The following is a 57,671-nucleotide window of genomic DNA, read 5'->3' as shown; positions in this document are numbered from 1 at the left end:
TTGTTCACGTCGTCCAGCCAGTAGCCGGGCATGTCGATACGACTGTTGATCGGCTCGAGCATCACCGTCGCGCCGACGGTGGCGAAACGGTCGGCGGCGAACTGCAGATTGGCGATGTAGGTCGCTTCCAGTTCGGACTCGGCCACACCCTCCGGCCGTAGCCCGGCCATGCAATGCACCCTTTCGCAGTCGAGGACCATCGCGTAATTCAGCGCCTGCTCGACGCTTTCGGCGAATTCGCCCTGGCGGTGCGGCAAACAGGCCAGGCCGCGCTCGCCGGCGGCCCAGTCGCCGGGCGGCAGATTGAACAGCACCTGCTCGACAGCGGCCGCCTTGAGCCATTCGGCGACGTCATGCGCCGGCCAGTCGTAGGGAAAAAGATACTCGACGCCCTGAAAACCGGCCGCCGCCGCCCGCTGGAAACGCTCAGGGAACGGTAGGTCGGTAAATAAAAAACTCAGATTGGCAGCGAACTGGGGCATAACGATGTCTGTCTCTAGTGCGGAGCAAAAGTATAATCTGCACTGACTCTGGAGAAAGCACCGTGAACGACACCGAACATGAACGCAAGGGCAACCGCCTGTCGAAGATCGTAACCCGCACCGGCGACGCCGGCACGACCGGCCTTGGCGACGGCAGCCGGACGACCAAGGACAGCCTGCGCATCGACGCCATCGGCGAGGTCGACGAGCTCAACTCCGGCCTCGGCGTGCTGCTCTGCGAAGACATGCCGGAAGCCATGCGCGCCGCCCTGCTCGATGTCCAGAACGACCTCTTCGACCTCGGTGGCGAGCTTTGCCTGCCCGGCATGGAAGTCATGAAGGACGCCCAGGTCGCCCGCCTCGAAGCGCAGGCCGAAGCCTTCAACGCCGACCTGACTATGCTCAAGGAATTCATCCTGCCCGGCGGCACCCGCGCTGCTGCCCTCGCCCACCTCAGCCGCACCGTCTGCCGCCGCGCCGAACGGGCCATGGTTCGCCTGCACGGCGCCGAGCCGCTGTCCGAAGCCGCCCGCCGCTACATCAACCGGCTGTCCGATCTGCTCTTCATCCTCGGTCGCGCCCTCAACCGGGCCGGCGGTCGCGGCGATGTGCTCTGGCAAAAGGGCAAAAATGCGGCCTGACGCCCGTCCCGCCGGCGCTTGAACCATGTACCGGGTCAAGACCATCTACCGCTCCGGCACCGACCGCCCGATCATCGAGCGCGGGCCCTGGCACGACTCGCGCAAGGTCGCCGAGCACTGGGCCGAACAACTGCGCATCGCCGGCTACGCCGTCAGCATTGAAAGCCAGAACATCCATACCGGTGGTGGCGGCAACGACGACAATGCCGACCTCGCCGCTGCGCTTGCCGGGATGGCCTGAGCGGGCGGAGCAAGACGGCGGAAACATTTCGTTTTTGCCGCTTTTTTACGTTTCACGTAGTAAACCCGGTTGACCGTGGGACAAGGGAATTGCCACGGCCTTCGGCGTAACATCGGCAAAAACTCAAATCCGCCATGGAGACAAGCCGATGAATCCCCCTGAATTCAGCACCCTCGCCCTCACGCTCGACGATCATGTCGCCGAGGTTCGCCTCAATCGGCCAGACAAGTCGAACGCCATGAACGCGGCGATGTGGCAGGAAATCCGTCAGGCTTTCGAATGGGTCGATACCACGCCGGAAGCCCGCGTCGCCATCCTGAGCGGCGAAGGGAAAAACTTCTGCGCCGGGATCGACCTCGCCATGCTCGGCAGCATCCAGCAACAGATTGCTCACGCCGATGGCGCCCGCAGCCGCGAAACATTGCGCCGGCTGATCCTCGATTTGCAGGATTGTCTGAGCAGCATCGAACGCTGCCGCAAGCCCGTTATCGCTGCGATCCAAGGCGCCTGCGTCGGCGGTGCGCTCGATCTCGTGACCTGCTGCGACATGCGCTACGCGGCGCCCGATGCATTTTTTTCGATCAAGGAAATCGACCTCGGCATGGTCGCCGACGTTGGCACGCTGCAACGACTGCCGCGCCTGATCGGTGAAGGCATGACACGCGAACTGGCGTACACCAGCCGCAATGTCGACGCCGAGGAAGCGGAAAAACTCGGCCTGATCAATTTCAAATTTGACGATTTTTCCCGGTTGACCTTAGGCGTCAGGGAAATCGCCCAAACCATCGCCGGCAAGTCGCCGCTGGCCGTTCGCGGCACAAAGGACGTGCTGAATTTCAGCCGTGACCACTCGGTGGCCGACGGCCTCAATTACGTCGCCGGCTGGAACGCGGCGATGCTGCTCTCGGCCGACCTCGGCGAGTGCATCGCCGCCCAGCGCGAGAAACGTCGGCCGAATTTCGCCGACTGAGCGGGAAACCGCTGGGCCCAAAAAACAAGGCCCGACCGGCTTGCGCCAATCGGGCCCGAGTTCAAGGCTCGGGAATGCCTATTCGGCGGCTTCCGCTACCCGCCGGGCGCGCACGGCGGCGGCCAGCTGATCGAGCACCTTGACGCTGTCTTCCCAGTTGATGCAGGCGTCGGTGACGCTCTGGCCGTAGGTCAGCGGCTTGTCCGGCACGATGTCCTGGCGGCCTTCGACGAGGTGCGATTCGACCATGACGCCGACGATGCGGTCTTCGCCGGCAGTCAGCTGGGCGGCGACGCTGTCGCAGACTTCCATTTGCAGCTTGAACTGCTTGCGGCTGTTGCCATGCGAGAAATCGACCATGAGCCGGGCAGCGAGGCCGGACTTGGCGATTTCGGTGCATGCGGCATCGACGCTGACGGCGTCGTAGTTCGGTTCCTTGCCGCCGCGCAGGATGACGTGGCAGTCCTCGTTGCCGGTCGTCGACACGATGGCGGTGTGACCGGACTTGGTGACCGAGAGGAAATGGTGCGGCGAATTGGCCGAGCGGATGGCATCGACGGCGATGCGCATGTTGCCGTCAGTGCCGTTCTTGAAACCGACCGGGCAGGACAGGCCGGAGGCCAGTTCGCGATGCACCTGCGATTCGGTCGTCCGTGCGCCAATGGCGCCCCAGGAGATCAGGTCGGCGGTGTATTGCGGCGTGATGGTATCGAGGAATTCGGTGGCGCAAGGCAGGTCGAGCTCATTGATTTCGAGCAGGATGCGCCGGGCCAGGCGCAGGCCTTCGTTGATGCGGAAGGTGTTGTCGAGGCGCGGATCGTTGATCAGCCCTTTCCAGCCGACCGTCGTGCGCGGCTTTTCGAAATAGACGCGCATGACGACGATGAGGTCTTCGGCGTATTTCTCGGCTTCCTTGGCCAGCTTTTTGGCGTAATCCATGGCCAGGTCGTGGTCGTGGATCGAGCAGGGGCCGATGACGACGAGCAGGCGGTCGTCGGCGCCATGCAGGGCGCGATGAATCGCCTGGCGAGCGGCGTAGGTTGTCTGGGCGGCGCGGGTGGACACCGGGTATTCGCGGAAAACGTGGGCCGGCGGCACCAGTTCCTTGATTTCCTTGATGCGCAGGTCGTCGGTATTCGGTTTGCTCGTTTGCGTGCTATGCGGCGTCATGGCCAGCCTCATCCAAAAATGCTGAAAACCCGGCATTCTACCGGATGCCCATGGAAGATTTCGCGCTAGCCGCCTTCAACCGCGCGGCAAACAGCCTGTTTCGGCTACTTCGGCAGCTTTTCGTAAAGGCCGACCACACCTTCCATCTCTTCGAGGATGCGCTCGCTGGTCGTCGCCACGGCCAGTTGCGCCCGCTTGTCGCCACCGGTTTTCTGATCGAGGGCGCCCGCGAAGAAAATCCACTGCTGCTTGACGAGGCCGAGGCTGTCGTTGATCACCACAGAGTTGGCGGGAGCCCCACCCAGTTCCTGCAGCGCCTCGGTGAAATCCTTACGCGCCTTGCCCAGATTGGCGCCGGCGTTGCTGTCGGCGATGCCCCACGAAGCGGCCTGGTAATACTTGGCCATGCGCTGCGACAACATGCGCTGGCGCCCCGAGACGTTGACCAGACGACCGGCATTCGAGCCTGATTTCTTTTCCAGCTGGACGGTGGCCTGATGCGCCAACTCCAACACCTCTTCCGAAATGGCCAGCACCTTGCGCCCGTTTTCCGGCGATGGCGTCGCCCCGACCAGCACATCCTTGTAGGCCAGCCAGGACTTTTCGAGCTTGAGGTAGGTGTCCTTGATTTCCGGTGTCGGCGCGTAGTTCTTCAACTCGACGAGTTGCCGGTCGAAGACGGCAATCGAGCCGTCGAGAATCTTCCGGCTGCGGTCGACGTCGATTTGTTGGCCAATCTGGAAATAGGCCTTGGCCATGCGCTGCGACAGCATGCGTTGCCGGCCGGCCTTGTTGATCGCCGAATTGATGTCGCTGATCTGGGCCAGCGCATCATTGCCGGCCAGACTGAGAAAAAATGCGAGCAACGCTGATAACAGGGTCTTCACGAGGCCTCCCGGAATGGCTTTTTTCGAGCCAAGAGGATAGCCGCGGCATTTGCCGCCAGACCATGATACGAATCAACAATGTCACACGACGGTAAATCCGTCGCTCAGGGCATTTGCGTCAGGTAGTTGGCGATGGCCGTGATGTCTTCGTTCTTGAGCGTCGCCGTGGCGATCGACATCAACTGATTGTTGCGCACGCCGGTCATGTCGCGGTAGCGGGTGATCGAGCTTTTGAGGTACGGCACCTTCTGGCCGGCCAGACGGGGATACAGGTCGTTGCCACGGGCCTGCTCGCCATGGCAGCGAACGCAGAGCTTGCCAAACAGTTCCTTGCCGCGCGGCACCTGGCTGACGTCGGCGGCCGAAGGCGCCACCTTGATGCTGGCGTAGTAGTGGGCGACCTGGATGCGCTCCTCATCCTTGAGCACCTTGATCAAGCCTTGCATGAACGGATCCTTGCGCTCGCCGGCGCCGAACTTGCGGATCTGCTCGAGCAGGTAGGCCGGGTTCTGCCCGGCCAGGTTGGGCACGTCGGCCGTCTTGCTGATGCCATCTTCGCCATGACAATTGGCGCAGAAAAAAGTGACCTTCTTGCCCGCATCGACCGCCGAACGCAGCGCCACCTGGTCGGAACCGATGCTCTTCAGGCGTTCCTGCAACGCAGGGTCAGACTGGGCAAATCCCGAAGTCGTTGCAAAGAGACAAGCCCAAATGAATAGTCCGCGCATCGAATCACCTCAACAATGTGACTAGATATTATGCAGTACCACCCACCGTCAGTCCATCAATACGCAAAGTGGGTTGTCCGACGCCGACCGGAACGCTCTGTCCATCCTTGCCGCAGGTGCCGACACCGGGGTCGAGTTTGAGGTCGTTGCCGATCATCGAAACGCGAGTCATCGCATCCGGGCCGTTGCCGATCAGCGTCGCCCCCTTGATCGGGCGCGTCACCTTGCCGTCTTCGATCAGGTAGGCCTCGCTCATCGAAAAGACGAACTTGCCGCTCGTGATATCGACCTGGCCACCGCCGAAGTTGGCGGCGTAGATGCCCTTCTTGACCGACTTGATGATTTCCGCCGGATCGTGCTGGCCGGCCAGCATCATGGTGTTGGTCATGCGCGGAATGGGCAGATGGGCGAAGGATTCGCGGCGGCCGTTGCCGGTCGGGGCGACGCCCATGAGGCGGGCATTCAGGCTGTCCTGCAGATAGCCCTTGAGGATGCCATCCTCGATCAGTACAGTGCGCTGCGTCGTATTGCCTTCGTCGTCGATATTGAGCGAGCCGCGCCGGTCGGCAATCGTGCCGTCGTCGATGACGGTGACGCCCTCGGCGGCGACGCGCTGGCCGACGCGGCCGCTGAAGGTCGAGCTGCCCTTGCGGTTGAAGTCGCCTTCGAGACCATGGCCGACAGCTTCATGCAAAAGGATGCCGGGCCAGCCGGAACCGAGCACGACCGTCATCTGACCGGCCGGGGCGGGGTCGGCATGGAGATTGGTGGCGGCCTGATGGACTGCCTCCTTGGCGTAGCGCTGGAGGATTTCGTCGTCGAAATAGCCGAAGTCGAAACGACCGCCACCGCCGGACGAACCCTGCTCGCGTTTGCCGTTTTCTTCAATGATGACCGAGATCGAGCAGCGCACCAGCGGCCGGATGTCGGCGGCCAGACGGCCGTCGGAACCGGCAACGAGGACCACTTCGTATTCGCCGGCCAGCGAGGCCATGACCTGCAGAACACGCGGATCGAGCGCCCGGGCAAAGCCTTCGAGGCGTTCGAGCAACTTGACCTTGGCTTCGGCCGGCAGCGAGGCAATCGGGTCGTTCGGCACGTAGAGCGACCTTGCTACGGTCGACGGGAAAAATTGGCCAAATTTGAAATTCTGCCCGGCTACGGCAATCGCCCGCACGGCGTTGGCGGCATCGCCGAGCGCTTGCGAACTGATGTCGTCGGAGTAGGCAAAGGCCGTCTTTTCGCCCGAAATGGCGCGCACGCCGACGCCCTGGTCGATGTTGAAACTGCCCGACTTGACGATGCCTTCGTCGAGACTCCATGCCTCGGAGCGCGAGTACTGGAAATAGAGGTCGGCGTAATCGACCTGATGCGTCAGGATCTGGCCGAAGGTTCGCGACAGGTCGCCTTCGCTGAGCGAGAAGGGGGCCAGCAGCAGGGATTCGGCTTGGGCCAACGCGCTGTTTTGAGTCATGAATACTTCCTTAAAGTTTGCGGTGTGCAAGCGCCGGCAGGCTCTCGCGAATTTCGGCAAGTCGCTGGTGATCAAGGTCGGCGATGACGACGCCCGGCCCCTTCAATTTGCGGTCGAGAATCTCGCCCCACGGGTCGATGATCATGCTGTTGCCGTGCGTCATGCGACCATTTTCATGGCGCCCGCCCTGTCCGACAGCAAGAAGATAACACTGGTTCTCGATGGCCCGGGCCCGCAGCAAAATTTCCCAGTGCGCCTTGCCCGTCGTTTCGGTGAAAGCGGCCGGCACGAGGATCAGATCGACCGGCGCCAAGGCCCGGTACAACTCGGGAAAACGCAGGTCATAGCAGATCGACAAGGCAACCTTGCCGAACGGCGTGTCGACCGCGACCGGCGTATCGCCCGGCTCGATGAAGCTGGCTTCGTCGTAGGCTTCATCGCCTTTCTTGAAACCGAACAGGTGAATCTTGTCGTAACGCGCGACACATTCGCCGGCCGGGTTGAAGACCAGGCTGGCATTGCGCATCTTGTCCGGGCTGCTGGCGGTCAACGGCAGGGAACCGGCAAAAATCCAGATGCCGTGGCGCTGCGCCGTCTCGGCAAGCCACGACTGAATCGGCCCGGCGCCGAAATCCTCGCGCGCCCGCACGCGGTCGGCATCGGCAGCGCCGATGATGGGGAAATACTCGGGCAGCACGACCAGTTGGGCGCCCTGCGTGACAGCCTCGTCGATAAGCCGGCCGGCGGTGGCCAGATTGTCGGCAACGCGCGGCCCGGAAATCATCTGCACGGCGGCGATACGGCAATTCTGCTTGATCAAGGCTTGCTCTCCACGGGTTTGCTGGCGTCTTCCGGCTCGGGTTTTACGTCCTGCACCGACTCGCCCGCCTTGTCGACGAGCGGGTCGGCCCAAGTGCCGGTCACATGATAGCGGTAGCTGAACAGGCGATTGAGCGGTTTTTGCAGCACCGTGTTGGCGACCAGCGCCGCTGCCCCGATCACCGGATTGACCAGCGCCGCGGCGCCGACGGCCGCCAGCCCGCCGAGTTCCGGCCGAACGACGACCTGCATGTCCTGCGTTTCGGCCTTGAGATCCGTTTCGCCCCGCATTTCAACCTGGGCCGCCGGCCCGAAGATGCGCAGCGGCTCGACGGTCCGCATGACGCCCTTGCGAATGGACAGCTTGCCATCGATGCTGTCGAAAGCCAGGCCATCGCTGAAAATATCGCGAAAATCCAGGGTCAGACGACGCGGCAGGGACTGCAGTGAAATCAGCCCGAGCAGTTTGCCGACGCCCGGCTCAAGCTTGTTGAACTGGCCTTTTTCGGCCTCGACATTGAGTTGCCCGGTCAGCGACGGGTAGTGAATGCCGGTCAGCGGCCCGTTCCATTGCAGGTCGCCGGTCATTTTCGCCTTGCCGCGGCGCACCGTGTCGCCGTAGCCAAGACGGCCGACCAGCTTGCCGACATCCTTGGCTGTCAGTTCGAAATCGAGCCGTGTCTGCGGGCGCAGGCCCTGCGTCCACACACCCTTGCCCTTGAGAGCGCCATCCGGGTTCTCGAGGCTCAGCGTATCGAGGTGCCAGGCCCCCTTGTCGTTGCGCGCCTTGAGTTCGAGCCGACCCAGCGCCTTGTCGCCAAGGTAGAAATCATCGACCGTCAGACTCATCCCGGGCAAGGTATTGATCAGTGACGACGCGTCATCGGCCACCTCCGTCGACTGCCGCACCACCAGGCGCTTGAAATTGCCCTCGACCCAGCCTTCGCCGGCACTCTTCCAGAGCACCTCACCGACCGCCTCGCGGGTATTCAGGCCGATCAGCCAGCCCCCATCGCGCGGTCGCAGGGCAACATCGACCTGATTGAAATCGCGATCTAGCAGGCGCAACAGGGGCGTTTTGAGCGTCACCACATTGAGCGCCAGACCGCCATTGTCGGCGCCGCCGGTCGCCCCCTCGGGCAGGAAATTCTTCCAGGCATCGGCATCGATGCGCGACGTCGCGACGCGCACGGCCAGACCCTTTTCCGGCAGGCGCGGCTCAACATCGCCAACGGCAAAAACGCCCCGCTCCCAGCTCTCACCCTTGCGCACAATCAAGCCTTGGGCAACCTTGCCGAGCGTGATCCGGTATTGCTCGCGCTGGGCATCCGGCGCCGTCCGCTCGATGCGCAGGGCGAGCGGCATCGTTGCGTTCTTGTTCAAGGGGTCGGGCAGTGGCGAACTGATGCCAAGCAAGTCGGATTCGACAACAACGTCGGCATTGCGCTTGCGGATGCCGATATCCGCCTTCCAGGCGGCATTGCCGCTCAGATGATTGATCAGCGGCCAGCCGAAATACTTGCTCACCTCGCCGATACTGGCCGTGCCCGTCGCCACCACGCCGACCTTGTCGCCGGCGCTCTTGACCTGAACCTTGAGCGGCCCGCCGAAAACCTGGCCGGCGATATCCTTGGCCGAGACGGTATTTTCCGTTATCAACAGGCGCCCATTGACCTGTGTCAGCATCGGCAAGCCGGCCAGCGGCTGCAGCTGATTGTTCTGGAAACGATAGTCGCCGCGCACCTTGGTATCGAGTGCATGGCGCAGCGGAATATCGAGCTCGAGATTCAGGCTGCCGTTGCCGACCGCCTTCATGCCGTCGGTGAAGCGATCGATCTGCTCCGCCACCGGACTTTGTTCGATGAACTTGAAGAACTCGCTGGTCGGCCCCAGCGCCGTGCCGCGGACCAGCAACATTTCCTCGTGCGACTCGAAATCCGGGATGTCCACTTTTACGTCGGCCAGCGAGGCACCCAGGATGCGGCCCTTGCTGGCCTTGATCCGCATGCCGGTATCGAAGCTCATGTCGGCATCGATATCGTCGATGACCGGCCAGCCGTCGGCGTAATCGACCTTGGCACCGGTCGCCTTGGCGGTGACGATGAACTTGCCGCCCTTGCCGTCGCGGAACGGGAAATCCTTGAGATTGCCCTTGAGAATGAGCTTGCCGTCATAGCCACGCCCGCCGACGATACCGCGCCGGATCCAGTTGCGGGCACCGGCATTGACGGCGTGCGGCATGTAGCGCCAGACAGCCGTCCCTTCGCCGCGTTCGACGCTCGCTGTCAGGTCGATTTCGCCCGGCCCTTCGCCGGTGTAGCGATAAGTACCCTGGGCTGACCCTGCCGCATCCGGACCGGCGAATTCGAGTTTTTCGAGCTTGATGTCGGTCCCTTGCGCCGAGTTTTTCCAACTCGCCTTGGCCTTCAGCGTATCGAGCGCGATGTTCGGTTCGGGAAAAATGGCCGGCAGGGACAGGCTGGAAACACCGGAATCCAGCTTCAGATCACCGCCTTTTTCGGTCAGGTCGATCGTCCCGGAAACGCCCCCGGCGCCGGGAAAAATGCCGGCGGCCTCGATGCCCATGTCGCGGAAGCCAGCCTTCAGGCTGTAGCGCTTGAGCGTTTCGCCGGCCAACGACCAGCTCGCCTTCAATTCGGCAATCTGGCCCTGCGGCCGATGGCGGATCAGCAAGTCCCGGCTCTGCGCGTCGAGCGGCAAATAGGAAGCCAGGCGGCCGAGCACCGCCAGATCGAGAAAACTGGCGCTGGCGTTGCCGTTGACCGCAGCACTGGCCGTGTCCTGCCGCCATTCAACCTTGAAGTCGGTCGGCGCGATGCGCAGTCCATCCTGCGTCTGCAGTTCGACCTTGTGGCCGACCACAGCCCATTCATCGGCTTTGTAGCGCCCTTCGAGACGGCCGCGCATGCTGGCCAGTTCAAGCTCGGGCAGCTTGCGGCCGAGGCGTATGCGCAACTCCTCGAGCGCCACGTCAGCCGTCAATTTACCGGCGCCATCGTCAAGATCGCCCCAGATGCGCAGGGCACCGCGGCCCTGCGGCAGATTGACCGGATAATCGACCCAGGCCCGCCAGCCGGCCAGATCGGCGTAATCGAGTTCGACAAAAATCTGTCCGGACAAATGCTCGAGCGCCTCGCCGAGGTCGCCCTTGACCTCGCCACGGATATCGACGCGGGAGGCCAGTTCATCGGGCGGGGCGGCAGAGATACCGAAGCGATGGCGGCGCCCGCTGTTATCGAGGGCGAATTGCAGGTCTTCGAGGACCAGCGGCGGCGCCTTGCGCAGCCGGTCGTCCCAGACAATCGTTGCATCGCGGATGCGGATGCGTTTTTGTTCGAGCACCCACTCGGCAAAGGCCGGGTCGCTCTCGCCTTCGGTGTCGACACCGGCCACCGTGATCTTGCCGTTGCTGTCGCGCCGGACATGCAGGACCGGGCCATCAAACGCCAGCAGGGCCAGCGTTGGCCGCAGGCGCCACAGGGTTTGCCACGACAGTACGCCCTCGACACGGGCCAGCGAAAAGGCCGGCGCGCCCTGACGGTCGGCGATCACCACGTCGTTGAGCACCAGATCGGGATTGAGCCCCTGCCAGCGCGCCTCGATGCGGCCGATCTTGACCGCTTGCCCGACGGCGCGCGTCGCCGCCTGCTCGATCTGAAGCTGGTATTCGCCGATCTGGGGCAACACCACGTAGCGCAGGGCCAGCACGAGGATGACAAAAGCCAGCCAGGCGGCGAACAGCCCCCAGCCCAGGACGCGGACGGTACGGCTGGCGAGCACCGGCCACAGCCAATGCAGGCGGTGATACAGCGCAACGCGCACATCTGGCGGAATCACACGGGAATTTGGGTGCAGCGGCTCACTCACACGTCAAACCGCTTTGCCAGAGGGGGGAATTGATCACTACAATCGGATACTGGATAAAAACGACATTCTACCTTTTCGGCCAAGCTGCCGACGGACCATCATGGACACCACCCTCGACCCCCGCTGGCAAGCGGCTGTACACCACAGCCGTTATCTCGCCAATCTGCTGCAGGCGCACCCGGAACTGATTCCCGAACTGCTCGCCACCTGGCAACAGCCGCTCTCCGAGGCCATGTTGCAGGCGCCGCTGCAACGCGAGTTTGCCGATGACGATGCGGTTCGCTCCGCCCTGCGCCGCCTGCGCCAACGCACCATGGCCCATCTGGTTTTGCGCGATCTGGGCGGCCTGGCGCCGCTGGCTGAAATCGTCGAGTGCATGACCTTGCTTGCCGACGTGACGACCAACTTCGCGCTCGAGTACTATCACCGCCAGCTCGTCGCCACCTACGGCGAACCGCTCGACAAGGCCGGTCAGCCGCAACGCCTGCTGATCATCGGCATGGGCAAGCTGGGCGGGCGCGAGCTGAACGTGTCGTCCGATGTCGATTACATTTTCGTTTACCCAGAAGACGGCGACACGGCCGGCCCGAAAAGCATCGAGAACTTCGATTTCTTCACCCGCCTCGGCAAACGCATCATCGGCGCGCTGGGCGATTTGACGGCCGACGGCCAGGTTTTCCGCGTCGACATGCGCCTGCGACCGAATGGCGACTCCGGCCCGCTGGTCTGCTCGCTCGACGCGCTGGAAAATTATTTCATCACCCAGGGCCGCGAGTGGGAGCGCTACGCCTGGATCAAGGGCCGCACCATGAATGCCGGCGAGAACCTGCAGCCGGGCTGGGTGACGGCCATGCAGAAAATCGCCCGGCCTTTCGTCTTCCGCAAATATCTCGACTTCGGCGCCATCAACGCCATGCGCGACCTGCACGCCCAGATCAGCCGCGAAGTGGCGCGCAAGGACATGGCCGACCACGTCAAGCTCGGCCCCGGCGGCATCCGCGAAATCGAGTTCATGGCCCAGGTCTTCCAGCTCATTCGCGGTGGCCGCGACCAGGCACTGCAGATCCGGCCAACCCTTTCCGTGCTCAAGCTGCTCGTCGATCGCAAGCTGATCCCGGCCGAAACCGAGCAGGAATTGCGCGAGGCCTACGTTTTCCTGCGTCGCCTTGAACACCGGCTGCAATACGTCGAGGACAAGCAGACGCACATGCTGCCGATCGACGCCGAAAATCGGCAAATCATCGCGGTCAGCATGGACTTTCCGGATTGGCCGGCCATGCTGGCCGCGCTCGATAGCCACCGAGAAAAGGTCAGCCAGCATTTCGGCGCCATCTTCTCCGACCCGGAAGCTGGCGAGCATCCGCTGACCGGCCTGTGGCAAGGCCAGCTCGACGAAGACACTGCGATCGAAGCCTTCGGCAATCTCGGCTACCGCCATCCCAAGGAGGCCATCGCCCGCCTGGCCGAACTGCGCGCCGCCAGCCGTTATCTACAACTGCCGGCGACCAACCGGGCCCGGCTCGACGCCGTCGGCCCGCGCCTGATCGAGGCGGCCGGCGCGACGCCCGCCCCCGATACGACGCTGGCCCGCGGCCTGAGTTTCCTCGAGGGCATTGCCCGCCGCGGTTCCTACCTCGCCCTGCTCCAGCAATACCCGATGGCGTTGCGCCGCGTCGCCGACATGATCTGCGCCTCGAACTGGGCGGCCGACTACCTGAACCGCCATCCGCTGCTCCTCGACGAACTGCTCGACCCGCGCCTCTACGAAATCGCCACCAATTGGGCCGGTTTCCGCGAAATCCTGCGCGACAACCTGGCCCAGCACGTCGACGACACCGAACGCGAGATGGACATCCTGCGCGAAATGCACCACGGCCAGGTTTTCCGGCTGCTGGCCCAGGATCTGGCTGGCCTGCAGACCATCGAGCACCTCTCCGACCACCTGACCGAGCTGGCCGACACCATCGTCCAGGAAACCCTGCCGCTGGTGTGGGCGAAGATCAGGAATCGCCATTGCGAAACACCGAAATTCGCCGTCATCGGCTACGGCAAGATGGGCGGCAAGGAGCTCGGCTACGCCTCCGACCTCGACCTCGTTTACCTGTTTGACGACGACGATCAGGACGCCCCGGAGAACTATGCCCGCCTCGGCCAGCGCCTCAATTCCTGGCTATCGAGCCAGACGCCGGCCGGCATCCTGTTTGAAACCGACCTGCGCCTGCGCCCGAATGGCGAATCCGGCCTGCTTGCCGTTTCGGTCGATTCCTTCCGCGAATACGAGCTCAAGAACGCCTGGACCTGGGAACACCAGGCCCTGACCCGGGCCCGTTTCTGCGCCGGCGATCCGGCCGTCGGCAAGCGTTTCGAGGAAATCCGCTGCGAAATCCTGCGCCTGCCGCGCGACCTGGCCAAGCTCCAGGAAGAAGTCGTCGCCATGCGGCAAAAAATGGTCGATGCGCACGGCACGAAAAGCGAAACCGAGTTCGGCCTCAAGCACGACGAAGGCGGCATCATCGACGTCGAATTCATCGTCCAGTACCTGATCCTCGGCTATTCGCACGAGCACGCCAGCCTGACCGGCAATCTCGGCAACATCGCCTTGCTCCGCATGGCCGGCGAACTCGGCCTGATCGACCCGCAACAGGCAGAAGCGGCCGGCAACGCCTACCGTGAGTACCGTCGCCTGCAACACGCCAAGCGCCTGTCGGCTTTTCCCAAGTCGCCGATTCCGCGTGAGGAGGTGGAAAAACATATCGCCGCCGTCCGCCGGCTGTGGGTGGCGGTTTTCGCTAATTGAGGGGCGCCATGGCCATTTCAATTTTGGCCATTTTTTCCGGTTGACCGTGGCAATGGGCTACCGCCATCGAACCATGAAAAAAGGCCGCACTCGGCGGCCTTGATCGGGGCGAACGTCGCTTATTTCTTCAGCGAATCGCGAATCTCGCGCAGCAGCATGACGTCTTCCGGCGTCGGCGGGGCTTCCGGCGCGGCAGCCGGCTCTTCGTTACGCAGACGGTTCAACTGCTTGACCATCATGAAGATGATGAAGGCCAGAATGATGAAATTGACCAGAATGGTCAGGAAAGAACCGTAGGCAAAGACCGGAATGCCGGCCTTCTTGATTTCGGCCAGGGCAACGAGGTTGTTCGGGTTGTCGCCGAGGACAAAGAACAGGTTGGAGAAATCGAGTTTGCCGACGACGCGGCTGACCAACGGCATGATCAGGTCGCCGACGATCGAATCGACGATCTTGCCGAAGGCCCCGCCGATGATGACGCCAACCGCCAGATCCATCGCGTTGCCCTTGACGGCGAATTCCTTGAATTCCTGGACCATTCCCATTTTTCTCTCCTTGGCTATGTTTTGGTCGGCCGATTATTCGCTTTGTGGCGCGCGCCGGTCAAGCAATTTTCATAACTTCAGTTTTCCTTACAAAGCTTTACAGAGTCGCTCGGCAGAGCGCTTCAGCGTACTTTCGGGCTGGCTATGAAAGCATGTTCAGTTGCAGGAGGTAGATGCCGGCGCCGGCAAAATAGCCAACCAGGGCCAAGCCGCTGATCTTCTTGACGTACCAGAAAAAGTGGATTTTTTCGAGGCCCATCGCGGCCACACCGGCGGCCGAACCGATGATGAGAATGGAGCCGCCCGTGCCGGCGCAGTAGGCCATGAATTGCCAGAGGAAATGGTCAGGCGGGAAGTTCGTCAGGCTGTACATACCCATTGAGGCGGCAACCAGGGGCACGTTGTCGACAATCGCGCTGACCAGACCGATGATCAGAACGATGACATCCTGCCGCCCGACGGTCTCGTCCAGCCATTGGGCCAGCGAGGTCAGGATATGCGTGTGTTCCAAGGTGGCGACTGAAAGCAGAATGCCGATGAAAAACACCAGTGAACTCATGTCGATCTTGCTCAGGGCATGGGCCAGGGTGAAATGGACCTTGAATTCGTCTTCCTTGTGCCGATGGACCAGATCGCCGACCAGCCAGAGGAGCCCCAGACCGAACAGGATGCCCATGAATGGCGGCAGGTGCGTAATCGTCTTGAAGGCGGGAACGGCAACCAGAATGCCGAGCCCCATGAAGAACATCAGATTGCGTTCAAACTCTGTCGTGCCAAGCCCATGGTCGCTATCGACCAGTTCCGGACTGACTACCTCGCGGCCGCGCAACACGTAGGCGGTAATCCCCATCGGGACGATCATGCTGACCAAGGCCGGCAAGAGCACCGCCTTCATAATCGCCAGCGAGGTAATCTGGCCGCCGATCCACAGCATCGTCGTCGTCACGTCGCCAATCGGTGACCAGGCCCCACCGGAATTGGCGGCGATAACGATGATCCCGGCGAAGAACAGGCGGTCATCATGCTTGGCCAGCAGCTTGCGCATGAGCGAGATCATCACGATGGTCGTCGTCAGGTTGTCGAGAATCGCGCTCAGGAAGAAGGTGACGAAGCCGACCAGCCACATCAGGGACGACAACTGGGTCGTCCTGATCCGCTTGGTAATGACCTCGAAGCCGTTGTGCGCATCGACGACCTCGACGATGGTCATGGCGCCCATCAGGAAAAACACGATCTGCGCCGTGCCGGTCAGCGACTCGCCCAGTTGCTCTGTCAGCAAATGCGTATCGCCCAGCGAGAGGGCATAAACCGTCCACAGCAAGCCGGCACCAATCAGGGCCGAAGCCGATTTATTGACCTTGAGCGGATGTTCCAGCGCGATGGCAGCGTAAGCGACGACAAAAATAACGACGATGGTGGCTAGCATGCAAAACCTCAGCGGGGTTGGACTCCGGAGCGGCTCGATCAGCCCGCCCCGGTCAAAATTTGGCTGGTAAGTTAGCGCAACTCACGACTAAAATAAATTCGATTTATTTCCGGAAACAATAAGCTTTTCTCGATGAATTGAATGAGCCGTGAACCACAAGCATCTGTTCTATTTCTGGAAGGTGGCCAAGGCCGGCAGCATCGCCCGGGCCGCCGAGGCAATCAATGTCACGCCGCAAACCTTGAGCGGTCAGATCGGGCTGCTGGAAAGCAACCTGGGGACCGAGCTGTTTGCCCGCCAGGGGCGCTCCATCGTCCTGACCGAGGCCGGCAAAATGGCCCTGGAGTACGCCGACGAGCTCTTCGCCCTGAGCGCCGAACTGGAAGTGATGATCAAACATCACCCAAAGGGACGGCCGGCCGAGTTCCGCGTCGGCGTCTCCGATGCGGTACCGAAATCCCTTGCCTGCACGCTGCTCCAGCCCGCCATCCATGGCGAACAGTCGACGCGCATCGTTTGCCGCGAATGGCAGCTGGACCGCTTGCTTGCCCAGTTGGCGGTGCACGAACTCGACATGGTCATTTCGGACGCCCCGGTACCACCGGGCTTTAGCGTTCGGGCCTACAACCATCGCCTGCTCGATTCGGGGATTTCCTTTTTGGCGGCCAAACGGCTGATCGCTGAAACGTCGGCCGAGTTTCCCGCCTGCCTCAACGAACTGCCCTTGCTTTTACCGGGGGAGGATTCAACAGTCAGAACAAATCTTCTGCCCTGGCTGGAAAGAGAGCGCATCCGGGCGCGGGTTGTCGGCGTATTCGATGACACCGCCTTGATGGCGGCATTCGGCAAGGCCGGTGTTGGCGCATTTCCGGTTCCCACCATTGCCGAAGACGAATTTCTCACCTCGGGCGAACTGGCCGTTATCGGGCGGACCACCGATGTTCAGGTCAGCTACTTCGCCATTTCGGTCGAACGGCGCCTGACCCACCCGAGCGTCCTGGCGGTAACCCAGTCAGCGCAGCGTATCGGTTTGCCTGTCGGCGAATAGGCTGGCGCACTGCCGGCCGGTTTTCAATTTTGGGCATTTTTTCCGGTTGACCGTGGGAATCAGCCCGGCGCCGATCAACTGCTCAAGCCGCCCTCACGAAAAGGCTTTGTCCAGCTTTTCCGCCGCGGCCTTCAGCGTACTTTCCTGCTTGGCGAAACAGAAGCGGACGACCTTGTCGTCGCGCCCGTCGGCATAAAACACCGAGACCGGAATGACGGCTACGCCGACTTCGCGCGTCATCCATTCGGCGAAGGCCCGGTCGGGCAAATCGGAGATGCGGTCGTAGCGCGCTAGCTGGAAATAGGTGCCGCGACAGGGCAGCAGTTCGAACGGCGTGGTCGCCAACAACTCACGGAAAAAGTCCCGCTTTTCCTGATAAAAGGCGGCCAGCCGAAGATGGCGGTCGGCGTCCTGCATGTACTCGGCGAGCCCCAGTTGCGACGGCGCATGGACGGTGAACACGTTGAACTGGTGCACCTTGCGGAACTCGGCCATGAGCGCTGCCGGGCCGACGACGTAACCGATTTTCCAGCCGGTAATGTGATACGTCTTGCCAAAGCTCGAAACGACGATGCTGCGCGCCGCCAGTTCCGCGTCGGCGCAAAGGCTGGCATGCTGCTCGCCGTCGAACAGGATGTGTTCGTAGACCTCGTCGGAGAGCACGACGATGTCGGTCCCGGATATCAAATTGGCGAGTTTTTTCCGGTCCACCGTGGAAATGAGGCTGCCCGTCGGGTTATGCGGCGAATTGACGATGACCATCCGCGTTTTCGGCGTGATCAGTCGCGCTACTTGATCCCAGTCCGGCACGTAATCGGGAAAAGTCAGCTGGGCATAAACCGCCGTACCGCCGACTGTTTCGATGGCCGGCACGTAGGAATCGTAAACAGGTTCGAAGACGATCACCTCATCGCCCGGCCGGACGAAGGCGGCGATGGCCGTAAAGATGGCCTGCGTTGCCCCGGCCGTCACGGTCACCTCCGACTCGACGTCGTAACGCGTGCCGTAAAGCGCCGCCACCTTGTCGACGATGGCCTGACGCAGTTCCGGCATGCCGGCCATCGGCGCGTACTGGTTGCGCCCGGCCAGCATGTGGCGATGCACTGCATCGAACAACGCCGGCTCGGCCTGAAAATCTGGGAAGCCCTGCGACAGGTTGACCGCCCCGCACTCGGCGGCGAGTTTGGACATGACGGTAAAGATGGTCGTCCCCATGTTCGGGAAGCGGGAGTCGATGCGAACAGGCGTTTCCATGGTGCTGGCGGGTGTTTTGGAAATAGGCACTATGCCACAATGCGAACCATGAACATCGACGGCATCCCCACCCGCACCCTGCGCGCCCATCCTGAACAGCGCGCCATCGACATCATCGACCAGACCCGCCTGCCGCACGCGCTGCACTGGGTTCGTGTCGCCTCGCTCGACGAGGCGGCCCACGCCATCCGCGCCATGCAGGTGCGCGGCGCGCCGCTGATCGGGGCCACGGCGGCCTACGGGCTGGCCATCGCGCTTGACTTCGAGGCTTCCGATACCCGACTGGCCGAGGCTGCCGCGCTGCTGCGGTCGACACGCCCGACCGCCGTCAATCTGCACTGGGCGCTGGCTCGCATGGAAAGCGTGCTCCAGCCGCTGCCGGCCGAACAGCGGTGCGCCGCCGCCTGGACCGAAGCTGCCGCCATCGCCGAGGAAGACGTCGCCCAGAACGCGGCCATAGGCCAGCACGGTCTCAAGCTGTGGAACGAGCTGATCATCGCTGACGGCCAGACGCTCAACATCATGACCCACTGCAACGCCGGCTGGCTGGCCACCGTCGATCACGGCACCGCCCTGTCGCCAATTTATGCCGCGCACGACGCCGGCGTGCCGGTGCATGTCTGGGTTTCCGAAACCCGGCCACGCAACCAGGGCCTGCTCACCGCCTGGGAACTCGAACAGCACGGCGTGCCGCACACGCTCATCGCCGACAACGCCGCCGGCCTGCTCATGCGCGCAGGCAAGGTCGACGCCGTGATCGTCGGAGCCGACCGCATCGCCGCCAACGGCGACGTCGCCAACAAGGTCGGCACCTACCTCAAGGCGCTGGCCTGCGCCGACAACGGCATTCCGTTCTACGTCGCGGCGCCGCGCTCGACGCTCGATTTCGCCTGCGCCGACGGCGCCGACATCCCCATCGAGGAACGCGATGGCGACGAATTCCGTTTCGTCCACGGCCTCGACCAGCACGCCCAACCCTCGGCGCTGCGCCAGCTATCGGCCGGCGAAGACGTCGCCAACCCGGCCTTTGACGTGACGCCGAACTGGCTAGTCAAGGCCATCATCACCGAACGCGGCGTCTGCCCGGCCAGCCGCGAGGGCTTGCTGGCGCTTTATCCGGAAGAAAACCATGGCTGATTTGCGTACTGATCTGATCGCCACGGCCCGCGCCATGCAGCCGGCCGGCCTCAATCGCAGCACTGCCGGCAATGTCAGCGTGCGCAGCGGTGACGGCTTCTACATCACGCCGACCGGCATGGCCTACGACACCTTGATTGAAGACGACATCCCGCTCATGGCCCTCGACGGCTCACACATTGGCAGCCGCAAGCCGTCGTCCGAATGGCGCTTTCACCGCGACCTCTATGCCACCCGGCCGGAAGTCGGCGCCGTCCTGCACGCCCATTCGCCCTTCGCCGTCAGCCTGGCTTGCCTGCGCCTCGACATTCCGCCGTTTCATTACATGATCGCGCGCTTCGGCGGCGACACGATACGCTGCGCCGAGTATTCCATTTTTGGCTCAAATTCCCTGTCGACCGCAGCAATGACCGCCATGGCCGACCGCAAGGCCTGCCTGCTGGCCAACCACGGCCTGCTCGTCGCCGGGCGCGACCTCGACGAGGCATTGGCGCTCGCCATCGAACTCGAAGAACTCTGCGAGCAATACTGGCGGGCCTGCCAGCTCGGTCAGCCGGTGCTGCTCTCGGCCGATGAAATGGCCGCCGTGCTGGAAAAATTCAAGGGGTACGGCCAGCAATGAGCAAGCACGACCTGACGCGCTGGGCGCACAACCATCGCTACTCGACCGGCAACGCCGCGGCCGAACGCGGCACGCGCCTTGTCCTGTGGATCACCATCGCCACCATGCTCGTCGAGATCGTCGCCGGCTGGTGGTTCAACTCGATGGCTGTCCTCGCCGACGGCTGGCACATGAGTTCGCACGCGCTGGCCATCGGCCTCTCTGCCTTCGCCTACAGCGCGGCGCGCAAATACGCCGCCGACCCGAGCTTCGCCTTCGGCACCTGGAAAATCGAGGTGCTGGCCAGCTACACCAGCGCCATCTTCCTGCTCGGCGTCGCCGCCGCGATGATCTTCGGCTCGGTCGACCGGCTGCTCGCGCCGCAGGAAATTCACTACGCGGAAGCCATGGCTGTCGCCGTCCTCGGACTCGTGGTCAATCTCGTCTGCGCGCTGATTCTCGGCCAGGCCCACGGTCACGACCATCATCATGACCACGGACATAACCACGACCACGACCACGCCCATCATGATCACCACGACCTCAACCTCAAGGCCGCCTACATCCACGTCGTCACCGATGCCGCCACATCGGTGCTCGCCATCGCCGCGCTGGCTGGCGGCTGGCTCTACGGCTGGGCCTGGCTCGACCCGGCGACCGGCATTGTCGGCGCCGTCCTCGTTGCACTGTGGGCGAAGAACCTCATCGTGCAAAGCGGCCGCGTCCTGCTCGACCGCGAAATGGATCACCCGGTCGTCGCCGAAATCCGCGACGTCATCGCCCAACTACCGGCCGATGGCCAGACCGAACTGACCGACCTGCACGTCTGGCGCGTCGGCACCGGCGCCTACGCCTGCGCGCTGAGCCTGCTCACCCACGACGAAATGCTGACGCCGCTGAACATCCGCGATGCGCTCGCCGTGCATGAAGAAATCGTCCATGCGACGGTCGAAATCCATCGCTGCGACATCTGTTAGAGGCTATTTGGCCAGCAACTCGTGCCGCTCGCGCTCGACCTTGGCGATGTAGCGCTGGATACGGTTTTCCTCGACCGCCGGCATGTTCTCGAAGTGCAGGCCGATGCGCCACTGCTGCACGCCAGCCCGCCCAACCTGCGGCGTGATGTGGCGAATGGAGGCGCTAAAGAAAAGCTCGTGCTCGTCTTCGGGCAGGGCGAAATGGCAGTTTTCCAGGCGATCGCCGGGTGCCAGGCCATCGGGCAGGGTCAAGGCAGTCATGCCGATGCCGGCGACGGAAATATCGTGCGCCGGAAAGTTGAGCAATTTCCCGCCGGTCAACCGGCCGAAGAACTGCAGCGGTTTCCCGCGCGGCGTCTCGATGCGGAAAGTATCGCGGCGCTGCAGGCGAACGACGTGTTTCGGCAAAGGCACCGCAAAGGCCTTGCCGCCCTCGAAAACCACCTCGGTCGCCCGACCACTGGTGAATTGCACGTGAATGCCGGCTGGCCGGCCGGCGAACACATTGCGCCCGCTGGCGAGAAGGTGGCGGTTGATCTCGGCACTGCCGCTGCAGTCAAAAATGAGCCGGTCGCCGGCCGGCTGCGCATCGAGCAGCGTCGTCAGCATCATTTCCTCACCGCCACCGAACGAGACGGTGAACTGGTCCTTGGTCCGGGCATAACCGACGAGCAGAAAGGCGATGGGCAGCGTACCAGTAATATGAAAACGTTCTTCGATTTCGGCTTCGGAGAGTTGGGCGATCTGACTCATGCCAGCTCCAGCACGCGCAGCAGCGAAGACGTATCGTCCCGCCCCCAACCCTGCGCCATGAGCGCATTGAGTTGCTGTGCAACAACGGCCGTCAGCGCTACCGGTACGCCACTCTGGCGCGCCGCTTCGAGGACCAGCCCGAAATCCTTGTGATGCAGTCGGGCTTCGATGCCGGCCGAAAAATCACGGCTGACCATGCGCTCGCCCATCACGTCGAGCACGCGCGAGGCAGCTGAACCACCGGCCAGCGCCTGCCTGACCTTGCCACAATCGACCCCGGCACCGGCAGCCAGACGCATGGCCTCGGCGGCCGCTTCAATGGCGGCGACCATGATCATCTGGTTGCACGCCTTGGCGACCTGGCCGGCGCCATTCGGGCCGATATGGACGATGCGTTGCCCCAGGCATTCAAGCAGCGGCCGCACGCGGTCGAGCACCGCCGCCTCGCCACCGGCCATGATGGCCAGCGTCGCGGCTATGGCGCCCTGCTCACCACCGGAAACCGGGGCATCGAGAAAGTGAATGCCTTTTTCCGCCAGCCTGGCGGCGATACGCCGCGCCGCGTCGGGCGCGATGGTCGAGCAATCGACGAGTACAGAACCGGGCGCCATGCCTGCAATCAGGCCATCCTGGCCAAGCGCGACAGCTTCGACGTCAGCACTCGAGGTGACGACCGTAAATACCACTTCGCAGCAACGCCCCAACTCGGCCGGCGTGGCGCAAACGCGGGCCGGCAAATCACCGATGCTTTCCGGGCGACGCGCCCAGATGGCCAGCTCGTGGCCGGCACGCTGCAAGTGCATGGCCATCGGACGCCCCATGGCGCCCAGACCGATGAAACCTATGTTCATTCCTGCCCCGACAAGCGTTCAAGCAATTTAAGGACGGCGATCGAATCCTCTTCGCCCATGCAGGAACCGACCATGGCGTTGAACATCTGTGCCGTCGCCGCCGAACCCGGCAGGCAGAGACCCAGTTCGTGCGCCGTCTGCATGACGATGTTCAGATCCTTTTCGTGCATCCAGCTCTTGAAACCCGGTTTGAAATTGCGGTCGAGCATGCGCTGGCCGTGGTTTTCGAGGATTTTCGAGTAGGCGAAGCCGCCGAGCAGAGCCTCGCGCACCTTGCTACGGTCAACGCCATTTTTTGCCGCAAATGCAAATGCCTCGGCGACGGCTAGAACGCCCATGCCGGTCACGATCTGGTTGGCCGCCTTGGTCACCTGCCCCGCGCCACTGGCGCCGACGTGCACGATGTTCTTGCCCATGCATTCGAAAGCCGGTTTGGCCCGGGCGAAAGCCGCATCGGAGCCGCCGGCCATGATCGACAGCGTGCCGGCAATGGCGCCGACTTCGCCACCGGAGACCGGGGCATCAATGAAATCGACACCGGCTGCCGCCAGGTCTTCACCAATCTTGCGCGCCGCGGCCGGCGCGATGGTGCTCATATCGACAGCAACCAAGCCAGTCTGGCCGGCGCTGGCCACGCCACGCATGACTTCGGCAACATCCGGCGCATCAGCCACCATCGAAATGACCAGTTCGTTGCCACGGGCGGCATCGGCCGGGCTGGCTGCACCTTTGGCCCCGGCATCGAGCAGCGGCTGCATGGATTCGGCGCGGCGCGCCCAGACGGTGACATCATGGCCACCCTTGATCAGGTTAAGCGCCATCGGGCGCCCCATGATGCCAAGGCCGATAAATCCGATCTTCATACTGAACTCCATGTCGTGAAGCCCCAATTCTAGTGGGCTGTCCGGCAATTGGCGAGCGGGCAATCACCCCCGTACCCGCAGTGCAGCCAGATCAGGCGGGCAGTGCGACGTATTCCTCGCAGCGACCGAAGCCAACCACCTCTTCGGCCGACACCGGCTGGTAAAAATGGAAGCCCTGGACACGCTCGCATTCGAGCGTACGCAGGAATTCGGCCTGGGCAAAATTCTCGACCCCCTCGGCCACCAGTTGCAGGCCGAGCGAGCGGCCAAGCATGACGATGGAAGTCACCAGCGAGGCGGCATCGGGATCGGTGTCGACATCAGCCAGGAAGGAACGGTCGATTTTCAGGCGATCAAGCGGGAAGCGGCGCAGGTAGGAGAGCGACGAGTAGCCCGTGCCGAAATCGTCGATGGCCAAGCGGACGCCCATGGCCTTGAGCTGGGCCAGCGTCTGGATGGCGGAATCGACGCCGTGCATGACCGTGCTTTCGGTAATTTCGAGTTCCAGGCGGTTGGCCGGCAGGCCGGTTTCGGCCAGCACGCGCTGCACCGTCTGGACAAAATCGGGCTGACGGAACTGATGCGCCGAGATATTGACGGCCATTTCACCCATGTCGATACCGGCGTCGAGCCAGCTCCGAACCTGCCGGCAGGCGGTCAGCAAGACCCAGTGGCCGAGCGGCAGAATCAGGCCGCACTCCTCGGCGACAGGGATGAAATCAGCCGGGGCGATCATGCCGCGCAGTGGGTGGGCCCAGCGCACGAGCGCCTCGACACCAACGACCTTGCCGTTGAGCAGATCGATCTGCGGTTGGTAATGCAGCACCAGCTGGTTCTCGGCCAGAGCGCGCCACAATTCGCTTTCGAGATGCAGGCGCTTGTTGGCGGCCGCATTCATCGATTCGGCAAAAAACTGATGGTTGTTGCGCCCAGCCGCCTTGGCCGCATACATCGCGGCATCGGCATTGCGGATCAGCGTCAGGCCGTCGCGGCCATCCTCGGGATAGAGGCTGATGCCGATCGACGGCGTACAGTGCAGCGTATGACCATCAATGTCGCAGGGCAGGCCAATCGCCCGGGCCAGGCGATCAACCAGTGCCGTAACGGCAGCGTCGCGATCGAGTTGATCGAAGACGACGACGAACTCGTCGCCGCCCAGGCGGAACAGGCGCGTCGCCCGGTCCATTTCGCCGCCCATGCGGCGGGCCAGTTCGGCCAGCAGGCGATCGCCGGCATGGTGGCCGAGCGAGTCGTTGACCGTCTTGAAATTGTCCAGATCGATGATAAGCAGGGCCAGGCGGTTGATGCCGGGCACCGCGCCGTCGAGCAGCGTTTCGAGGTGGCCGTCGAGCGCCAGGCGGTTGGGCAGGTTGGTCAACTGGTCGTGATGCGCCAGGTAGTCGAAGCGCTCGGCCTCGGCCTTGGCTTCGCTGATGTCGGCGAAGGTGGCGACAAAATGCGAGGCCTGCCCGGCCTCGTCGCGAATCGCCGTGATCCGCATGTGCTTGGGATAGATCGTGCCATCCTTGCGCCGGTCCCAGACCTCGCCTTCCCAATGGCCGTTCTCGGCGACAAAGTCCCAGATGTTGCGATGCAGGTTGAGGCCTTGATGGCCGGCACTGAGCATGGTCGGCGTCTGGCCCAGAACCTCGCTGGCGGCGTATCCGGTGGTCTGCTCGAAAGCCGCGTTGACGGTCAGTATCCGCTGTGCGCCGTCGGTCAGGATCATCGCCTCGGAGGCGTGGTCGATGATCCGCCGCTGCAACGCGAGCTGGCTGTTTGCCTGGGCACGAACGCCGAACAACAGACGACATCCTTCGACGATCAACAGGGTGACGACGAGGCCAATGGCAAACAGCAGGAAGCCCCATGACGGGGTCGCCACCCCCAGGAACTCGCCCGAAGAATCCGTGAAATCCGCCGAAAACTGTCGATTGATCGACCACCAATCAAGGCCGAGGATGGCCCAGATCAGGAGGATCGCCGCCAGGGCGAAAAAAACGAGTTTTCGGCCGGCAAGGGCCGGAATCTGCTGCACGAATCGAACTAAGCCTTTAGTTATACCAAAGGCAGTTTACTCTAATAAAAACAATGTTTCACAAAGTTTTTCTAAAGCCGATTCGACGAAAAATCAGTCTTCATATCGGAGAACACTCCGTGCGAGCTTAGTCCCTGATCTAAAAATGGATTTACATCACTTAACTCAACTGCCGCAGCTCCCGTTGCTGCGCTTGACGCCCATTTTGGCCAGCAGTTTTTCCGGCGGACAGAAGCCCGTGAAGCCGCTTTGCAGCAAATTGAGGCCAACGAAGGCCGTAAAAGCGAGGAACCACTCCGAAACGAAGATCGGGCTACCTTGATAACCGAGGGCGAGGGAGAGCAGGACGAAAAAGCCCGCCATGATGCGGATGATACGTTCGATGGTCATTGTTGATGCTCCTTGCGGAAGGCCGAAAAATAGAGGACGGGGATGACGACCAGCGTCAGCAGTGTGGACACCATGATGCCGAAAATCAGGCTGATGGCCAGGCCGTTGAAGATCGGGTCGTCGAGAATGAACATGGCGCCGAGCATGGCGGCCAGCGCAGTCAGGGCGATGGGTTTGGCGCGCACGGCGGCTGACTGGATGACGGCTTCGCGGAAGGGCATGCCGGTCGCCACCTGCAGCTTGATGAAATCGACGAGCAGGATGGAGTTGCGGACGATGATGCCGGCCAGGGCGATCATGCCGATCATCGACGTCGCCGTGAATTGCGAGCCGAACAGCGCGTGGCCGGGCATGACGCCGATGATGGTCAGCGGGATCGGGGCCATGATGATGAGCGGCACGAGGTAGCTGCCGAAGTGGGCGACAACCAGCAGGTAGATCAGGATCAGGCCGACGCCGTAGGCGATGCCCATGTCGCGGAAGGTTTCGTAGGTCACCTTCCATTCGCCGTCCCATTTGACGCTGTAGCCGGCGTACGGGTCATTCGGCTGGCGGATGAACCATTCGCCCAGCGTGCCGCCTTCCTTGAGTTCCATGCCGTTGATCTTGCTCCGGATGTCGAACATGCCGTAGAGCGGCGAATCGAGCTTGCCGCCCATGTCGCCGACGACGTACACGACCGGCAGCAGATCCTTGTGGTAGATAGCTTTCTCACGGGCTGCATCGCGCACTTCGACCAGTTCGGAAACGGGCACCAGTTGACCGTCACGCGAGCGAACACGGAGCTTCAGGAGCGCGTCGAGGCTGGATTGCTTTTCGGCCGGCAAGGTGACGCGCACCGGGATTTCGAACTTCGACTCGGTATTGTGGGCCGGCGTGACATCCTGCCCGGCCAGTCCCATGCTGACGACCTCAACGATGTCGCTCTGCGCCACACCAAGTTGCGCCGCCTTGCTCTGCAGCACATGCAGGATGACCTTGCGCGAATCGGCCTCGATGTAGTCGTCGACCGCGACGATGTCCTTCGTTCCCTCGAAAGCCTTGCGCACCTGCTTGCCGACGCTCATCTGGCCCTTCATATCCGGACCGTAGATTTCGGCGACGATGGGCGACATGACCGGCGGCCCGGGCGGCACTTCGACGACCTTGGCGACGCCACCATTGGCCTTGCCGATGGCCTCGACACGGTCGCGCAGGGCGGTGGCGATTTGGTGGCTGGAGCGCGAACGGTGATGCTTGTCAGCCAGGTTGACCTGAATGTCGCCCTTTTCCGGCAAAGCACGCAGGTAGTACTGGCGAACCAGGCCGTTGAAATTGATCGGGCTGGCCGTGCCGGCGTAGGCCTGGTAGTTGGTGACATCCTTCTCGAGCGCCAGTTCGGCGCCGATTTCATGCAGCACGCGCGCTGTTTCCTCAAGTGGCGTGCCGACCGGCATGTCGAGAATGACCTGGAATTCGCTCTTGTTGTCGAGCGGCAGCATTTTGAGCACGACGAGCTGGAAGTAGGCCAACGACACGGAGCCGAGTATGAGCAGGACGATGGCGATGGCCAGCTTGATCCGCGCGGCGCCGCCCTTGATCGGGTCGAGGAAGGGGGTCAGGAGCTTGCGGAAGGTGCTGTCGAGTTTGGCGTCGAGCTTCGATGGCTGATGCTCCGCCTGGGCGTTGCCGTGCGACTTCATCATCCGCGCCGCCAGCCAGGGCGTGACGACAAAGGCGACGGCCAGCGAAATGGCCATGCCCATCGACGAATTAATCGGAATCGGGCTCATGTACGGCCCCATCAGGCCGCTGACGAAGGCCATCGGGAGCAGGGCCGCGATCACGGTCAGGGTGGCGAGGATGGTCGGGCCGCCGACTTCATCGACCGCCGGCGGGATGATTTCGAACAGGCTTTTTTCGGGGTACAGCCCTTGCCAGCGGTGGATGTTCTCGACGACGACAATCGCGTCATCGACCAGGATGCCAATCGAGAAAATCAGCGCGAACAGCGAGACGCGGTTGAGCGTGAAGCCCCAGGCCCAGGAGGCGAACAGCGTCGCCGCCAGCGTCAGCGTCACGGCGACACCGACGATCACCGCCTCGCGCTTGCCGAGGGCGAAAAAGACGAGCAGGACGACGAAGGCCGTGGCAAATACCAGCTTGCCGATCAGTTTCTGAGCCTTTTCGGTCGCCGTTTCGCCGTAGTTGCGCGTTACGGTAACTTCGATGCCCTCGGGAATGACTTTGTTTTTCAGGTCATTTATCCGGTTGACCGTAGCAGTCGCCACATCGGCTGCATTGACGCCGGGCTGTTTGGAAAGCTGCATCGTGACAGCGGGAAATTCGCCGCTCTGGTCGCCGTACCAAGCGTAGCGTTTCGGCTGATCCGGGCCGTCCTCGACGGTCGCCACGTCGCTCATGAATACCGGCTTGCGCGCGCTGGCCTCGCCGCGCACGGCAACGACCAGTTGCTTCACGTCGACGGCCGATTCAAGATAGGTGCCGGTCTGGACCAGCACTTCGCGGTTGCTGGCGGTCAAATTGCCGGAGGATTGCAGGGCGTTCGAGACCTTGAGCGCGCCGGCGATGTCCTGCGGCGTGACGCCAAAAGCGTTCATCCGTTCGGCGTCCATCAGGACGCGGATGGCGTGGTCAGGGCCGCCGATGGTCGAGATGTCGCGCGTCCCCTTGATCCGCTTGAGTTCGATCTCGACTGCGCGGGCGACCTGCTGCAGGTCGAAGGCAGAGCGCGCCGGGTCCTTGGTCCAGAAAGTCAGTCCAACAATCGGCACATCGTCGATGCCGCGCGGCTTGATGACCGGCGCCATGACCCCGAGGTTGGCCGGCAGCCAGTCGCTGTTCGAATGCACGGTGTCGTAGAGGCGGAGCACGGCATCGTTGTATTTGACGCCGACGTCGAACTGCACGGTGATGATGGCCATGCCCGGACGCGAGGCCGAGTACACGTGCTCGACGCCATGCAGGCGCGACAGCACCTGTTCGCCGGGACGGGCCACCAGATTTTCGACATCCTTGGCCGAGGCGCCGGGGAAGGCAATCATGACGTCGGCCATGGTCACGTCAATCTGCGGCTCTTCCTCGCGCGGCGTGACGAGCGTGGCGAAGAGGCCCATCAGGAAGGCAACCAGCGCCAGCAACGGCGTCATCCGCGAATTCTGGAAGGCGGCGGCAATGCGCCCGGAAATACCGAGCGTCGTCTTCTCGCTGCTCATGGCTTAGTTTGCCGACTTGAGCTGAATTCCGGCCTTGACCGGGTCGGTGACGACCTTGTCACCGGCCGACAAGCCGGCCAGAACCTCGATTTCGCCCTGCCCGACGGCGTCGCCGAGGCGTAGTTGACGTAGCGACAAACGATTGTCGGCGGTCTGCACATAAACCGCGGCGACCTCGCCGCGCCGCAACACGGCAGCGGCCGGGACGGTCAGTTTTTCCGACTGGCCGGTGATGAAATGGACGCGGGCGAACATGCCCGGCGTCGCTTCCGGCACATCGGGCAGCGTCACGCGGACCTGCGAAACGTGGGTCGCGGCATCGGCCGTCGGCAGCACCTGAACCTTAACGGCATCGACCCATTTGCCCAACTCGGGGAATTCGACACGGGCCGTTTTGACATCGCGCATCGCCTTCAGGCGGTATTGCGGAATGCTCGCCGTAACGCGCAGGGTGCCCGGCTGGTAGATGGTAAACAACGGTTTACCCGGCGTCGCCATATCGCCCATTTCGGCGTGGCGACGGGCGATGATGCCGGTCATCGGCGCGACGATGGTGGCGTGGCTCTGGCCGGCGCCGGCGGCAGCGCGATTGGCGGCGGCGGCATCGAGATCGGCCTTGGCCTTGTCGAGCGCAGCGGTGCTCATGAATTTCTGGGTGACGAGACTTTTCGTCCGGTCGTAACTGACCTTGGCATTGGCGTACTGGGCCTCGGCGGCACGCGCCGCTTCGGCCGCCTCGCGAGCGTCGATGCGCATGAGCACGTCGCCCTTTTTGACCGACTGGCCGGCGTCAGCCCTGACCTCAAGGACGCGGCCGGCGATCTGGGCACCGACCGTTGCCTGCTGCACCGCCTCGACCAGCGATTCGGCCGGGAAGGCCAGGTCGACGGCGTGCGGCTTGACGGTAATGACCGGCAAGGGTTCAGCCGCAATTGCGACGGTCAACCCGAAAAAAAGGCTAAAAACGAAAGGTCGGAGAATGTTTGCGTTCATAAATATAAGCATACGCTAATTTATAAGAATGGCACAAGCCACATGCTGCTGGTTCATTGATTTTATTGTGTTTTATTCAAAAACACAGGGCCCGTCACGACGCCTTCCAGATATTCCGGCAGCGCGTTTCCTTGATCCACCAGCACGATGCCGCGCCGAGGATGGCGACGATGCTCACCACCAGCACGCCGTGGCGCCAGGTTTCGACATCGTAAACACGGGCACCGCTGACCATTTCGCCCGTCCAGCCGAGGTCCATGATCCAGCCGACAAAGGGTTGCAACAGCGCCGCCGTCATGAAGCCGCCCATGTTGGCGACGCTCGTCGACATGCCGGAGAGCAGCGGCGGATTGACCTCCTTGGCACAAGCCCAAGTCAGGCTGAAACCGGCCGTGGTCAAGCCGAGCAGGGCAAAAAGCAGGTAGGACACGGCAACCGGCATGGCCACGCAGGAGAGCAGGAGCAGCCAGATCAGGGCGTAGAGATGCGACGTCACAATGAGCACCGGCTTGCGCCGGCCCAGGCGGTCGGACAGGCTACCGATGAACAGACAGCCGACGGCAAAGCCGCCAAACCACAGCGACAGATGCGCTGCGGCAACCGATCGTGCCAGTCCGTGCACCTGCATGAGGTAAGGCGTCGCCCACAAACCGGCGAAGGTAAAAAAGGCGCCGCACATGCCGGTATTGACCAGCAGCGACGGCCAGGTGTCACGGTTCCTGATCACCGAGAGCAGGCCGGAAATCACCGCCGTGCGGTCGAAGTGGGGCTTCGGCGCGGCACTATCCCGGTCCGGCGCATCGCGCACGATCAGCCAGCACAGCACGCCAAGCGCCACCGAGACGAAGCCAACACCAATGAACACACCGCGCCAGCCAGTCGCCTGCGCCACCGCCGAAAGCGGCGCGCCGGCCAGCACCGAACCGAGATTGCCGATCAGCATGCCGATGCCGACCATGGTGGCGAAACGGTCTTCCTCGAACCAGACGGCGATCAGTTTGAGCATGGCGATGAAGGTCACCGACACGCCCAACCCGATCAACGTCCGCCCGACCAGCGCGAGTTCGAGCGTCGGCGCCATGCCGAAGAGAAAGCTGCCGGCCCCGCCGACCAGCCCACCAAGGGCCAGAATCCGGCGCGGACCCAGCGTATCGGCAAGGATGCCGGTCGGAATCTGCATCAGCGTATAAACGTAAAAATAAGTCGCCGCCAAGACGCCCAACGAGGCCGCCGAAGTATCGAAAGCGGCGGCCAGGTCGGGCGCAATGCCGGCCGGGGCAAAACGCTGGAAGAAAGAGAGAATGTAGGCGACCGCGACGACGCCGAGGGCTAGCCAGCGACGGCGCATTTGTTCGTGGGTCAGTGCTTTCATTCAGTCTCGCTTCTCGTCATCCGCCGCCAGCGCTTACTTCTGGGTAAGGACCCACTTGGCCAAGGTCGCCGCTTCGGCATCGGTCACATTGTTCGCCGGCATCGGCACCTGCCCCCATTCGCCCTTGCTGCCGCCCTTGATCTTCACGGCCAGCGCGGCTTCCGCACCTTTTTCCGCAGCCCGCTTGGCGGCAATGTCCTTGTAGGCCGGGCCAACGATTTTCTTGTCGATGGCGTGGCAGGTCATGCAGTTCTTGGCCTTGGCCAGTTCCGGCGAAGCCTGTGCGGTACCGGCCAGCAGCAGGAAAGCGCCGGCCATCATGATTGTTTTTTGCATGTTTATTTCCTCCGAAAAATTGCGGCCGACAGAGAAACCTGTCGAGAAACCGCCTAACCCCAAAAAAATTGCTTCAAGACGCCATTTCGATCAACAAGGTCTCAATTTCAGTACGCCCGACCGGGCTGGCCATGGCGATCAACGTGAAGCCGGGCTTGAGCAGAAAGTCCTTGTCCGGATTGAACTGCCAACTACCGTTACGCTCGCGCACGGCAAGAAAAACGTAATTGGCGCTACGCAACTGCAGCACGCCGAGCGGCTTGGGAATGAATCCGGCCGGCACCGGCACCTCTTCGACGCGCAGGTTTTTCTCCGACTTGAGCATTTCGTCGAGAAAGGAAACCACATGCGGCCGGATCATCGCCGACGCGATGCGCATGCCGCCCGTAAAGTCGGGCGAGACGATGGCGTCGGCCCCGGCCTTGCGCATCTTTTCGATGTTGCGCGTTTCGGTACAGCGGGCCACGACGCGCAATTCGGGCTTCAACTGCTTGGCCGTGATGACGATCATCAGGTTGCGCGAATCGTCGCCGGTCACCGCGAACAGACCCTTGGCGTCCTCCAGGTCGGCGGCGATCAGCACGTCGTCGTCGCTGGCATCGCCGTTCAGGAAGAGAAAACCAATGTTCTTTTCCTTGTATTCCTCGAGCTTGTGCAGGTCTTCGTCGATGCCGACGAAGTGCCGGTTGGTTGCTGCCAGTTCGTGCGCAATGTTGCGCCCGACCCGGCCGAAGCCGCACAAAATGTAGTGGCCCTTGAGTTTCTTGATTGTTTTTTCCATGCGTTTTCTCCGCAGGGTTCCATTGAGGTCGGTTTCGAGCAGCGCCACGGTGACGACCGAAAACAGCAGCGACAAATTGCCGGCACCGAGAATGCCGATGACCACCGTCAAAACCCGCGCCGGCTGGTTGCTCGACATGTCGATGATTTCGCCGAAGCCGATGGTGGCGACGGTGATGAAGGTCATGTAGAAGCAGTCGAACCACGAATACTTGCCCTCGGTCAGCACCATGTAACCGATGGTGCCGAACAGATGCACGGCAAACAGCATGCCGAGCGCGACGTAGAGCAGCCGGACGATATAGCCGGTCTGCAGGGTCTTGATCGGGGATGCGCCGGAGTTGCCGCTCATTCCGTCAGCGGTACCGACTGGGTCATGAAGATGACGGCCTTGCCACCATCCATATTGACGTGCAAGGACTCGACCAGCGGCGGATTGACCAGCTGCTCGGCGTCCCACTTGATGATGAAATTGGCCCCCGAGCCACCGGAAGCGTCGTTGAGCTCAACAAACAGCTCGAGCGTGCCGAGTGGCGGCACGACGGTCGGCGCCGGCACGCGCTCGCCAAGCAATTTGCCGCCGGTGTCGAAATATTTGGCTGACAGCACCCGGATTGAACGCTTGATGTCGGTATTGCGAATGCTGACCAGGGTCGACAGCAAGACGTTGGACGCCTTGCCGCTCTTGCCCAGATTGCCGTAGAGCATGTGCGAATAGATCGGCAGGTAAAGCGTTTGCCCCTTGGCCAGTGGCCTGGCTTCCTGGGCGACTGCCACGGTCGATGGCAAAAAATTGCCAAAAACAAAAGCGCAAAACAGGCCTCGCCAGATTTTCCGATATCGCATCTCGTCCCCCTTGTTCTGTCGCCTCTGGCATTGATGCCATTTGTCCCGATTCTGCCACAAGCCCTGCCCGGCGGGGCAGTGGGAAAAACTGGGGCTTATCGCTTGTCGGCGGCGAGCAGGGAGCGCAGTTGGCCGGCCAGCGAGGTCCAGTCAATCGGCTTGGCGATGTGTGCGGCGGCAAGTCGGCCGGCCCGCTCGAGAAATTCGGGATCGCTGCGCCCGGTCACCAGAATGACCGGAAATCCGGCCCCGTGCGTCTGGCGAATGGCCGAACAGACTTCGAAACCGTCGCGGCCGGGCATTTCAACGTCGAGCAAGGCGATGTCGAAGCTGGCGCGCTGGAATTCGGCCAGCGCATCATTGCCGTTATCGACCAGGGTCAGGACAAAATCGCCGCCACCCAGCGCCGCCTGCATGAGCAGGCCGGCGGTGGGGTCGTCATCGGCGGCGAGCACTCGCCAAGGCATGGCGCTCATGCTTTTTGCCCAGCCAGCAATGCTTTCAGGGCGGCTTCGACACGCGACCACTCGGCCCGCAGCCCGTCTACCCGGGTCAGTAGCTGCCGCATCTGTCCTTCCCGGCCAAGCTGTTCGATCTCGCTGCACCGCTCGGCCAGGCCGTTGGCGCCAACATTGAAACTGCTCGACTTGAGGGCATGGGCGGCGCGGGCCAGCACGGCGGTATCGCCATCGGCCAGGCCTTGATCGAAGTGCACCCATTCGCGTTCGGCGGCTTTCAGATAGGCCACCAGCACCTGGCCGACCAGCGCTTCCGCCCCATCAGGCGACAAGGCCCGGATTTTTTCGAGGGCGCCCGGATCGAGCGGCGCCATATCGTCGCCCACCTCACCCTGCGCACTCGCAGCAGGCGCCGGTTTGCGCCGCTCGGCCGGCAGCCAGCGCGCCAGCACCGCCAGCAACTCGTCGCCGGTGTAGGGCTTGGCCAGGTAATCATCCATCCCGGCCGCGACGCAACGTTCGCGGTCGCCCTTCATGGCATTGGCCGTCAGCGCGATGACCGGCAGATGCCGGTCGCTGCCCGCTTCGCGTTCACGCAACGCCGCCGTCGCGGCGAAACCATCGAGGATCGGCATCTGGCAATCCATCAAAACGAGATCGACCGTCTCGCCCGCCAGTACATCGATCGCCTGCTGACCGTCGCCAGCGCTGATGACCTCCAGCCCCAATCGTTCCAGCTGGGCACGCGCCACGATCAGGTTGCTTTCGTTGTCTTCGGCGAGCAAGACCTTGCCGCGCAACCTCCGGCTGGCCGGTAGCACTTTCAGGCTTTCGCTGCGCTCCCGGCGACCAAGAGCGGCTTCGACGGCACGCAGCAAATCCGCCTGACGCAAGGGTTTGGCCAGACAAGCCGCGACCTCCAGTCCGGCCTGCGCCAATTGCTCTGGCATGTCAGGGGCCGACGAAAAGACGATGACCCGCATCGCCGACAGCCGGGGATTGGCGTGCAAGGCGCGCATCAGGTCGAGCCCTGACATCTCGGCCATTTCCATGTCGACCAGCAACAGCGCGTACGGCTCGCCTTCGGCCATCGCCGCGCCGGCCATGGCCAGGGCGCGCAGTCCGGAACTCGCCGTATCCGCCGTCCAGCCGCGCCCCTTGAGCTGGGCCAGCAAAATCTCGCAATGGGCCGGCGTGTCATCGACGATCAGCAAGCGCCGGCCAGCGACGACGGCCGGTTTTTGCACCGGTTTTTCCTCTGGCAACTGGCCGTGCGGCATGGCCAATTCGACCGAAAAGCTCGCCCCCTGCCCCGGCTGGCTGTCGACGCTGATACTGCCGCCCATCATGTCGACCAGGCGCTGACAAATGGCCAGCCCGAGGCCGGTTCCGCCGTACTGGCGCGTCGTCGAGCCATCGGCCTGGGCAAAATGTTCGAAAATCCGCTGCTGGGCGTCCAGCGGAATGCCGATACCGGTGTCTGTCACGGTCAACCGGAAATTCAGGCCAAATTCGGAATTTTCGAGGACACGCAAACGCAGGAAAATCTCCCCGCTGGCCGTGAATTTGATGGCATTGCCGAGCAAATTAACGACGATCTGGCGCAAACGCAGGGCGTCGCCCCGGACCACCAGACTCTCGTCCGGCGGCAGATCGGCCAGCAGTTCCAGGCCTTTCTTGCCGGCCTGCTGCGAAAACAGCTCGAGTGATTCCTCGAGCAACTGGCGCAGATCGAAATCGACGGCATCAAGCTCCAGTTTGCCCGACTCGATTTTCGAAAAATCCAGAATGTCGTTGATGATGCCGAGCAGGTGTTTGCCCGAGCGCTCGACCGCCTCGACAAACTGGCGCTGGGTCGGTGCCAGTTCGGTGTTGAGCAGCAGTTCGGTCATGCCGAGCACGCCATTCATCGGCGTCCGGATCTCGTGGCTCATCGTCGCCAGAAACTCGCTCTTGGCCAGACTGCCGGCCTCCGCCGCCTCCTTGGCGAGACGCAGTTCGCGCGTCCGCTGCTCGACAATCTGCTCCAGATTCCCCAGGTGGGTCGACAACCAGTGATCGCGTTCGCGAATCTGTTCAACCATCTGGTTGAAACCGTCGGCCAGCTGGGCAATTTCGGTCACCCCGCTATCGGCCGCACGAATATCCAGCCGGCCGACCGAGACCTCCGCCATGCGCTGGGTCAAGCCCTGCAAGGGTTCGATCAGCCTTTCGACATGCCTCGCCTGCAAGCGTAGTGCAACAGCCAAAGCCACTGCCGTTTCAAACAAGATCAAGCCAAGATAAATGAGCAACTGCTGATAGACGCTGCTCAAATCGATACTCAGGCGCAACCAGCCGAAAGGCTGATCGGGCGGGCCGGCCGGCGCCAGAAAATCAATCCGGCTCCAGGAGAAGCGATGCCCGGCCACCGGATCGATCAAGGGCATCGGCCGGGAATCTTCGGCGCCGCGGCTATCGTAGGCAACGAACACCGAATGATCCTGCCGGAACAAGGCGGCCGAATGCAGGTAGGGCATGCTGCGCAGAAGCGCGAACTTTTCGTTGAATGCCGCGCGCTCACTCCCGGCCAGCGCCGGAGTCAAACTTTCGTTGAGCAATTCGAGGCGGGCGTAGCCCTCGGCGACATGCCCGCGCATCGCCATCCAGCCGGCGGTGCCCAGGATGAATATGCTGACAAAGGCAATCGCCAGTAGCAGCACATAAAAATTGATGCTGGCCAGCCGGGCACGAATGGAGACCGTCGGCATCTGGTTCATCGTCCCCGCCCTTCCGAACTTGGCGCGGCAGACTTCCAGGCCTCCGCCGCCGCCAGCCAGGTTTGCCGAAATGATTGCTGCAAACTTTGACGCAAGTTGTCCGGAACAGCATTCGCCTGACCAGCCAGGCATTTCAACAACTGATTCTCAAGGGCGGCGGCCCTCTCCGCCAGCGCCGTCGCGCCAACATTTGCCGCCGCACTGCGCAGCGCATGCACACGCTTTTGCTCCCGCGCGTGGTCGCCGACACTCTCCCGCCAAGCCTGTTCCCAGTCGGCAAAATGCTCGACGAACAAGCCAACGGCCTGCCACCAGAGCATGGGCTGATCAAGCATGCGCCCGATGGCAGCAGCCACGTCAAAACCATCCAGGGTGCGGGGAACAGACATCCAGTGCGGGGCTCTATGAATCAGTCGGGAGAAGTCACGAATAGAAGCGAATTGTCGCCCGAGATGCCGAGGCAATGTTAAAGAATAGTAAAACAAAGCCTTTGTTTTACCTTGGATTACAATCCTTTCTTTATCGTGTACTCGAAACGAATAAACATGCGTCAGACTGCGCTTATTGTTGAGGACGACCCGGGAACTCGCCACGTGCTGAGTTCAACGCTGGCCACCGCCGGCATCGACTGTATTTTTGCCGAAACCGGTGCCGCCATGTGGCGACGACTCGACGAAAAGCCCGACGTCATCATTCTTGATCTGAGCCTGCCCGACGCCGACGGCCTCGAACTGCTCCGCCAGCTGCGCCAACACTCCGAAATTCCCGTTCTCATCCACTCCACCCGTTCCGACGAAATCGAACGCATTATCGGTATCGAGATTGGCGCCGACGACTTTCTGCCCAAGCCCTGCAACATGCGCGAATTGCTGGCCCGCACCCGCGGCCTGCTGCGCCGGACCCAGCGTGCAGTCCCCGGCCGCGGCGAAATGCGCCGCCTGCATTTCGGTGACTGGATACTCGATACCGCCTCGCGCGAACTCACCTTGGCCGGCGGCCAACCGACCCCGCTTGGCGTATCGGGTTTTGCACTGCTCGTCGCCTTCCTGGAGCACCCCTTCGAGCCGCTCTCGCGCGAACAACTTTCGCGCGTCCTCAAGCGCGAATACGTGCCCTACGACCGGATCATCGACGTCCACGTCAGCCAGATCCGCCGCATTCTCGGCAAGCAGCCCGATGGCAGCGCTTTCATCAAGACGCTGCGCTCGCAGGGCTACGTTTTCATCGCCGAGGTCGAAGCACTGAGCTAAGCCTCGCACCCGTAAACGCCAAAGGCCATGCAATTGCATGGCCTTTGTCTTTTCTGGCCGGCTTTCAGGCCGACCCGGGGCACCTTACTTGGCCAGCCCCTTGCAACCGCCAACCGTATTGCCATGACACGGGATGGACGTCTCGCGGTTGATTAGCCACTTGCCATTGACCTTGATCATCTCCAGCGTCTTCTGCGTCGTGTCGTTGTAGCCCTTGGATTGATAGACCTGACGGAATTCGGCGAAGGCGCGGTCGTTGCCGTCCATCCTGACTTTCATGTCCTGGATGTCGACATTGATGCTGTCGCGCGGGGCGATGCGGCCACGGCGTAGTTGCGCCCAGTCTTCGCGGGTCAGACCGCCGTCAGGAGTGAAGGTCGGGGCGTAGAAGGCGCTGTAGGCGGCGTAGTCTCTGGCCGACCAGGCGGCAGCCCAGGATTTGACCTGGTTCTGGATGCCGGCTTCGGGGCTGAGGGCGATGGGTGCTGCTGTAGCCGCGGGAACGAGCGGGGCACGGCTGGCGTTGAGGGCGGCAGCTTTGGCGTTGAGGGCGTCGCGATCCGGCAGGCCGAGGGCGATGGGGTCGTTCGGGCAGAGTTGGCTCGGGTCGACATCGGCGAGTTCGCTGTTGTCCGGGGTGGCGGCGTCGAGGCGTTGCAGGCCGAGCTGTTCGAGCAGCGTGCCCATGCCGGCGTAGGTGCGCAGGTAGGCGAGGCTCAGGTCGGTGTCGGCGTTGATATTGGCGCGGCGGGCGGCAAGGAGTTCGTTTTCGGTGTCGAGGAGGTCGAGCAGGGTGCGTTGGCCGACGTTGAACTGGTCACGGTAGGCGTCACGGGTCTTTTCCAGGAGGGTGACCTGGCGGGCGTTGAAGGTGGTTTGTTCCTTGAGGCGCTGGACGTCGTTATAGGCGATGAGGAGCGTTTGCCGGGTGTCGCGGCAGGCTTTTTCGCGGAGGTCGAAGGCGAGGTTTTTCTTTTCGATGGTCTGCTTTTCGCGGGCACGATCAGAGCCGCCGTTGAAGAGGTTCCAGCTGACGACGAGTTCGGCGACGTTGTGGTGGCGATCGCCGGTGTCACCGAGGTAGTTGCGGGTGTTGTCGGTGCGGGCGCGGAAGTCGAGTTTGGGGGAGTAGGCACCACGACGGGCGTTGATTTCGTATTGGCTGGCTTCGATGTTTTCGGTGGCGGCTAAGAGCGCGGGGTTTTTGCGGTGCAGGGTGTCGAGGGCGACTTTGGCCTGGGCCGGGATGGCGGTGTTGAGTTCGGCCGGGGGAGCGATGGCGTCGGCGGGTTGGGCGCCGACGAGGCGCTGGTAGCGGGCGCTGACGTCGTGGAGGTTGGCGCTTTCGGTGATCAGGTTGATTTCGGCGAGGGCGAGGCGGCTGCCGGCTTGTTCGAAGTCGACGCGACGACCGACGCCGCTTTGGGTTCGCCGTTCGATCTGGTCGTAGGTGGCTTTGTGCTGGACGTAGTTGTCTTTGGCGAGGTCGACGAGGTGGCGGTAGCGCAGGACGTCGAGGTAGGCGCGGCCGGCTTCGAGGGCGGTGGTTTCGGAGGCGTCGAGGAGTTCGTAGTAGCGAACGATGCGGGCTTTGTCGAGGCGGCGGACTTCGTTACGCGTGGCGAAGCCGTCGAAGAGCATCTGGTTGAGGCTGAGCATGACGCCGCTGCGGGTGTAGTCGCGGTCGGCGGCCGAGGGTTGGCGCAGACTTTCGCGGCCGGTGCCGGCGGTAAGGTCGACTCGCGGGAAGTAGCCGCCGCGGGCGACGCCGATTTCTTCGTCGGCGGCGCGGTAGGCGTGCCACTTCGAGGTGACTTCCGGGCTGTTGAGGACGGCGCGTTGAGCTACTTGTTTCAGGGTGGCGGCGGGGGCGGTCGGCACCGGCGAAACCTGCCCGATAACAGGAAAAGCAGCCGAGACAAGTAGCGCGACAAGCGTGAATTTTTTCATGAGTGACATTTTTGTTATGGCAGAAAGAGGGCAAATCCCGGGCCGGGGCAAATATGCGCGCCCGGTACCACGAAAAATGCCAAAGAAATAGCTGGTCGTGATTATAGAGAGCCCTGCCACGCTGAATGTAAGAAATGGTAAAGGCCCGCCATTCAGGCGTTTACAAGGGAGGCACTGTCGATTTCTGACGACTGCTACGGTCAACCGGAATTTTGGCCAAAATATGAAATCCCCGGCGGCCAACCGATGACAGACGGGCGTCGCTTCAGGCGCCTTTCAAGCCCTGCAATTTGCGATACAGGGTGCGCTGACTTACCCCAAGGCGAGCGGCCAGTTCAGCGGCATCCAGTTCGTCGCGGCCTTTCGCCCAGCTCAGATAACGCTGCTCCAGCACATCCAGTTCGATGAGCCGTTCGACCCGGAAGGCATTGTCATTTGCCAGCAAGGGCGGCGGCAGGTCGTCGGCCATTTCGTTGAGGTGCTGACGGTCGATCAGATCGCCATCAGCCAGCAGGGTAGCGCGTTCGATCAGATTGCGCAGCTCGCGGATATTACCGCCATAGCGCCGGCCGCTCAGCCAGGTCAGCGCCTCCGGCGTGAACTTCCGCCCCGCTTCGCGATCGACCCGCTCGAGCAGGGACACGGCGAGCAACGGAATATCCTCCGGGCGCTCGTGCAGGGCCGGCGTGCGTATCGGGAAAGTGTTGATGCGGAAATACAGGTCGCGCCGAAAGGTTTCGGCCACAACCATGGCGCTCAAATCGCGATGCGTCGCGGCGACCAGCCGAAAGTCCGCCGGCAGCCAGTCCAGCCCGCCAACCCGGCGATAGGTGCCGGTTTCAAGCAGGCGCAGCAGCTTGACCTGCAGCACCAGCGGCAACTCGCCAATTTCGTCGAGAAACAGGGTGCCGCCCGAAGCCGCCTCGACGAGACCCTGCTTGCGGTGCGTGGCGCCGGTAAAAGCCCCCTTTTCGTAGCCGAAGAGTTCGCTTTCGAACAGCGTTTCGGTCATCCCGGCGCAATCGACGGCAACAAAGGGCCCATCCTCCCGGGCACTCGCTTCGTGGATGGCGCGGGCGACCAGCTCCTTGCCGGTCCCCGTTTCGCCCAACAGCAGCACGGAAGCATTTGAATTGGCGACGCGCAATACTTTTTCCAGCATGCCGACAAAAGCCGGCGAGCGGCCGACCAACCCCTGTGCCGCCGGACGGCTGCTGGCCTGGCGCACGACGCGCATGGTTTCGACGAAATAGACGACCTGTCCGTTTTCGTCGCGAATCGGCGTTGTTTCGACGGCGACATGCTCTTCGCCACGCGGCGTATGGTGCAGGTGGAGCACTCGCTGCGGCGCCCCTGACTTCTGGCTCTGCTTGAGCGGACACGACTCGCCGGCCTGATCGCAGGGCACGTCGAAATGGTGCGAGACCTCGTAGCAGGTCCGCCCGGTGATCAGCCGGCCACCGCCAAAATCGCGAACATAAGCGGCGTTGGCCGCAATAATCCGATAATCCGCATTCATTACGATGCGCGGCTCAGGCAAGCCGTCGAGGAAGGAAACCAGTTCACCCAAAGAATGTTCGCCCATGCCACCTCCGTCAATTGCGTCACTCATGCCTGTCAATATTGACACAATTTGCCAACAAGCACCCTAATGAGATATATAAGCAAATGATTTTTAAGCAACTTGAGCTTGAAAGCCGCCAGGCACGCATCTTGATAGTAAGTATTTCTGGAAACCGGCAACACCTTGGCCTCCGCACTATTGCGACACAATCCAATGGACGGCGGCCTTGGCAGCGACGGGCCTGACTGCGACTATCCCCCTCGCCCCGCAGGCTTGCTTTGCGCAGTCGCTTGTCGCTGTCGGTAGCGCCGGTTTCCAACCAACCCTTTCATCTTCACGAAAACGTCAATGAATCAGCCCCAAGAAAACACGGAAGAACTTAAAGCGGCCAAGGTTTCGTTTTACGAAAAGCACAAGATCATCTACGCCAAAGGCGTTCGTGGCTATTTCGACAACTGGCGAATCGCCCTGGTGATATTCACCCAGGTCTTGTTTTACGGCGGCCTGTGGCTGACCTGGAACGACCGGCAAGCGATTCTTCTGCATCTCGTCGAACGCAAGTTCTACATTTTCGGGGTTGTCTTCTGGCCGCAGGACGTCATCTACCTTGCGGCATTGCTGATCGTCTCGGCCTACGCACTGTTCCTCGTCACCGCCGTTGCCGGGCGGCTGTTCTGCGGCTATGCCTGCCCGCAAACGGTCTACACGCAGATCTTCATGTGGATCGAGAACTGGGTTGAAGGTGACCGCAACGCGCGGATCAAGCTCGACAAGGCCCCGATGGATGCGCGCAAGTTCCGCATCAAGGCAACCAAACACCTGCTTTGGGGCATCATTGGCTTGTGGACCGGGTTTACGCTGGTCGGCTACTTCACGCCCGTCGAGGAACTGATCAACAACGTCCTGACCGGCCAGCTCGGCCCCTGGGAAACCTTCTGGATCTTCTTCTACGGCGGTTTCACGATCCTCATGGCCGGCTTCATGCGCGAGCAGGTGTGCAAGCACATGTGCCCGTACGCCCGCTTCCAGAGCGTGATGTTCGACCCGGACACGATGATCATCACCTATGACGAGGAACGTGGCGAGCCGCGCGGCGCGCGCAAGAAAAACGTCGCCCCGGACGCCCCCAAGCTGGGCGATTGCGTCGATTGCAACCAGTGCGTCATCGTCTGCCCGACCGGCATCGACATCCGCAAGGGCCTGCAGTACGAGTGCATCGGCTGTGCCGCCTGTGTCGACGTCTGCGATCAGGTCATGGAGAAGGTTGGTTTGCCAAAGGGTTTGGTCCGCTACTCGACCGAAAACGCCATGGCCAAGCATCAGGGCAAGCAGGAAATCCTCGCCCACATCATCCGCCCGCGCATCCTGCTCTACACCTTCATCCTGATCGTCATCACCGGGCTTTCCATCTGGTTCCTGATGTCCCGGATACCGCTCAAGGTGGACATCATTCGCGACCGCTCGACACTCGCCCGTGAGGCCGACGACGGCCGGATCGAGAACGTCTACATGCTGCAGATCATGAATACCGAGGAACAGTCACATCGTTACAAGGTCACGGTCGACGGCTTGCCTGGTGCCGAAATCACCGGCGAGGTTGAAGTCGACGTCCCGCCGGCCACGCTGCAATCGTTCAACACGGTTGTTGCCGTGCCGCCCGATGCCGGCAAGACGGGCTCGAACCCGATTCACTTCGAGATCGTCGCCATCGACAACCCGGACATCAAGGTTCGCGAAAAAGCGGCTTTCCTGCTGCCCAGGTAATCTTCTGGCAGATTGGGATAAAGCGGGAGCGCGCCTCCCGCTTTTTTTCGTCTACACATTACCGAAAAGCCCGATCCAGGAAGTCGCTCAGCAAGCCGACCTGTTGCACCAGATCGCCGTAATCATCGTGACTGCCGGGCACCAGCAACAACTCGACCGCCTCGCTGGTCCGTGCCGCGTAAATCTGCCGGGCCTCGGCCACCGGGACCGTATCGTCCTCCAGACCATGGACGATCAGTGTCGGGCAACCAATCTTGGCAATCGTGTTGCACGGCGCGATGTCATCGAAACGGTGCCCGATGACCCGCTGCACATAAGCCAGGATATAGGCACCGAGCGGCCAGAACGGAATGTGCATGCTTGCCAGCCAGCGCCGCATCATGGCCGCCGGATGGGCAAAGGCCGCCAGACTGACGACGGCGCGGATGGCCGGCTGGCGCGAAGCAGCAAGCAAGGCCGCACCCGCCCCCACCGAATGGCCAATCACCCCGAGGGCCTGCGGATCGACCTCAGGCCGCCCAGCCAACCAGGCCAATGCCGCCTCGATATCCTCGGCAAAGCGGGGTAGCGAGGCAAAACTGTCCTCATCGCTCCGGCCATGACAACGAGCATCGACCAGCAATAACGAATACCCCGCCGCATGCAAGGGTGCCGCCAGCGGCAACATCATTTCGGCATTGCCGCCCCAGCCATGCATGACGACCAGCGCCGGCCGCCCAGCCCCGGCTGGAATAAACCAGCCGTAGAGACTTTTGTCGTTGGCCGTCGGCACCTTCACCTCAAGCCATGGCAAGCCTTCCGGGCGCTCCATTTCGACGATACGCGGCGCCGCCAGGCCACGCCGGATAATAAAATTCAGCGCACCGACACTACCGGCCAGCAACGGAATTCCCCATAGCCAGGTCATTCCGGGCTCAGGGGCGAGGCTGAAAAAAGGCGCCGCCGGGCCGCACCACGTACCGTCCGCGCCTGCATCTTCCACAAAAGACGCCGGTGCCCATCGCGGCGGCAAACCAACCGGGCGCGAAGCTGCGGGAAATCTCGGCGAAACGGGGATAACGCATGGCACCTCTTTCCGGCATTTCAAATTTGGCGATTTTTTCCGGTTGACCGTGGCAATCGGCCCCGAGCCGCCCGAAACGCCGCTCTTCGGCGATATACTGGCTGAAAACAAGATAAACCAAAAATGGAGACTTGGCCTGCACTCCACAGGCCGATGCGCATGGACACCCTCTTCCTGCTCGCCGTCGCCACCGTCGTCATCGTCCTGGTGTTCGACTACACCAACGGCTTCCACGACGCCGCCAACATCGTCGCCACGGTGATCGCCTCGCGCGCCATGACGCCGGCGCAAGCCGTGCTCATCGTCGGCATCTTCGAGTTCCTCGGCCCGCTGCTCGGCGGCACCGCGGTCGCCAACACCATCGGCAAGTTCATCGCGCTCGATGGTGTCGCGCCCGTGCTCTCGCTCTCCATCCTGCTCTGCGGCCTGATCGGCGCCATCGTCTGGAACCTCGGCACCTGGTATTTCGGCATTCCCTCGTCGTCCTCGCACGCCCTGGTCGGCGGACTGGCCGGCGCCGTCGTCGTCGCCGTCGGCCCGGCCCACGTCGTCTGGGGCTTTGGCGAACTGGCCGAAGGGCATCTGACCGGCATCGTCAAGGTGCTCGCCGCCCTGGTTCTTTCACCGCTGATCGGCTTCTGGTTCGGCTTTCTGACCCACCGCCTGCTCAGCGCCCTGCTCGTCGCCGCCAACCCGGCCGCCAACTCGCGGCTGCGCGGCCTGCAATACGTCACCGCCGCCGGCCTGGCCTTCTCGCACGGCGCCAACGACGCCCAGAAAAGCATGGGCATCCTGACCCTCGTCCTGCTCCTCGGCGGCTTCATCCCGACTTTCGAAGTCCCCTTCTGGGTCATGCTCGCCTGCGCCTCGGCCATCACCCTCGGCATCATGTCCGGTGGCTGGCGCATCGTGCGCACGCTCGGCTTCGCCATCTACCGCGTCCGCCCCATTCACGCCCTCGGCTCGCAACTGACCTCGGCCGGCGTCATCATGGCCGCCTCGCTCGTCGGCGCGCCGGTATCGACCACCCACGTCGTCGCCACCTCGATCATGGGCATCGGCGCCTCGGAGCGCCCGCGCGCCGTGCGCTGGGCCAAGGCCAAGGACATCGCGATGACCTGGCTGATCACCATTCCCGGCGCCGCCATCGTCGCCATCCAGGCCTATGCGCTGATTCATCTATTCCTCGGAGGCACACCATGAGCGAAGTAACCAGCCCCTCGGTCTTCCGCCGCCTGTTCGACCGCGTTTTCCCAAAAATGCCCGACTTCTTCACCCTGCTCACCGAGCAATGCCAGCATGTCGGCATCACCGCCGGCCGGCTCGTCGAGTTCATGGAAACCGGCGATGCCACGGTTGGCCAGCTCATCCGCCAGGACGAACACGAAGCCGACCGCGTCAAGATCCGCAATCTGCACACCCTCAACGAAGCCTTCTCGACCCCCATCGACCGCGAAGACCTCTACCGCGCCATCATCGACCTCGACGAAATCGTCAATTACTGCAAGACCACCGTCAGCGAAATGGAAGTCCTCGGCCTCGCCCCCGACAAGCACTGCCTCGAAATGGCCATGCACATCAAGCTCGGCACCGATGCGCTATCCCAGGGCTACTCGCGTCTCGCCAAAGAACCCGCCGCCGCCGCCGCCGACGCCGACGCCGCCCGCAAGGCCGAACGCCGCGTTGAAAAAAACTACCGCCGCGCCATCGCCGAACTCTTCGTCGGCGACGACTACATCCACATGTTCAAGCGCCGCGAAATCTACCGCCACCTCTCCAACGCCGCCGACCGCATGGCCAACTGCGCCAACACCCTGCACGACATCATCGTCAAGATGTGCTGAATCCATGCTGAAAGCTGTCGCCCGCAGCCTGCTCAAGCTCTTCGGCTGGACCGTCATCGAACCGCCAGAGCGCCCGGCCCGTGCCGTCCTCGTCGGCTACCCGCACACCTCGAACCAGGATGGCCTCATCGCCCTGTTCACCAAACTGGCCCTCGGCCTCGACGCCCGCTGGGTGGGCAAGGACACCCTGTTTCGCGGACCGCTCGACGGAATCATGCGCCGGCTCGGCGGCATCCCGATCGATCGCCGCGCACCACGCGGCTTCGTCGCCGACATGGTCGCCCAATTCGCCGCCAACCCGAACTTTCTCCTGGTCATCGCCCCCGAAGGCACACGCAGCCTGACCCCGGGCTGGAAAAGCGGCTTCTACCGCATCGCCCTCGGCGCCAAAGTCCCCGTCGCCCTAGCCTTCGTCGACTACTCGCGCCGCCAGGCCGGCATCCTCGCCTACCTCACCCTGACCGGCGACCCCGCCGCCGACATCGCCGCCATCGCCGCCCACTACGAGGGCCGGCAAGGCAAACACCCGGAACTCGCCTCGCCGATTCGCTGGCTGGAGTAGCGCCTGTTCGCGATCATCCCAAAGCCGGGAAATCGACTACGCTTGTGATTGAAAACCCCCAAACCCCTCCCCAGCCCTCCCCTTGACAGGGGAGGGGGCTGGTCGCGCGCGCTCTGGGTTGCTCCTCCCCTGACAAGGGGAGGCCGGGAGGGGTTTGATTTGCGCCTGAAAGAGCACGCCTTCTGGCCGCGTTGTCTCTTGGCCGACCGCCACCCAAAAAATCCAATTTCATTTTTGCCCGTTTTTCCCGGTTGACCGTAGCAATCGACCCCAGCCGCCATTTGCCCGGCTAAAATCCCGCCATCATGCAAATCGACACCTTCCTCTCCCGCTGGCGGGCGGCCGGCGGCTCCGAGCGCGCCAATTACCAGCTCTTCATCGCCGACCTCTGCGCCTTGCTGGAAGTCGCCCCGCCCCAGCCCGCCAACGAAGACACCCGCGACAATCCCTACGTCTTCGAGCGCCGCGTCATTTTTCATCACGGCGACGGCAGCACCAGCAACGGCTTCATCGACTGCTACAAACGCGGCAGCTTCATCGGCGAAGCCAAGAAAATCCGCGCCGGTGCCGAAACCCGCCAGTTCGACGACGCCCTGCTGCGCGCCCGCGGCCAGGCCGAAAATTACGCCCGCCACCTGCCCGCCGACGAAGGCCGGCCGCCCTTTCTCGTCGTCCTCGATGTCGGCAACGTCATCGAGCTCTACGCCGAATTCACCTGCACCGGCGGCAGCTACACTCCCTTCCCCGACCCGCGCAGCCACCGCATCCGGCTCGACGACCTCACCCGCGAAGACATCCGCGCCCGCCTTCAAGCCGTCTGGCAAGACCCGCACAGCCTCGACCCGGCCCGCCGCACCGCCCGCGCCACGCGCGAAATCGCCGTCCGCCTCGCCCGCGTCGCCCAGTCGCTCGAAGGCAAATACCAGCCCGAGCGCGTCGCCGCCTTCCTCTCGCGCTGCCTGTTTTCGATGTTCGCCGAAGACGTCGGCTTGCTCCCCAAAGTCGACAACGAAGGCGCCTTCACCGGCCTGCTCAAGACCCTCAAGAACGCCCCCGAACAATTCGTCCCGCTCGTCGCCGAACTCTGGCAGGCCATGGACGAAGGCAAGTTCTCCGTCGCCATCCGCGCCCAGCTGCCGCGCTTCAACGGCAAGCTCTTCAAGCAGCCCGAAGTCCTGCCGCTCGACCGCGACCAGATCGACCTCCTGCTCGAAGCCAGCCGCGCCGACTGGGCCGAAGTCGAACCCGCCATCTTCGGCACCCTGCTCGAAAGCGCCCTCAACCCGCTCGAACGCCACGACCTCGGCGCCCACTACACCCCGCGCGCCTACGTCGACCGCCTCGTCCTGCCCACCGTCATCGAGCCGCTGCGCGCCAACTGGCACGACACCCAGGCCGCCGCCCTGCTGCTGGCCAACGAAGGCAAGCTCAAAGACGCCGCCGACCTCGTCCGCGCCTGGCACCACAAACTGTGCACCACCCGCGTCCTCGACCCCGCCTGCGGCTCCGGCAACTTCCTCTACGTCACGCTCGAACACATGAAGCGGCTCGAAGGCGAAGTCCTCGACACCCTCGCCCAGCTTGGCGACACGCAACAACGCCTCGAAGTCGAAGGCCTCACCGTCGACCCCCACCAGTTCCTCGGCCTCGAAATCAACCCGCGCGCCGCCGCCATCGCCGAAATGGTCCTCTGGATCGGCTACCTGCAATGGCACTTCCGCACCCAGGGCAGCGGCCTGCCGCCCAGCCCCATCCTGCGCGACTTCAAGAACATCGAATGCCGCGACGCCGTGCTCAGCGCCGACGCCATCGCCTTCGCCACCGACGACAGCGGCAAGCCGCTCACCCGCTGGGACGGCCGCACCACCAAACCCCACCCCGTCACCGGCGAACTTGTGCCCGACGAAGCCGCCCAAATTCCGCGCGAACGCTACACCAACCCGCGCCCCGCCACCTGGCCGCAGGCCGACTACATCGTCGGCAATCCGCCCTTCATCGGCGCCGCCGCCATGCGCCAGGCCCTCGGCGACGGCTACACCGAAGCCCTGCGCGCCGCCTGGCCGGCCGTCCCCGAATCCGCCGATTTCGTCATGTTCTGGTGGCACCACGCCGCCGGCCTGACGCGCCGCGGCGAAGTCCTGCGCTTCGGCTTCATCACCACCAACAGCATCAAGCAAACTTTCAACCGCCGCGTCCTCGAACACCACCTCAACGCCCAGCCGCCGCTGGCGCTGGCCTGGGCCATCCCCGACCACCCGTGGGCTGACGCGGCAAACAGTGCTGCCGTGCGCATCGCGATGACCGTCGGCCAGCCCGGCGACGCCCCGGGAACGCTGCAAACCGTCGTTGCCGAAGGCGGCGCCGACGGCGATGCCGTGCACATCGAACTCGTCGAGAAAACCGGCCGCATCCACGCCGACCTGAGCATCGGCGCCGATGTCGTCGGCGCCAAGGCGCTGCGGGCGAACGGAGGCATCAGCTCGCCCGGCCTCAAGCTGCACGGTGCCGGCTTCATCGTCAATCCCGACGAAGCCACCCGCTTGCAGCCTTGCGACCGCATTCGCCCTTACCGCAACGGCAAAGATTTGACCGACAAGCCACGCGGCTTCTTGGTTATTGACCTTTTTGGCCTAACCGCTGACGAAGTTCGCAGCCGCTACCCAGCCGCCTACCAATGGGTTTTGGAGCGCATCAAACCCGAGCGTGATGCAAAAGCGCACAGCAGCGATGGAGCTGCTTACGCCCGTCTTTGGTGGCTACATGGCAAACCGCGTACCGAATTGCGAAAAGCTCTCGCGGGTTTACCTCGTTTTATCGCTACAGTAGAAACTGCCAAATATCGAACATTCCAATTTCTTGACGGAACCATCGCCCCCGACAACAAGCTTATTTGCATAGCCCTAGCTGACGCTTTCCATCTCGGAGTGCTTTCATCGCAAACTCACCATACTTGGGCACTGGCCTCCGGCTCTCAGCTTGGTCCAACGCCGGTCTATGTCAAAACCCTCTCATTTGAGGCTTTCCCCTTCCCCGCCGCCAGCCCCGAGCAGCAAGCCCGCATCGCCGCCCTCGCCGAGCAACTCGACACCCACCGCAAGCGCCAGCAAGCCGCCCACCCCGACCTGACGCTGACGGGCATGTACAACGTGCTGGCCAAACTGCGCAGCGGCGAACCGCTCACCGCCAAGGACAAGACCATCCACGAAACCGGCCTCGTCGCCGTCCTCCGCCAACTCCACGACGAACTCGACACCGCCGTCCTCGCCGCCTACGGCTGGCCAGACCTCGCGCCAACCGCCACCGACGCCCTGCTCGACCGCCTCGTCGCCCTCAACGCCGAACGCAGCCGCGAAGAAGCCACCGGCCAAATCCGCTGGCTCCGCCCCGACTTCCAGAACCCGGCCAGCCCCAATCCCACGGTCAACCGGAAAAACGAGCCAAATTTGAAATCCCCGTCAGCCGCCCAAGCCGACACCACACCGGCCAAACCCGCCGAAAAACGCCCCTGGCCCCCCAGCCTGCCCGATCAGGTTGCCGCCATCGCCCAGGTTTTGGCTGAAAGCCCGCTGGCGCTCAGCGAGCCGGAAATCGCCAGCCGCTTCACCGGCAAAGGCCCGTGGAAGAAGCGCCTGCCGCAACTGCTCGAAACCCTGGTCGCACTGGGCCGCGCCAGGATGAGCGACGACGGCCGTTATGGAGCTAGCAAATAATGTTGAAAGCCTTGATACCGCTGCTCGGCATTTCCCCGGTCCTGATCATGGCCGGCTTGCTGGCTTGGCAAAAGCGGCGGCTTGACGCCGACGCCCGCCGCGAGGCAATCACGACGGAACTGCGCAATCCGCCGGCGGCAAGCCTGGAGGCCAGGCGCGAAGCCATCCACGACAAGCAACTCACGCGGATAGTCAGCGCCATGGTGAGTGGCATGATCGCGGGAATGCTGATCCTCTCCCGGCACGCCGAAGTCAATCTCACGGCCTGGGGGTTGATGGACACGCTGATCGTGCTGTTCATAATCGGTCTCGGACTGTATTGCGGGCGCCAGATCATTCAGGACATGCGCCCGACCCGTCAGCTCAAGCAGGCGGTCCGCGCCGAACAGGCGGTCGCCCAGGAGCTGGCCGCCTCGCTGGCCGGTGACAACCGCATCATCCACGACATCCAGTGCGGCGATTTCAACATCGACCATGTGGTCGTCACGCCGGCCGGCGTGTTTGCCGTGGAAACCAAGTCACGTTTGAAACCACCGGTTGGCAACGGTAGCCCTAAGGTGAAGTACAACGGTCAGGCGCTGGATTTCGGCAGCTGGAAGGAGACCAAGCCGGTCGAGCAGGCCGAGCGTCAGGCCCGTTGGCTGGCCAATTACCTGCGCAAGGAAACCGGCGAGTCCTTCGCGGTAACCGCGGTTTTAGCCCTGCCGGGTTGGTGGATCGACCGCACTGCGCGGATTACACCGACCATGGTGCAGGTGATCAACCCGAAGAATTCGGGCTGGCTGTTGCTCCCGGACAAGAAGGCGCCGGTTCTCGACAGCCCGGCGATTCAGCGGGCGGCGAACGCCGTTGAGAAGCTGGCGCAGGCCGGAACAACATCTGTTTGACCCGACATTTTCGGGTTATCTCGCCGATCCGCTGGCTCGGCTGGCTGCCGCCTATTCGGCGACGAGCACCACTTCTTCACCGGCAAAACTGACGACCTGACCGGGTTTCATTTTTGCCCGTTTTCTCGTGTCGACCGTGGCATCGACCTTGACGCGCCCTTCGGCGATGGCGGCATGCGCCGCGCCGCCGGATTCGCACAGGCCGGTGGCCTTGAGCAGTTGGTCGAGCTGGATGTAGTCGCCGCGAATGGCAAAGGTGATGCTCATGGGTATTCCTGTCGGTAACGGGGACAAGTGAGCGGATCGCTTGGCTTGTCGAAGGCGCTCATTGTATATCCATCGCCATTTTGCTTCCCGTTGGGAAGGGACACGCCTCATCATGGTGCGCCGCACCATAAATAGCACCAACAAGACGCCCCAACGTCATAAACCACCCACTTTTGTGGCAGGTACGATATTTGCTGAAGTCGATATATATTCCATATTTGTCAGCCACTACCGTGCACTTTCGTCCCAAACGCCCCAATCATTCCGGCGTCACCCCCTCGCGACTGAATCACTCCCGAGTTCTCGACACCCTGGTCAAGAACCTCGAAGGCATGGCCTACCGCTGTCTTCACGATGCAGGCTGGACGATGGTTTTCGTCAGCGATGGCTGCCGCGAACTCTGTGGCTATGCCTCTTCGGAAATTCTCGGCAAGACCGGGGTTTCATGGGAGGAGATCACCCACCCGGAAGATCGCAGGCACGTCCGCGATTGCATCGATGAGGCCAGCCGCAGCGGCCGCCGCTTTGCCGTCCAGTACCGGATCGTCAGCAAGTCGGGGCAAATCAAGTGGGTGGTGGAGCGCGGCGTGGCGATTCGCGACGAGCAGGGCGAAGCTGTGCTGGAAGGTTTCATCGAGGACATCACGGCACGCCGACTGACGCTCGAAGCGCTTGAGGCGGCCGAGTTGCGCTATCGCAACATCTTCGAACACGCTTCGGAAGGGATCTTCCAGTCCACTCGCGACGGCCGCTACCTGGCGGCCAACCCAGCCCTGGCCAGGCTTTATGGCTACGACAGTCCGCAGGCGCTGATGGCCGATCTGGCCGACATCGAACGCCTTCTTTATGTCCGGCCTGATCGCCGGGAAGATTTTCTGACCTTGATCGAAAAGAATGGCGAGGTCATGAACTTCGAGTCCGAGGTTTACCGGCGCGATGGGTCGCGCATCTGGATTTCCGAGAATGCCCACGCTGTGCTCGGCACCAAGGGTGAATTCATCTGCTACGAAGGCACGGTGCAGGATATTTCGGAGCGCAAGCGGACCGAGGCACATCTCCAGCTCATGGCCATGGTTTTCTCGAACAGCAACGAAGCGATCATCGTGACCGATGCGAGCAACCGGATCATCGCCACCAACCCGGCTTTCACGACGCTCACCGGTTATCGGCCGGACGAGGTGATGGGCAGGAATCCGCGCATGCTTTCAGCCGGCAGCACGCCGATCGAGGTTTTTTCCGACATGTGGACCTGCCTGCATCGGGATGGTGCCTGGCAGGGCGAGCTATGGGACCGCCGAAAATCCGGCGAGGCCTACCCGAAATGGCTGTCGATCTCGCTGGTCCGCGACAAGGAAGGACGGATCCTCAACCACATCGGCAGCTTCATCGACATTTCGGAACTCAAGGCGACGCAGGAGCGCATCCAGCATCTCGCCCACCACGACACGCTGACCAACCTCGCCAACCGCTTCAGCCTGCACGAAAAGCTGGCCCAGGCCATCGCTTTCTGCAAACGCAATCACATGCAGTTGGCCTTGATGCTGATCGACCTCGACCGCTTCAAGACGATCAACGACACCCTCGGCCACCAGGCCGGCGACGAACTGCTGGTCCAGGTTGCGCAGCGCCTGTCCAATAGCGTCCGCGAAAGTGACATCGTTGCCCGTCTGGGCGGCGACGAGTTCGTTGTCGCCCTGCCTGGCATCGGCTCGCCGGCCGACGCAGCCCACCTGGCCGACAAAATCATCCGCGAGATTTCCGCCCCCTACCTGATCAACGCCCAGGAGCTACGAACCTCGCCGAGCATTGGCATCTGCGTCTATCCGGGAGACGGCACGGAAATCGGCGACCTGCTGAAAAATGCCGATGTCGCGATGTACCACGCCAAGGCCAAGGGGCGCGGCAATTACCAGTTTTTCACCGAGGACATGAACATTGCGACGACCGAGCGCATGAGCATCGAATCGGACTTGCGTCTAGCCATCACGCGCGGCGAGTTCCTGCTCTACTACCAGCCCCAGCTCGATCTGCGCAGCGGCACCATCGTCGGCGTCGAGGCGCTGATCCGCTGGCAGCACCCGACCCGTGGCCTGGTCTCACCGGCTGACTTCATCCCGATTGCCGAAGAAAGCGGGATGATCTCGGCCATCGGCGACTGGGTGCTCGAAGAAGCCTGCCGACAACTCAAGGCGTGGCAGACGAGGGGCATCACCCATCTGCGCATGTCGATCAACCTGAGTACCGGGCAGTTTCTCGACAAGACACTGCCCGCCCGCATCCATGAACTGCTGGCCAGCAACGACCTGAGCGCCGACCGGCTCGACCTCGAAGTCACCGAATCGATGTCGATGGCTTCGCCGGACGAATCGATCAGCGTCATGAAAACCCTGAGCAGCAGCGGTCTGACGCTGTCGATCGACGATTTCGGCACGGGCTATTCGTCGCTGGCCTATCTCAAGCTGTTGCCGATCCACACGCTGAAGATCGACCGCTCCTTCGTCAAGGACATCGAAACGGACCCCAACGACGCCGACATCTGCGACGTCACCGTGCTGCTCGCCCACAAGCTCGGCCTCGAAGTCGTCGCTGAAGGCGTTGAAACCGAGGCGCAACTTAAATTCCTGCTCAGCATCGGCTGCGAAAAAATCCAGGGCTACCTGATCAGCAAACCGCTGCCGCCTGATCAAGCCGAAATGTTCATCCGCAACAATCCGCCGATGCACAACCTGGGGACCGTAGACCTGTGGTCACCCCGCGAACATTCCAACTTGATCGATGAGAACTGCCATGCGTAACAACCTGCCTGTCACCAACGTTGAAACACGATTGCCGGAAGGCCAGTTCATCTATTCCCGCACCGATCTCAAAGGCGTCATCACCGAGGCCAACGAGGCTTTTGCGCAGATCAGCGCCTATCGGCGCGAAGAAATGCTGGGCGAGAACCACAACATGGTGCGTCACCCGGAGATGCCGGCCGAAGCCTTTGCCGACATGTGGAACGACCTCCGCTCAGGCCGCCCCTGGCGCGGCGTGGTCAAGAACCGGCGCAAGGATGGTGGCTACTACTGGGTGGTCGCCAATGCCTCGCCGATCCGGGAAGACGGGCAGATTGTCGGCTATCAGTCGGTCAGGACCACCCCCAGCCGCGAGGAAATCAAGGCGGCTGAATGCGCCTACCAGCGCATTCGTCAGGGCGACAGGTCAATCGCCGTCAAGCACGGCCGCGTTGTCGCGGCCCGAAAGTCCTTGCTCACCCGCTTTGCCGGCCTCGGTTTCCAGTTACCGCTGATGGGCATTCTCGGCTGCCTGCTCGGCCTGGTCGCATTGCTCGGCAGCCTCAATCCGGATCCGGCGCTAACCCCGCTGCTCCAGACCATAAGTGGCATCGGCATCATGCTCAGCCTCAACTTCCTGTTCGCCTTCTCCCCACGCCTCAAAACCGACCTCGGCGAAACCTTCACGGCGCTCGAGAAAATGCTGGCCAGCGGCGACTTGCGCCAGCGCATTGAGCATAGACGGCACGATCTGGTCGGTGACATGGTCGGCAACATCGACCGCGTCATTTCCTCCTTCCAATCCACGGTCCAGGGCATGGCCGACACGGCTTCGCAAGTGCATCGGGTTGCCTCGGAGGTCAAGGAAGGCGTTGGCAACGTCCGCGAATCGGCGCGCGTGCAGAGCGATGCCACTGCTACCGCGGCGGCCGGCATCGAACAGATTACCGTCTCGATTGGCGAAGTAGCGGCCCATGCCGGCTCGACGCGTGAAGCTGCGGCCCAGGCTTCGGCGCTGTCCGAAGAAGGCGCCCGACTCTCGGCCCAGGCGTGCAGCACCATCCTGTCGCTGGCCGATACGGTCAAGGGATCGGCCGTTCAAGTCGAGCGCCTCGGTCAGCAATCGGAAGAAATATCCCGCATCACCAGCGTCATCAAAGGCATTGCCGACCAGACGAACCTGCTGGCGCTGAACGCCGCCATCGAGGCCGCTCGCGCCGGGGATGCCGGCCGCGGCTTTTCCGTGGTCGCCGACGAGGTGCGCAAACTGGCTGAAAGCACCGCCAAGGCAACCGGCGAGATCGCCGCGATGACCCAGTCGGTGCAGGACGAAACCGGCAAGGCGGTGGACTCGATGCGCCACGGCGCACAGCAGGTCGAGCGCGGCGTCCAGCTCGTCCAGGAGGCGCAAAACGCCTTGCAGGAGATCAACACCCAGATGAGCCTGACGGTCGGCATGGTCAACGACATTTCCCACTCCTCCGTCGAGCAGGAGCAAGGCATGACGGTGATGGCACAAAGCGTCGAACGGGTGGCCGCAATGACCGAGCAAAACATGGCGGTGGTCAGCCAGACGACGAATACGACAGACTATCTGACCGAACTGGTCGAGCGGATGAACAAGTCGGTGAATCAGTACCGGATCTAGCCGATCAGGATCAGATGGACCCGGCATGGCCCGTGGGCGCCGAGGACGATGGTTTGTTCGATGTCGCCGGTACGCGAAGGACCGGAGATGAAATTGACGGCGCGCGGCAGGCTGCCGCGTTCGGCCCGGAGCAATGCGAAGGCGTCTTCCATGGTGGCGACGATGCGCGACACCTCGACCAGCGCGATGTGCGTTTCCGGCAGCAGGCTGACGGTAGCCGGGGTTTGCGGGCCGGAGAGCAGCATCAGCGTGCCGGTTTCGGCGATGGCGCAGAAGCAGCTGGAAATGCCGGTTTTGTCGGCGTCGACCGCAGGACGCGACTCGACGCACAGGCCGCTGCCTGACCAGTCGAGGCTGGCGACATCGGCCGTTACCACCGCCTCACCAGCCAGCCCGTTAGCCTTGAGGTAGGCGGCCACGGCGGCTGGCACCTCGGCCAGCGTGGCAACGGCGCCGAGGGTGCTCGACAGGTATTCGGCCTTGGCCCGAAAGCGGGCGACGAGATCGGCGTTCATGACGGGCTGCTGCCCGCGCTCCGGTGTTTTCAACGACGCAATGGCCGCCGCCCGCCGGCCAGCAAAATCGTCCTTGCCGACCCCGCGTCGAACGCGCCCGAGAATCTCGTCTTTGGCGCTCATGCCACGCGGTTCTGCGGCGCCCCGGCGACGAAGGCTTCGATGTTGTCGATGAGTTGATCAGCCAGCGTTTGCATGGCCGGCCGGCTCGACCAGGCGACATGCGGCGTGAGCAGGAAATTGGGCAGGGAGAGCAGAGCCGGATCGACCATCGGGTGATCGGCCGGCGGCGGCTCGGCGGTGATGGCGTCGAACCCGGCCCCGGCGATCCAGCCTTCCTTGAGGGCGCGGATCAAGGCCGGCTCATTGACGACGCCGCCGCGCGCCGTGTTAATGAGCAGGGCCGACGGTTTCATCGCACGCAACTCGGCCTCGCCGATCAGGTCTTTCGTTTCCGCCGTCAGCGGACAGTGCAGGCTGATCGCGTCAGCCGCGGCGAGGACTTCGGCGAACGCCGTGTAGCCCGGGCGAACGACCGTCGCCCCCTTGCGCTCGGCGCGCAGCACGCGCATACCGAAGGCCTCGGCCAGTCGCGCCACACCGTTGCCCAGCGTCCCGCTGCCGATCAGGCCGAGCGTCGCGCCGTGCAGGTCGCGGATCGGATGATCGAACAGGCAGAACTGCTCGGCTCGCTGCCAGCCGCCGGCCAGCAGGGTTTCGCGCCAGGCGACGAGGTTGCGCGAGAGAGCCAGGAGCAGGGCCATGACGTGCTCGGGCACGGTATTGACGGCGTAACCGCGGATGTTGGAAACGACGATGCCGCGCACCCGACAGGCATCGAGATCGACGTTGTTGGTGCCGGTCGCCGAGACGGCGATCATCTTGAGATCGGGCAGCGCGGCAATCGCCGCGGCATCGATGGCCACCTTGTTGGTGATGGCAATCGTCGCCCCGGCCAGGCGCTCGATGACCTGCGCCGGCGCCGTTTTGGCATGCTCGACCCAGTCGTGGGCGAAGGCCGGCCGCCGAACTTCGGCGATCAGCGATTCGCCTTCGAGCTGGACGATGCGCAACATCAGGCGGCTTTCATCTCGAACGGGATACCGGCCGTTTCGGCAATGGCGCCAACCTGAA

49 protein-coding genes (2 of these 49 cut by a window edge) are annotated in these 57,671 nt (G+C 62.8%); 17 read left to right on the top strand and 32 right to left on the bottom strand.

Annotated features, from left to right (window positions below):
* Nucleotides 1-482 carry the 5' portion of a hydroxypyruvate isomerase gene (gene hyi, locus KI610_RS06445; RefSeq protein ID WP_226497835.1) on the bottom strand. Its footprint begins 304 nt before the window's first position, so only the first 482 of its 786 coding nucleotides appear in the window; the start codon lies at nucleotides 480-482; the stop codon falls past the left edge of the window.
* Nucleotides 483-544: 62 nt separating this feature from the next.
* On the opposite strand from hyi, the gene KI610_RS06440 reads away from it, so the two are divergent.
* The 3 genes from KI610_RS06440 to KI610_RS06430 all read left to right on the top strand — a co-directional run bounded on the left by KI610_RS06440 (nucleotide 545) and on the right by KI610_RS06430 (nucleotide 2,334).
* Nucleotides 545-1,123, top strand: a complete 579-nt coding sequence (locus KI610_RS06440; RefSeq protein WP_226497834.1) for a cob(I)yrinic acid a,c-diamide adenosyltransferase — start codon at nucleotides 545-547, stop codon at nucleotides 1,121-1,123.
* Nucleotides 1,124-1,148: 25 nt separating this feature from the next.
* On the top strand, nucleotides 1,149-1,364 hold the full coding sequence (locus KI610_RS06435; protein ID WP_226497833.1) for a hypothetical protein: 216 nt from the start codon (nucleotides 1,149-1,151) through the stop codon (nucleotides 1,362-1,364).
* Between the two features lie 148 nt (nucleotides 1,365-1,512).
* Nucleotides 1,513-2,334 carry a crotonase/enoyl-CoA hydratase family protein gene (locus tag KI610_RS06430; protein ID WP_226497832.1) on the top strand — a complete coding sequence of 274 codons (822 nt, stop codon included), beginning with the start codon at nucleotides 1,513-1,515 and terminating at the stop codon, nucleotides 2,332-2,334.
* Nucleotides 2,335-2,412: 78 nt separating this feature from the next.
* On the opposite strand, the gene aroG is transcribed toward KI610_RS06430, so the two are convergent.
* The 6 genes from aroG to KI610_RS06400 form a co-directional block, all read right to left on the bottom strand.
* The gene (aroG, locus tag KI610_RS06425; protein ID WP_226497831.1) at nucleotides 2,413-3,504 is read right to left on the bottom strand and encodes a 3-deoxy-7-phosphoheptulonate synthase AroG; all 1,092 of its coding nucleotides are present in this window, start codon (nucleotides 3,502-3,504) and stop codon (nucleotides 2,413-2,415) included.
* A gap of 104 nt (nucleotides 3,505-3,608) precedes the next feature.
* Entirely contained in the window at nucleotides 3,609-4,391 is a 783-nt protein-coding gene (locus KI610_RS06420) for a type IV pili methyl-accepting chemotaxis transducer N-terminal domain-containing protein (RefSeq protein WP_226497830.1), read from the bottom strand.
* A gap of 104 nt (nucleotides 4,392-4,495) precedes the next feature.
* Nucleotides 4,496-5,119, bottom strand: a complete 624-nt coding sequence (locus tag KI610_RS06415; RefSeq protein ID WP_226497829.1) for a c-type cytochrome — start codon at nucleotides 5,117-5,119, stop codon at nucleotides 4,496-4,498.
* A gap of 28 nt (nucleotides 5,120-5,147) precedes the next feature.
* Entirely contained in the window at nucleotides 5,148-6,593 is a 1,446-nt protein-coding gene (gene tldD / locus KI610_RS06410; protein WP_226497828.1) for a metalloprotease TldD, read from the bottom strand.
* A gap of 10 nt (nucleotides 6,594-6,603) precedes the next feature.
* Nucleotides 6,604-7,377 carry a carbon-nitrogen hydrolase family protein gene (locus tag KI610_RS06405; protein ID WP_404827500.1) on the bottom strand — a complete coding sequence of 258 codons (774 nt, stop codon included), beginning with the start codon at nucleotides 7,375-7,377 and terminating at the stop codon, nucleotides 6,604-6,606.
* A gap of 32 nt (nucleotides 7,378-7,409) precedes the next feature.
* Nucleotides 7,410-11,300, bottom strand: coding sequence for a YhdP family protein (locus tag KI610_RS06400; protein WP_226497826.1), 3,891 nt, complete (start codon nucleotides 11,298-11,300; stop codon nucleotides 7,410-7,412).
* A 100-nt stretch (nucleotides 11,301-11,400) separates the two neighbouring features.
* Between KI610_RS06400 and glnE the strand changes: the two genes are divergently transcribed.
* Entirely contained in the window at nucleotides 11,401-14,097 is a 2,697-nt protein-coding gene (gene glnE / locus KI610_RS06395; protein ID WP_226497825.1) for a bifunctional [glutamate--ammonia ligase]-adenylyl-L-tyrosine phosphorylase/[glutamate--ammonia-ligase] adenylyltransferase, read from the top strand.
* Between the two features lie 119 nt (nucleotides 14,098-14,216).
* Here the strand turns inward: glnE and mscL are convergent, their stop codons facing one another.
* Together mscL and nhaD are read right to left on the bottom strand one after the other, a co-directional pair.
* Complete coding sequence (gene mscL / locus KI610_RS06390; RefSeq protein WP_226401377.1) at nucleotides 14,217-14,642, bottom strand: large conductance mechanosensitive channel protein MscL; 426 nt, start codon at nucleotides 14,640-14,642, stop codon at nucleotides 14,217-14,219.
* A 142-nt stretch (nucleotides 14,643-14,784) separates the two neighbouring features.
* Nucleotides 14,785-16,068, bottom strand: coding sequence for a sodium:proton antiporter NhaD (gene nhaD, locus KI610_RS06385; RefSeq protein WP_226497824.1), 1,284 nt, complete (start codon nucleotides 16,066-16,068; stop codon nucleotides 14,785-14,787).
* Between the two features lie 148 nt (nucleotides 16,069-16,216).
* Between nhaD and nhaR the strand changes: the two genes are divergently transcribed.
* Complete coding sequence (nhaR, locus tag KI610_RS06380) at nucleotides 16,217-17,116, top strand: transcriptional activator NhaR (RefSeq protein ID WP_226497823.1); 900 nt, start codon at nucleotides 16,217-16,219, stop codon at nucleotides 17,114-17,116.
* Nucleotides 17,117-17,209: 93 nt separating this feature from the next.
* On the opposite strand, the gene KI610_RS06375 is transcribed toward nhaR, so the two are convergent.
* Nucleotides 17,210-18,370, bottom strand: coding sequence for a pyridoxal phosphate-dependent aminotransferase (locus KI610_RS06375; protein WP_226497822.1), 1,161 nt, complete (start codon nucleotides 18,368-18,370; stop codon nucleotides 17,210-17,212).
* Nucleotides 18,371-18,418: 48 nt separating this feature from the next.
* Here KI610_RS06375 and mtnA point away from each other — a divergent pair, with 48 nt between their 5' ends.
* The 3 genes from mtnA to dmeF are packed head-to-tail and all read left to right on the top strand — an operon-like array spanning nucleotide 18,419 to nucleotide 21,085.
* Complete coding sequence (mtnA, locus tag KI610_RS06370; protein ID WP_226498518.1) at nucleotides 18,419-19,507, top strand: S-methyl-5-thioribose-1-phosphate isomerase; 1,089 nt, start codon at nucleotides 18,419-18,421, stop codon at nucleotides 19,505-19,507.
* A complete protein-coding gene (locus KI610_RS06365; RefSeq protein ID WP_226497821.1) occupies nucleotides 19,500-20,129 on the top strand; it encodes a class II aldolase/adducin family protein in 630 nt (209 codons plus the stop codon). Before mtnA ends, KI610_RS06365 begins: the two co-directional genes overlap by 8 nt.
* Nucleotides 20,126-21,085, top strand: coding sequence for a CDF family Co(II)/Ni(II) efflux transporter DmeF (gene dmeF / locus KI610_RS06360; RefSeq protein WP_226497820.1), 960 nt, complete (start codon nucleotides 20,126-20,128; stop codon nucleotides 21,083-21,085). The genes KI610_RS06365 and dmeF overlap by 4 nt, the downstream gene beginning before the upstream one ends.
* 3 nt (nucleotides 21,086-21,088) lie before the next feature.
* Here the strand turns inward: dmeF and KI610_RS06355 are convergent, their stop codons facing one another.
* From KI610_RS06355 to KI610_RS06290, 14 genes are all read right to left on the bottom strand, one after another.
* Entirely contained in the window at nucleotides 21,089-21,838 is a 750-nt protein-coding gene (locus KI610_RS06355; protein ID WP_226497819.1) for a flagellar brake protein, read from the bottom strand.
* A complete protein-coding gene (locus KI610_RS06350) occupies nucleotides 21,835-22,689 on the bottom strand; it encodes an NAD(P)-dependent oxidoreductase (RefSeq protein WP_226497818.1) in 855 nt (284 codons plus the stop codon). Before KI610_RS06350 ends, KI610_RS06355 begins: the two co-directional genes overlap by 4 nt.
* Entirely contained in the window at nucleotides 22,686-23,552 is an 867-nt protein-coding gene (locus KI610_RS06345) for an NAD(P)-dependent oxidoreductase (protein ID WP_226497817.1), read from the bottom strand. The genes KI610_RS06350 and KI610_RS06345 overlap by 4 nt, the downstream gene beginning before the upstream one ends.
* A 91-nt stretch (nucleotides 23,553-23,643) precedes the next feature.
* Nucleotides 23,644-25,590, bottom strand: a complete 1,947-nt coding sequence (locus tag KI610_RS06340) for a putative bifunctional diguanylate cyclase/phosphodiesterase (protein ID WP_226497816.1) — start codon at nucleotides 25,588-25,590, stop codon at nucleotides 23,644-23,646.
* 165 nt (nucleotides 25,591-25,755) lie between these two features.
* Nucleotides 25,756-25,980: a YgaP family membrane protein gene (locus KI610_RS06335; RefSeq protein WP_226497815.1), complete on the bottom strand. Its 225-nt coding sequence runs from the start codon at nucleotides 25,978-25,980 to the stop codon at nucleotides 25,756-25,758.
* The gene (locus KI610_RS06330; RefSeq protein WP_226497814.1) at nucleotides 25,977-29,195 is read right to left on the bottom strand and encodes an efflux RND transporter permease subunit; all 3,219 of its coding nucleotides are present in this window, start codon (nucleotides 29,193-29,195) and stop codon (nucleotides 25,977-25,979) included. The genes KI610_RS06335 and KI610_RS06330 overlap by 4 nt, the downstream gene beginning before the upstream one ends.
* A gap of 3 nt (nucleotides 29,196-29,198) precedes the next feature.
* Nucleotides 29,199-30,140 (bottom strand): efflux RND transporter periplasmic adaptor subunit, encoded by a 942-nt coding sequence (locus tag KI610_RS06325; protein WP_226497813.1) that lies wholly within the window; start codon nucleotides 30,138-30,140, stop codon nucleotides 29,199-29,201.
* Nucleotides 30,141-30,282: 142 nt separating this feature from the next.
* Entirely contained in the window at nucleotides 30,283-31,560 is a 1,278-nt protein-coding gene (locus KI610_RS06320; RefSeq protein ID WP_226497812.1) for an MFS transporter, read from the bottom strand.
* 33 nt (nucleotides 31,561-31,593) lie between these two features.
* The gene (locus tag KI610_RS06315; RefSeq protein WP_319004214.1) at nucleotides 31,594-31,896 is read right to left on the bottom strand and encodes a c-type cytochrome; all 303 of its coding nucleotides are present in this window, start codon (nucleotides 31,894-31,896) and stop codon (nucleotides 31,594-31,596) included.
* A gap of 73 nt (nucleotides 31,897-31,969) precedes the next feature.
* The gene (locus KI610_RS06310; RefSeq protein WP_226497811.1) at nucleotides 31,970-33,028 is read right to left on the bottom strand and encodes a potassium channel family protein; all 1,059 of its coding nucleotides are present in this window, start codon (nucleotides 33,026-33,028) and stop codon (nucleotides 31,970-31,972) included.
* Nucleotides 33,025-33,453 carry a DUF3124 domain-containing protein gene (locus tag KI610_RS06305; RefSeq protein WP_226497810.1) on the bottom strand — a complete coding sequence of 143 codons (429 nt, stop codon included), beginning with the start codon at nucleotides 33,451-33,453 and terminating at the stop codon, nucleotides 33,025-33,027. The genes KI610_RS06310 and KI610_RS06305 overlap by 4 nt, the downstream gene beginning before the upstream one ends.
* 164 nt (nucleotides 33,454-33,617) lie before the next feature.
* A complete protein-coding gene (locus tag KI610_RS06300) occupies nucleotides 33,618-33,998 on the bottom strand; it encodes a response regulator (protein WP_226497809.1) in 381 nt (126 codons plus the stop codon).
* The gene (locus KI610_RS06295; protein WP_226497808.1) at nucleotides 33,995-36,739 is read right to left on the bottom strand and encodes a response regulator; all 2,745 of its coding nucleotides are present in this window, start codon (nucleotides 36,737-36,739) and stop codon (nucleotides 33,995-33,997) included. Before KI610_RS06295 ends, KI610_RS06300 begins: the two co-directional genes overlap by 4 nt.
* Nucleotides 36,736-37,128, bottom strand: coding sequence for an Hpt domain-containing protein (locus KI610_RS06290; protein WP_226497807.1), 393 nt, complete (start codon nucleotides 37,126-37,128; stop codon nucleotides 36,736-36,738). The genes KI610_RS06295 and KI610_RS06290 overlap by 4 nt, the downstream gene beginning before the upstream one ends.
* Nucleotides 37,129-37,284: 156 nt before the next feature.
* Between KI610_RS06290 and KI610_RS06285 the strand changes: the two genes are divergently transcribed.
* Nucleotides 37,285-37,989: a response regulator transcription factor gene (locus tag KI610_RS06285; RefSeq protein WP_226497806.1), complete on the top strand. Its 705-nt coding sequence runs from the start codon at nucleotides 37,285-37,287 to the stop codon at nucleotides 37,987-37,989.
* Nucleotides 37,990-38,073: 84 nt separating this feature from the next.
* Here KI610_RS06285 and KI610_RS06280 read toward each other — a convergent pair whose 3' ends face one another.
* Together KI610_RS06280 and KI610_RS06275 are read right to left on the bottom strand one after the other, a co-directional pair.
* Entirely contained in the window at nucleotides 38,074-39,939 is a 1,866-nt protein-coding gene (locus KI610_RS06280) for a TolC family outer membrane protein (RefSeq protein WP_226497805.1), read from the bottom strand.
* A gap of 265 nt (nucleotides 39,940-40,204) precedes the next feature.
* Nucleotides 40,205-41,524 carry a sigma-54 interaction domain-containing protein gene (locus KI610_RS06275; protein WP_226497804.1) on the bottom strand — a complete coding sequence of 440 codons (1,320 nt, stop codon included), beginning with the start codon at nucleotides 41,522-41,524 and terminating at the stop codon, nucleotides 40,205-40,207.
* 327 nt (nucleotides 41,525-41,851) lie between these two features.
* On the opposite strand from KI610_RS06275, the gene ccoG reads away from it, so the two are divergent.
* Nucleotides 41,852-43,267 carry a cytochrome c oxidase accessory protein CcoG gene (gene ccoG, locus KI610_RS06270; protein ID WP_226497803.1) on the top strand — a complete coding sequence of 472 codons (1,416 nt, stop codon included), beginning with the start codon at nucleotides 41,852-41,854 and terminating at the stop codon, nucleotides 43,265-43,267.
* Between the two features lie 58 nt (nucleotides 43,268-43,325).
* Here the strand turns inward: ccoG and KI610_RS06265 are convergent, their stop codons facing one another.
* Together KI610_RS06265 and KI610_RS06260 are read right to left on the bottom strand one after the other, a co-directional pair.
* Nucleotides 43,326-44,174, bottom strand: a complete 849-nt coding sequence (locus KI610_RS06265; protein WP_226497802.1) for an alpha/beta hydrolase — start codon at nucleotides 44,172-44,174, stop codon at nucleotides 43,326-43,328.
* A gap of 7 nt (nucleotides 44,175-44,181) precedes the next feature.
* Entirely contained in the window at nucleotides 44,182-44,472 is a 291-nt protein-coding gene (locus tag KI610_RS06260; RefSeq protein WP_226497801.1) for a hypothetical protein, read from the bottom strand.
* Between the two features lie 17 nt (nucleotides 44,473-44,489).
* Here KI610_RS06260 and KI610_RS06255 point away from each other — a divergent pair, with 17 nt between their 5' ends.
* From KI610_RS06255 to KI610_RS06235, 5 genes are all read left to right on the top strand, one after another.
* The gene (locus tag KI610_RS06255) at nucleotides 44,490-45,533 is read left to right on the top strand and encodes an inorganic phosphate transporter (protein WP_226497800.1); all 1,044 of its coding nucleotides are present in this window, start codon (nucleotides 44,490-44,492) and stop codon (nucleotides 45,531-45,533) included.
* Complete coding sequence (locus tag KI610_RS06250) at nucleotides 45,530-46,174, top strand: DUF47 domain-containing protein (protein ID WP_226497799.1); 645 nt, start codon at nucleotides 45,530-45,532, stop codon at nucleotides 46,172-46,174. The genes KI610_RS06255 and KI610_RS06250 overlap by 4 nt, the downstream gene beginning before the upstream one ends.
* A 4-nt stretch (nucleotides 46,175-46,178) precedes the next feature.
* Complete coding sequence (locus KI610_RS06245; protein ID WP_226497798.1) at nucleotides 46,179-46,736, top strand: 1-acyl-sn-glycerol-3-phosphate acyltransferase; 558 nt, start codon at nucleotides 46,179-46,181, stop codon at nucleotides 46,734-46,736.
* A gap of 305 nt (nucleotides 46,737-47,041) precedes the next feature.
* Nucleotides 47,042-50,446, top strand: coding sequence for a class I SAM-dependent DNA methyltransferase (locus tag KI610_RS06240; protein WP_226497797.1), 3,405 nt, complete (start codon nucleotides 47,042-47,044; stop codon nucleotides 50,444-50,446).
* Complete coding sequence (locus KI610_RS06235; RefSeq protein ID WP_226497796.1) at nucleotides 50,446-51,333, top strand: nuclease-related domain-containing protein; 888 nt, start codon at nucleotides 50,446-50,448, stop codon at nucleotides 51,331-51,333. Before KI610_RS06240 ends, KI610_RS06235 begins: the two co-directional genes overlap by 1 nt.
* A 51-nt stretch (nucleotides 51,334-51,384) precedes the next feature.
* Here the strand turns inward: KI610_RS06235 and KI610_RS06230 are convergent, their stop codons facing one another.
* Nucleotides 51,385-51,600 carry an RNA-binding S4 domain-containing protein gene (locus tag KI610_RS06230; protein ID WP_226497795.1) on the bottom strand — a complete coding sequence of 72 codons (216 nt, stop codon included), beginning with the start codon at nucleotides 51,598-51,600 and terminating at the stop codon, nucleotides 51,385-51,387.
* 233 nt (nucleotides 51,601-51,833) lie between these two features.
* On the opposite strand from KI610_RS06230, the gene KI610_RS06225 reads away from it, so the two are divergent.
* The gene (locus KI610_RS06225; RefSeq protein WP_226497794.1) at nucleotides 51,834-54,395 is read left to right on the top strand and encodes a sensor domain-containing protein; all 2,562 of its coding nucleotides are present in this window, start codon (nucleotides 51,834-51,836) and stop codon (nucleotides 54,393-54,395) included.
* A complete protein-coding gene (locus KI610_RS06220; protein ID WP_226497793.1) occupies nucleotides 54,388-56,022 on the top strand; it encodes a methyl-accepting chemotaxis protein in 1,635 nt (544 codons plus the stop codon). Before KI610_RS06225 ends, KI610_RS06220 begins: the two co-directional genes overlap by 8 nt.
* Here KI610_RS06220 and KI610_RS06215 read toward each other — a convergent pair.
* The 3 genes in view from KI610_RS06215 to KI610_RS06205 are tightly spaced (each overlapping or abutting the next) and all read right to left on the bottom strand, a layout consistent with a single transcriptional unit that may run on beyond the window.
* Nucleotides 56,019-56,660, bottom strand: a complete 642-nt coding sequence (locus KI610_RS06215) for a LutC/YkgG family protein (protein WP_226497792.1) — start codon at nucleotides 56,658-56,660, stop codon at nucleotides 56,019-56,021. The two genes, KI610_RS06220 and KI610_RS06215, sit on opposite strands and share 4 nt — an antisense overlap.
* Complete coding sequence (locus tag KI610_RS06210; protein ID WP_226497791.1) at nucleotides 56,657-57,613, bottom strand: D-2-hydroxyacid dehydrogenase; 957 nt, start codon at nucleotides 57,611-57,613, stop codon at nucleotides 56,657-56,659. The genes KI610_RS06215 and KI610_RS06210 overlap by 4 nt, the downstream gene beginning before the upstream one ends.
* A protein-coding gene (locus KI610_RS06205; RefSeq protein WP_226497790.1) for an aldehyde dehydrogenase family protein crosses the window boundary here: on the bottom strand, nucleotides 57,613-57,671 show its 3' portion. The gene runs 640 nt beyond the window's last position; only the last 59 of its 699 coding nucleotides appear in the window; the start codon falls outside the window, past its right edge — the gene reads right to left on this strand; it ends in the stop codon at nucleotides 57,613-57,615. Before KI610_RS06205 ends, KI610_RS06210 begins: the two co-directional genes overlap by 1 nt.

Origin of the sequence: Ferribacterium limneticum (assembly GCF_020510565.1) — a bacterium.
GTDB lineage: Bacteria > Pseudomonadota > Gammaproteobacteria > Burkholderiales > Rhodocyclaceae > Azonexus > Azonexus limneticus_B.
This window is presented reverse-complemented; position numbering and strand designations above follow the sequence as displayed.

What these genes read in the sequence shown, in the direction of transcription:
- KI610_RS06435 (WP_226497833.1), top strand. Translation starts at nt 1,149, where the DNA reads ATGTACCGGGTCAAGACCATCTACCGCTCCGGCACCGACCGCCCGATC.
- KI610_RS06430 (WP_226497832.1), top strand. Translation starts at nt 1,513, where the DNA reads ATGAATCCCCCTGAATTCAGCACCCTCGCCCTCACGCTCGACGATCAT.
- aroG (WP_226497831.1), bottom strand. Translation starts at nt 3,504, where the DNA reads ATGACGCCGCATAGCACGCAAACGAGCAAACCGAATACCGACGACCTG.
- KI610_RS06415 (WP_226497829.1), bottom strand. Translation starts at nt 5,119, where the DNA reads ATGCGCGGACTATTCATTTGGGCTTGTCTCTTTGCAACGACTTCGGGA.
- tldD (WP_226497828.1), bottom strand. Translation starts at nt 6,593, where the DNA reads ATGACTCAAAACAGCGCGTTGGCCCAAGCCGAATCCCTGCTGCTGGCC.
- KI610_RS06405 (WP_404827500.1), bottom strand. Translation starts at nt 7,377, where the DNA reads ATGATTTCCGGGCCGCGCGTTGCCGACAATCTGGCCACCGCCGGCCGG.
- glnE (WP_226497825.1), top strand. Translation starts at nt 11,401, where the DNA reads ATGGACACCACCCTCGACCCCCGCTGGCAAGCGGCTGTACACCACAGC.
- mscL (WP_226401377.1), bottom strand. Translation starts at nt 14,642, where the DNA reads ATGGGAATGGTCCAGGAATTCAAGGAATTCGCCGTCAAGGGCAACGCG.
- nhaD (WP_226497824.1), bottom strand. Translation starts at nt 16,068, where the DNA reads ATGCTAGCCACCATCGTCGTTATTTTTGTCGTCGCTTACGCTGCCATC.
- KI610_RS06375 (WP_226497822.1), bottom strand. Translation starts at nt 18,370, where the DNA reads ATGGAAACGCCTGTTCGCATCGACTCCCGCTTCCCGAACATGGGGACG.
- mtnA (WP_226498518.1), top strand. Translation starts at nt 18,419, where the DNA reads ATGAACATCGACGGCATCCCCACCCGCACCCTGCGCGCCCATCCTGAA.
- KI610_RS06365 (WP_226497821.1), top strand. Translation starts at nt 19,500, where the DNA reads ATGGCTGATTTGCGTACTGATCTGATCGCCACGGCCCGCGCCATGCAG.
- dmeF (WP_226497820.1), top strand. Translation starts at nt 20,126, where the DNA reads ATGAGCAAGCACGACCTGACGCGCTGGGCGCACAACCATCGCTACTCG.
- KI610_RS06355 (WP_226497819.1), bottom strand. Translation starts at nt 21,838, where the DNA reads ATGAGTCAGATCGCCCAACTCTCCGAAGCCGAAATCGAAGAACGTTTT.
- KI610_RS06350 (WP_226497818.1), bottom strand. Translation starts at nt 22,689, where the DNA reads ATGAACATAGGTTTCATCGGTCTGGGCGCCATGGGGCGTCCGATGGCC.
- KI610_RS06345 (WP_226497817.1), bottom strand. Translation starts at nt 23,552, where the DNA reads ATGAAGATCGGATTTATCGGCCTTGGCATCATGGGGCGCCCGATGGCG.
- KI610_RS06335 (WP_226497815.1), bottom strand. Translation starts at nt 25,980, where the DNA reads ATGACCATCGAACGTATCATCCGCATCATGGCGGGCTTTTTCGTCCTG.
- KI610_RS06330 (WP_226497814.1), bottom strand. Translation starts at nt 29,195, where the DNA reads ATGAGCAGCGAGAAGACGACGCTCGGTATTTCCGGGCGCATTGCCGCC.
- KI610_RS06320 (WP_226497812.1), bottom strand. Translation starts at nt 31,560, where the DNA reads ATGAAAGCACTGACCCACGAACAAATGCGCCGTCGCTGGCTAGCCCTC.
- KI610_RS06315 (WP_319004214.1), bottom strand. Translation starts at nt 31,896, where the DNA reads ATGCAAAAAACAATCATGATGGCCGGCGCTTTCCTGCTGCTGGCCGGT.
- KI610_RS06310 (WP_226497811.1), bottom strand. Translation starts at nt 33,028, where the DNA reads ATGAGCGGCAACTCCGGCGCATCCCCGATCAAGACCCTGCAGACCGGC.
- KI610_RS06300 (WP_226497809.1), bottom strand. Translation starts at nt 33,998, where the DNA reads ATGAGCGCCATGCCTTGGCGAGTGCTCGCCGCCGATGACGACCCCACC.
- KI610_RS06295 (WP_226497808.1), bottom strand. Translation starts at nt 36,739, where the DNA reads ATGAACCAGATGCCGACGGTCTCCATTCGTGCCCGGCTGGCCAGCATC.
- KI610_RS06290 (WP_226497807.1), bottom strand. Translation starts at nt 37,128, where the DNA reads ATGTCTGTTCCCCGCACCCTGGATGGTTTTGACGTGGCTGCTGCCATC.
- KI610_RS06285 (WP_226497806.1), top strand. Translation starts at nt 37,285, where the DNA reads ATGCGTCAGACTGCGCTTATTGTTGAGGACGACCCGGGAACTCGCCAC.
- KI610_RS06280 (WP_226497805.1), bottom strand. Translation starts at nt 39,939, where the DNA reads ATGAAAAAATTCACGCTTGTCGCGCTACTTGTCTCGGCTGCTTTTCCT.
- KI610_RS06275 (WP_226497804.1), bottom strand. Translation starts at nt 41,524, where the DNA reads ATGGGCGAACATTCTTTGGGTGAACTGGTTTCCTTCCTCGACGGCTTG.
- ccoG (WP_226497803.1), top strand. Translation starts at nt 41,852, where the DNA reads ATGAATCAGCCCCAAGAAAACACGGAAGAACTTAAAGCGGCCAAGGTT.
- KI610_RS06265 (WP_226497802.1), bottom strand. Translation starts at nt 44,174, where the DNA reads ATGACCTGGCTATGGGGAATTCCGTTGCTGGCCGGTAGTGTCGGTGCG.
- KI610_RS06255 (WP_226497800.1), top strand. Translation starts at nt 44,490, where the DNA reads ATGGACACCCTCTTCCTGCTCGCCGTCGCCACCGTCGTCATCGTCCTG.
- KI610_RS06250 (WP_226497799.1), top strand. Translation starts at nt 45,530, where the DNA reads ATGAGCGAAGTAACCAGCCCCTCGGTCTTCCGCCGCCTGTTCGACCGC.
- KI610_RS06245 (WP_226497798.1), top strand. Translation starts at nt 46,179, where the DNA reads ATGCTGAAAGCTGTCGCCCGCAGCCTGCTCAAGCTCTTCGGCTGGACC.
- KI610_RS06240 (WP_226497797.1), top strand. Translation starts at nt 47,042, where the DNA reads ATGCAAATCGACACCTTCCTCTCCCGCTGGCGGGCGGCCGGCGGCTCC.
- KI610_RS06235 (WP_226497796.1), top strand. Translation starts at nt 50,446, where the DNA reads ATGTTGAAAGCCTTGATACCGCTGCTCGGCATTTCCCCGGTCCTGATC.
- KI610_RS06230 (WP_226497795.1), bottom strand. Translation starts at nt 51,600, where the DNA reads ATGAGCATCACCTTTGCCATTCGCGGCGACTACATCCAGCTCGACCAA.
- KI610_RS06220 (WP_226497793.1), top strand. Translation starts at nt 54,388, where the DNA reads ATGCGTAACAACCTGCCTGTCACCAACGTTGAAACACGATTGCCGGAA.
- KI610_RS06215 (WP_226497792.1), bottom strand. Translation starts at nt 56,660, where the DNA reads ATGAGCGCCAAAGACGAGATTCTCGGGCGCGTTCGACGCGGGGTCGGC.
- KI610_RS06210 (WP_226497791.1), bottom strand. Translation starts at nt 57,613, where the DNA reads ATGTTGCGCATCGTCCAGCTCGAAGGCGAATCGCTGATCGCCGAAGTT.